The organism is Bradyrhizobium sp. MOS002, assembly GCF_003020115.1.
Lineage (GTDB): Bacteria > Pseudomonadota > Alphaproteobacteria > Rhizobiales > Xanthobacteraceae > Bradyrhizobium.
This window is the reverse complement of the sequence record NZ_PYFX01000009.1, coordinates 55,164-111,140: the sequence shown is the minus strand read 5'-3', so window position 1 is coordinate 111,140 and position 55,977 is coordinate 55,164. Positions and strand designations below refer to the sequence as shown.

Below are 55,977 nucleotides of genomic sequence, written 5' to 3'. Positions count from 1 at the left end.
GGTATCGGCAACACCATCGTCGGGCTCTTCGTGCTCGGTGTTCTCAACAATGGCCTCGACCACGTCAACATCGACAGCTTCCTGAAGATCCTGATCCGCGGCCTGATCCTGCTGGCTGCGCTGGTCATCAACGTCTATGCACAGCGGCTGAGGGAAAAGGCGGTGGAGTAGCCGCCCCTCAAAACAAAAAGCGCGAAAACAACCCCATGCACAGTAGACACTGTGAGGGAATTCAACGACTTACAAAATCCGAAATTGAGCGAGCGCGACCGCAGCGACGTTTGACTCGTCGGGCAAAACAGGAGCAGGATGTCATCATGGCGGTGTGCGTGGATCGGCTCCGGACAGCGCCCCAACCTCCGTCATTGCGAGCGCAGCGAAGCAATCCAGACTGCCGCCGCGGAAAGATTCTGGATTGCTTCGCTGCGCTCGCAATGACGAGGTGACAGCAGGGGCAATCCAGCCTCACCCTCAATCGCAGAGCATGAGAGGACGGCCTAGCTCTCCGCCTTTGCATCCGGCGCAAGCCGCGAGAACCGGAAATTGCAGTGGCTCGCACCGCCCGCTAACGTCTGCGTCCTCTCCAGGCGGATGCCTCGCGCTGCGTAGGCGACGAAATCGAGCCCGCAGATGTTCGGCAGAATGTCCTTGTCGCCGTGGCGCGCCGCGAGCTTGCAGAAGCCGCAGGCCTTGTAGTTGATCCCGAACTCGAACTTGTCGTCCGTATCAGGCTCGACGAAATCGTAGGCGAAATCCTCCGGAAACTGCTTCTGATGGCTGTCACTCATGCTCTTGGCCGCTTGCTCTCGCAGCAAAGCCTGGTTCTCCGGCGACATGAATTGACGCCCCGAGGCGAGACGCTCCGCTTCCGATATTGTGAGCAATTGCGCCTTGTAGGTTTCCTGCTCGATCTCGCCGATCACGGGAAGCGGCACGCCGTGGCGTCGCAGCACGCGGCTGATGGCCGTGAAGCCCATCAGACGCATGAAGAAATCGCTCATGCGGCTCGCCGCGCCGCCAACATAGGGCATCTGGGTGAGCACGATTTCGAATTCGTCCATCACTTCCTGCCTGATCCCGTCGATCCCGGAAAGCTGCGCGCGCTCGCGCAACATCGCTTCGGCCAGGTCGAGCCGCTCGTGCATGGCGGCTTCCATTGCACCGCGATGCGCTTCGTAAAACGGGTGGATGATTTCAGCCATGGGACACCTGATATGATTGGTTCATTGCAATGTCGGCTGGTTTCATTCGGCGGCGATCGCCTCGATCTCCAGCAGCCATTTGCTGTCGACGGTCTCGACGATCACGACCGTCAGCGCGGGCTGGTGTTCGCCCAGCATCGCGCGACGAATAGAGCGGTTGGTCACGAGTTGATTGCGGTCGGTCAGGAACGTGGTGACCTTGACCAGATGCGCGACGCCAAGGCCGGCGGCGGCGAGCACCTCGATCACATTGCGCCAGGCCTGCGCGCACTGCGCCTCAAAACCGTCAGGGACGGCGCCGTCGGTCGTCTCAGGCACCTGGCCGCTGATGAACAACAGGCGGCGATGCCGCGTCAGTTCAAGCCCCATGCTGTAGCCGCCAGCGGGCGCGTGGACCGTTGCGGGATTGTGGCTGACGATGTGAGCTGGGGGCATAGGGCTTCTCCGGATTGCGGATTCGACCGTAGCCGGCGCCACCACCGCTTCGCAAAGCATCATTGCTGCGGCTCAGCGCAAGAAAATCTATTGCAAGGCCACAGCCCATCAGTGTCAAAATGGACCCCGATGACCTACGCCCTTCCCCCACTCAACGCGCTCCGCGCCTTCGAGGCCGCCGCCCGGCATCTCAGTTTCAAGCTGGCCGCACACGAGCTGCACGTGACCCCCGCCGCCGTGGGGCAGCAGGTGAAGGCGCTGGAGGCGCGCCTCGGCGTGCAGCTGTTCGATCGGCTGCATAAGCAGCTCATTCTCACCGTCGCCGGTCAGGCCTATCTGCCCGGGGTCTCCGAAGGCTTTCGGCACATTGCGGAGGCGACCTCGCAATTGAGACCGGCAGGTGTGGTGCTGCTGCAATTGGGAGTCCATTGCAGCTTCGACCTCCGCCGCCTCGATCTGGCGGCGTTTCGCAGCACGCATGCGGAGATCGGCTTGCGGGTGCTGCATCCGGCCGGCCTGCACGAATTGGTCGAGGGCAAGGTCGACCTGCTGATCGCCCGCGGCCTCGGCCACCATCCGGGCTATCGCTGCGACCGGCTCGATGAGGGATCGGGTTTGGGTGATTGGCTGGTTGCGCCTGAAGGCACCGCGGATTGTCCGGAGGTCGCCGGCTTTCGCGACTGGCTGCGTGCGCTGCCGGCCGAGAAGGCGCTCGCAAATCGTCGCCCTCGTCTGGTCGGGGTCAGCGGAAGTTGACGCGAGATCGAAGCGGCCAGGTTTGACTTGCCGGATAAAACAGGGGCAGAATTTCACAGAGACCGATGGCGCATCCGGTGAGCGTTTTGCTCACGCTGAGCGCAAGACTTCTCATATCGGAGACATTCGCATGACCGCAATTGATCGGCGGGCCCTGCTTATGGGTGGAGGGGCGCTTCTCATGAGCGCAGGTCCGCTTGTCTCGGCTCCGTTCGACTGGCAATCGATGACGCCATCCGAGGCAGGCTTTGTGCCGGATCTTGATGCGCGGCTCGACAAACTGATTGCCGATAATCGTGCATGGGGTCTGCATGGTGTCTTCGTCACGCGGACAGGTAAGATCGTGCTCGAACGCTATTTCGCCGGTGAGGACGAAGCCTGGGGCGCTCCTCTCGGCCGCGTCGCCTTCGGTCCTGACACCCTGCACGACCTGCGCTCTGTCACGAAGAGCGTTCTAGGGCTGCTTTACGGAATCGCGCTCGATCTCGGAAAGGTGCCTGCGCCGGATCAACCGCTGATCGCGCAATTTCCCGACTATGCCGATGTCGCAACCGATGACCGCCTCAAGCGTCTGACCGTCGCGCACGCGCTCACCATGACCCTGGGGTTCGACTGGAACGAGGACATTCCATACCAGGACTCCAATAACAGCGAAATCCAGATGGAGCGCGCGCCCGATCGTTTGCGCTACATCTTCAGCCGACCGTTCATTTCCGATCCCGGAGCACGCTGGATCTATGGCGCGGCTGGAACCGAGCTTATCGGCAATTTGCTGGTAAAAGGCGTCGGCCAGTCGCTACCCGACTTTGCGCGCACACGACTGTTCGATCCCATCGGGGTTGGTCCGACCGAATGGTCCAAAGGATTCAACGGCCAACCCGCGCCCGCATCCGGCCTGCGCATGACGCCGCGCGACCTCGCGCGCGTTGGGCAATTGGTCCTCAACCGTGGCCAGTGGGATGGACGCCAGATCGTTTCGTCGGAATGGCTCGCGAAATCGTTCCAGCCCTACGTCCCGTGCGACGAGCAGCGTCAATACGGCTACTTTTGGTACAGCGGCAACTTCCAGTACGGCCATCCGCCGAACCGGCCCATCACGCATTGGATCGGCGGCTTCGGTTACGGTGGTCAGCGGTTGTTCGCGATGCCCGACCTCGATATCGTGGTGGCCATCACCTGCGGAAATTACGCCGATGAGAGGCAATGGATGCCGCCCATCCGGGTGGTCCGTGACGTCGTGTTGGCTGGACTGAAGTGAACCTCGCCTTCCACCCTAAAGCGGCTGGCCCTCAGGCAAGGCCAACGCCGCCTGCCCCGCAATCTCCTCGCTTCGCCAACACCTCACCGAATGCCCGTCCACCCGCGCCTCCAGCGCCGGCCCCGGCTCGCTCCGACACACCGCCTCCGCATACCGACACCGCGGACTGAAGGCGCATCCGTTCGGCGGATTGAGCGGGTTGGGAAGATCGCCGCCTGTCGTTGCCAGCGGTGCATGGCGCAGGGGATCGGGGATGGCGGCGATCAGGGCTTGCGTGTACGGGTGTGCCGGCCGTTCGAAGATCTCGCGCCAGTGGCCGTTCTCGACGATGCGGCCGAGATACATCACGGCGACCTTGTCGCTCATGTGCTCGACGACGCCGAGATCGTGGCTGATCATGATGTAGGAGAGACCGAGGGTTTCCTTCAATTCCAGCAGCAGATTGATGATCTGGGCGCGGATCGAGACATCGAGCGCCGAGACCGGCTCGTCGCAGATGACGATCCTGGGATTGAGGATCAGCGCGCGCGCGATACCGATGCGCTGGCGCTGGCCGCCGGAGAATTCATGCGGGTAGCGGTCGGCTTGCTCCGGCCGCAGGCCCACATGCCGCAGCATCGCCGCGACGCGGTCCTCGATCTCGCTCTTGGCCGTGACGCCATGCACACGCAGGGGATCTTCCAGCGTGCGGCGAACGGTCTGGCGTGGATTGAGCGAGGCGTAGGGATCCTGAAACACGATCTGCACGATGCGGGCCAGCGCCTTGCGATCGCCGGATGGCCTGTTCGTCACGACCTGTCCGTCCAGCACGATGCGGCCGCGCGTCGGCGTCAAGAGACCCAGGATCGACAATGCGACGGTGGACTTGCCGGATCCGGACTCGCCGACGAGGCCGAGGCATTCGCCGCGCTTCAGGGTGAGATCGACCCCATCGACGGCACGGAGCAGCCGACGGCCGCGCCCCAGCAGGCCGCCGCCGAGCGGAAAATGGACCGCGAGATCCCTCACGCTGAGAATGACATCGTCGTCCGGTCGCGTCTCAACCAACCTCTCTTGCGGCTCATGCATGGTGGTGACACCTGACCAGACCGCCGGCCTCCAGCAAATCCGCTCCCGGCGCGACTGTCCGGCAAATATCGGTCGCCTGGCCGCAACGCGGATTGAACCGGCAGCCGCCGGGGAAATTCGTGATGGCCGGGACGACACCCGCGATCTCCGTCAGCCGGGTGCGGCCAAGCGCAGCGCGACTACCGAGCCGCGGCAGCGAGGCGACCAGGCCTCGCGTATAGGGATGCGAGGGCGCCCGAAAAATATCGGCCGAGCCACGCTCCTCGACGATGCGGCCGGCATACATCACGGCCACGCGGCGACAGACATTGGCGACCAGCCCGAGATCGTGGCTGATCATCAGGATCGCGGTTCCCCGCTCGGCGCACAAATTCCGCATCAGCTCGATGATTTCGGCTTGCACGGTGACGTCGAGTGCCGTGGTCGGCTCGTCGGCGATCAGGAGATCCGGACCGCAGGCGAGCGCGATGGCGATCATCACGCGCTGGCGCATGCCACCGGACAGCTGGTGCGGGTAATCCTTCACGCGTCGTTCCGGCGCGGGCACGCGGACGCTCGCCAGCGCCTCGACCGCGAGCTTGTCGGCCTCTCGCCAGCTCTTGCCCTTGTGCAGCACGAACATCTCGGCGATCTGCCGGCCCACCGGCGAAACCGGGTTCAGCGCCGTCATCGGCTCCTGGAAGATCATGGCGATGCGATTGCCGCGCAGCTGGCGCTGCTTGGCCGCGGAAAGGTGCTGGATCTCCCGCCCCTCAAACCGGATGGTGCCGCCGCCGATCGACAACGGCTGCCGCAACAGGCCGATCAAGGCGAGCGCGGTGATGCTCTTGCCACAGCCGGATTCGCCGACCAGACCGAACGTCTCGCCGCGATCGATGCGGAATGAAATGCCCTCGGCCGCCGCAACGCGCCGCGACCCATCGTCGAGATCGATACGCAGATCCTCGACTTCGATCAGCGGCGCGCCGGTCATGTCCGCCGGCTCCGCGATTGCGGATCGAGGATGTCGCGCAGGCCGTCGCCGAGCAGATTGAGGCCGAGCACCGTCAGGAAGATCGCAAGGCCGGGAAACACCGAGAGCCACGGCGCCGTCGTGATCTGGTCGCGGGCATCCGACAGCATGCTGCCCCAGCTCGGAAACGGCGGGCGGACGCCGAGGCCGAGGAACGACAATGCGGCTTCCGACAGCACCGCGCTGCCCATGCCGAGCGTGCCGATGACGACGATCGGCCCCAGCATGTTCGGCAGCAACTGCGTGATCATGATCCGTAGATCGCCGTAACCGAGCACGGTCGCGGCCTGCACATAGCCCTGGCTCCTCAGCGACAGCGCCGAGGCCCGGGCGATCCGGCACGTGAAGGACCAGTTGGTCAAGCCGAGTGCGATCAGCAGGCTGGTCAGGCCGGGTCCCAGCACCGCCATGATGGCCAGCGCGAAGATCAGCGATGGGATCGCGAGCATGAGATTGGTCAGGCCGTTGACGACATCGTCCCACCAGCCGCCCCAATAGCCGGCGCTCAGGCCCAGCGCCACGCCGATGACGCTGTTGATGAGCTGCGAGACGATGCCGACCGTCAGCGAAACGCGCGCGCCATAGACGACGCGGGAATAGATGTCGCGGCCCTGGTCGTCGGTGCCGAACCACCAGGTCCAGCTCGGAGGCTCTTCCGCGTTGAGCAGATTGGCGTCCAGGACGGGATCGGTATGCGCCAGCCAGGGCGCGAGCAGGCCGACCAGGATCGCAAGCGCGAACAGCGCGCCACCGATGATGAGATTGGCGCGGAGCTTCATGCGTATCTGATCCTGGGATCGATCACGCCGTAGAGCACGTCGATCAGCAGATTGATGGCGAGAAAGGACAGCACCACGACGAGAATGGAGCCCTGGACGGCCGGAATGTCGCGCTGCAGAACGCTGTCGACCAGCAGCGAGCCGATGCCAGGCCAGGAATACAGCTTCTCGACCACGACCGCCTGCCCCATCAGCGCGCCGAACTGCAGGCCGACGGTGGTGAGAATGATGACGAGCGCGTTGCGCATCACATGCCACTTCACGACTCGGGTCTCGCTCATGCCCTTGGAGCGGGCAGTGCGGACGAAATCCGCGGTCATGATCTCGAGGACGGCAGCGCGTGTCGTCCGGGCGAACAACGCCATCGGCGAGACGCCGAGCGTCACGGCCGGAAGGATCAAATATTTCAGTCCGCCGTCGCCATAGCCGAAACTCGGCAGCCAGCCGAGCTTCAACGCAAACAAGTACATCAGCACCAGTCCGAGCCAGAATTTGGCGATCGAAAGTCCTGATACCGCCACGACCATGGCCAGCGTGTCGACGATGCCCCCCGGCTTCAGCGCGGCGATGAAACCAAGGGGAACACCGATCACGACAGAAAACGCCATGGCGGTGAAGATGAGCTGGAGCGTCGGCCAGATCCGCTTGGCGATCATGAATGTCACAGGTTCGCGCGTCCGGAACGACGTGCCGAAATCACCGGTCGCAAGCTTGGCGATGTAGGTGCCGAAGCGGACATAGACGGGATCGTCGAGCCCGAGCTGCTTCTTCATGCGCAGCTCGACCTGCGGATCGGCATCGTCGCTCATGGACGAAACGATGCTGCCGGGAACGACGCTGAACAGCACGAACACCAGAGCCACCACGGCGAGCACGGTCGGAATGGTCTGCAGGAGGCGGCGGAACAGGAAGGAGAGCATCGGCACTTTTCCTCTCTCCCTCCGTCGTTCATGGCGACGGAGGGAGCGCGAGAGCGCGTATCACTTCGCGGGCGAGGTCTCGTCGACCCAGAGGTCTTCGACGTTCTGATGGGTCAGCTCGGTCGCGTTCAGCTGAACCCCCTTGAGCCACGGTTGCACCGCCATCACCGCCTTGTTGTAGTTGAAGAACCAGACCGGCGCCTCTTCGTAGAGAACAGCATTGGCCTTTTGCAGCAGCTGGGTACGCTTTGCAGCGTCATCGGACTGCCCGGCCTCGTCGATCAGCTTGTCGAACTCGGGATTCTTGAAGTTCATGTAGTTGCAGGCGGATTGCGGCGTCGCCGAGTGGAAGCATTTGAGGGCGGCCTGGGGATCGGGTCCGGTCGCCTGCGAGTAGATGAAGGCCTGGTAGTCGCCGCTGCGAACCACCTCCGCCAGCACCGCGGTCTCGACCTGCTTGACCTTGGCCTTGATGCCCACCCTGTCCAGCATCGGGATCACGGCCGAGACGATCGGCAGGCCCCAGCTTTCGTTCTGGCTGGTGGTCCATTCGAATTCGAAGCCCGAAGGATAGCCGGCGTCGGCGAGCAGCTGCTTGGCCTTGGCGGGATCGAAGGCGTAGGGCTTCATGGTCTTGTCGTAGAGAGGAGAGGTCAGCGGCAGCCAGCTGGTGGCCCGGTAGGCCTTGCCCTTCACCAGCTTGTTGATGATCAGGTCGGTGTCGATCGCGTGGTTGATCGCCTGCCGGACGCGCTTGTCGCCGAACGGCTTGAACGCGGGATTCATCCCCATGTAGCGGGTGAAGACCTCGGCGACTTCGACGACGGTGCCCTTGAGGTCGGCGTCGTTCTGATAGGCGACATATTGCGCCGGTCCCAGCACCGAGGTGTCGATCTCCTTGTTGCGGAAGGCGACGTCGCGTGCGGCGGCCTCGCCCATGACCGACACGATGATCTTGTCGGCGTAGGGCTTGCCGGGCTTGTAGAACCGGTCCCAGCGCTCCAGCACGATGCGCGATCCCGGCACATGCTCGACGAATTTGAAGGGGCCAAGCCCGATCGGCTTTTGGAGAAAGCCCTCCTTGGCGCCCTCGTCGGCGGGATAGATCGACGTGATCGCGTTCCAGAAGTAGAAGCCCGGATCGACTTTCTCGGTCAGCTTCATCTCGATCGTGAAGTCGTCGATTTTCTTCAGGCCGGAGATCTCCTTCGCCTGGCCCTTCTCGACCGCCGCCGCACCCTCGATCACGCGGACATAGCGCGCGCCGGGATAAGCCTTGGTGCCGTCCATGATCCGGTTGTAGGTCCAGATGACGTCGTCGGCCGTCATCTTGCGGCCGTTGTGGAAATAGGCGTCGTCGCGCAGCTTGAAGGTGTGAACGAGACCTCCGCCGGAGACGACGTCCTCCCTGGCAAGCTCCAGCACCGGCTTGCCTTCCGCGGAATTCCAGATGTAGAGCGACCGGTGCAGAGCCTTGGCGTAGATCTCGTCCTGGGCGCGCTGCGTGGTGTGAATGTCCAGGCTTGTGAAGCTCGACCCATAAGGCGCGGTCATGCGGACGGTTCCGCCCTTGCGCGGCGTCTCGGCCTGCGCCGTGGCGACGAGCGCCAGTCCCAAACCGGCGACGATCGCCACTCTTCTCAACATCATAGGCCCTCCGGCAACGCGTATTCCGATCAGGGAGTTGACCATTCACGGCACGCCGAACGCAAGCTTCTCTTTTGACTTGGTCGAGACCAAACCTTGCGCAGTCGCGGCACGCGCGCCGTCCTGAACTCCTGAAGCCGGAGTTCGGGAGACAAATAGCAGTTGTCAGGGACGAGGCCGGGTTCCGGACCACGGCCTGGCCGAACGTGAACTCAGAAACGGGAGACGAAACAACGAGCTACGCGTAGTGAACGTCTTGCGCGATCGGTGCGACCAAGCTCAGGACTGGGGTCTTTGGCCCGGGATCTCGCCAAGATGGGAATCCAAAAAATGAAAAGCCGAACGTCAGGTGTTTTGCTTGCCGGCAGTCTGATCGTCGCTGCGGCCGTGCTGGCAAGCCCGGTCGCGGCAAGCCTCGGCCGGGAGAGCCCGACAGACACCATCCAGTTCGGCTGGAATCGCACCTCCGGCCCGAACGACTATGTTGACCAAACGTGGTGGGCGGTCCGGAGCCACTGCGCGCCCGATAGTTTCGCCGAGCGACTGCTCTGCATCCCCGTCGCGTTCATGGCACGGAGCGCAGGTGCGGGCTTCGAGGCCAAGCTTTCCGAGGACACCGGCCTGCCGTTGCCCGAGGGCTGGGCCCTCGCGACGGCGAAGAATTCGCCGCAGATCAATTCGGTCCACGCCGAGACGCCGCGCGATCTTGCCGCTGTGCTCGGCTTCTATCGGGCTGAGTTCGGCAAGCGCGGCTGGACGGAGAATGAAGGCGCGGCGGTCACGCCTGACAGGGCCGCGATCATTTTCACGACGACCTGGGGACCGGCGCTGCTCCGGCTGTCCCGTCAGGACGACAGGACCATCGCCGACCTTTCGCGGCGCAAGCCCGCTTTCGCTAAGGCCGGCATCGTGCCGAAGCCAGGACAAGTGAGGCTGATGATCGGCAACAAGATCGACGAAGATGCGATCGTCACCATCAACGCGCAAACCATCAATCTGCCGGCTGGCGCTGGCAAGGAATTGGTCAACTCCGAAGACGCCGCAGACAAACTGCCGGACAGCCAGAAGATCGACCTGCAACCGGGCAAGTACAAGATCACCCTCAAGGTATCGAGCGGTGCGGCCCAGAGCCGGGAGTTCGAGGTCGCGGCCAACGAGACCTGGGGCCTGCTGGTCGGCCCGGACGGCGCCCCACTGCCGATGCGGCTTTATTGACGAGCGGGCAATCCCTCACCTGGTCATTGCGAGGAGCCCTTGCGACGAAGCAATCCAGAATCCCTCCGCGGAAAGACTCTGGATTGCTTCGCTGCGCTCGCAATGACGGAGCGCGAAGGCGCGCTCCTCGCCATGGTTTTGTCAGCCGGATAGCTCCGGCATCCAATCGCGCAATTTTCGTGCGGCGCCGGTAACGTCAGCGATCGTGCGAAACGCCGCCGCAGCCTCCACCATCAATCCCCGCGCAAGCCGCACGGCGCGGGCTTCGCTGAAGGCTCGCTTCTTCGGATCCTCGATCAGCTCGAAATCGATGTTGTGGGCGAGACCGAAGATGCGGCGGATGGTTTTTGCCGCGGCAAAACCGACCGTGTCCGTGAACAGCCGTCGCATGTAGGCTTGCCGCTCGGCCTCCAGCCGCGCGGCGCCCTTCTCGCCGGCAAAGAGCGAGATGGGATAGGCGTCGCCGGCGGCTTCGTCGCGCCAGAGCTCGAGGAATTTTCGCGCGAACTCGTTCCAAACCTGCTCGACCGTCCCGAGCACCCAGTCCTCGAAGACCTGCCGCTCGCCCGGCGAGCGTTCATGGCCGGCGGAGGCAAAATAGGCCATCAGGAGGTTGGCCAGCACGGCGCCGACATCGAAACCCATCGGGCCGTAGAATGCGAATTCGGGGTCGATCACCCGCGTCTGGCCGTCCGTGACCATGATCGAGCCGGTGTGAAGGTCGCCGTGGAGCAGCGCCTCGGGGCTTGCCATGAACTTCAGCTTCAGCCGGGAGACCGCGACGTGCAATTCCATATCTTCGCGCAGCTCTGCGGCGAGCGCATCGAGATACGGCGAGGTCCAGCGGTTCTGCTCGGCGATGCGGTAGGGATCGGTGAAGATCAGGTCCTCGGTGATCTTGCACAGCGCATGATTGCCGGCGAAGGCTGCGATGCCCTGCTTCTTTTCGGCCGCCGACAGCGCGAGGTCGGAGGTGAAGAACAAGGTCCGCGCCATGAAGCTGGTGATGTCGTCGACAAAGCGCGGATATTGCGTCCCCGCGACCATCCCCTTGCGCATGATGATGTGGGGCTCGAGCAGCTCCATCACGGTCAGGGCCAAGGCCTCGTTGTGATGCAGCAGCGCCGGCACGAGGCCGGGCGCGAGCTGGGCTTGTTTCGACAGGGACAGATATTCGTAGTGGGCCCGCGACAGCGGCAGCGGCCAGCTCTCGCCGACGAGGCGGACATAGGGCAGCGCCTGCTTCACGGCGACGCCACCGCGGTCACCTTTCACGATGAAGACCAGATTGAGATTGCCGTCGCCGACCTCGGTGATCGACCAGGACACCGGCTCGGCGCCGAGGAGCGTCACGAGATCCGGCTGCTCCGCGAGATAGTCCCGCAAGGCCGCCTCATGCAGAATCCGGTAGTCCCCCTGCCCCTGCCCCATGACGATCCGATCCCATATATGGGCCGGATCGTTACTCCCGTTCCAGGAAGCTCGAGCCGATCTCGGCCTTTCTTTTGATCGGATCGTAATCACAATAGACGCTGTCCGCCACCAGCGTGTAGCTGGCGCTGACGGTGTATTTGTCCGTTTTGACCGAGTTCAGGCCGATCACCGCGGTGCTCTTGCCGCCGTTCCATTTGAACGGCGTAGAGCTCTTGGCCTGCTCGCAGGCGATCACGGCCTCGTTGAAGACGTAGCCCTCGACGAACGCCTTCAGGGTGCGCACCTGCACGGCCATCTTCCATTCGAAATATCCGATGGCACCGAGGCCGGCGACGATCAGCACCAGAAGCGCGACGACGATCCTCTGAAAAGTCATTCTTCCCCCAACAAAGCCAACCAGGACATCTTTAAAACGGCATGCCCATCAATTTCGACAGGCGCTCGATCGAGAGATAGCCGGCGTGATAGGCGACCATGGCGATCCCGTAGATGATCGCCGAGATAATGGTGGTCCAGATCAGCTTGCTCCGCATCCGCGTCAGGATCGGCGCGCCGGGGTCGCTGCCCGGCACTCCGACACCGTCCTCGTGCTGGCTGCGCACGCCGAACGGCAGCGTCAGGAACAGCGCGATCCACCAGATGACGAAGTAGATCGCGATTGCGGTTGAGATCTGGATGGCCATGTCTTCGGCCTATGCCTGCTCGATTTCGACCAGCGCGCCGGAAAAGTCCTTCGGGTGCAGGAACAGCACCGGCTTGCCGTGGGCGCCGATCTTCGGCACGCCGTCGCCGAGCACCCTTGCGCCCTCCTTCACCAGCGTGTCGCGCGAGGCGATGATGTCGACCACCTCGTAGCAGACATGGTGGATGCCGCCGTCGGCGTTGCGGTCGAGGAACTTTGCGATCGGCGAGGCCTCGCCGAGCGGCTCGATGAACTCGATCTTGGTGTTGGGCAACGTCGCGAAAACGGTGGTGACGCCATGCTCGGGCAGCGCGACGGCCTCCGAAATCTGGGCTCCGAATGCGGCGCCATAGATCCTGGCGGCCTTGACGGCGTCCTTGGTCGCGATCGCGACATGGTTGAGCCGGCCCAGCATGTTTCTCTCCCTCAGAGCATGATCCGGAAAAGTGTGAAGCGGTTTTCCGACGAGATCATGCTCAAACTTTATACTGTCAGGACGTGTACCAGACAGGGGGGCTTTTTGCCCCAATGTTCGTTGATGACAGACCGGACAGCGCGTCGCACCGATTCTGCCAGTGCATCCGGGTCGCGACGGCGCGTCTTCGGCAGGCCTTCGACGGTGGAAACCACGGCGTCGAAGACGATGTCGTCGAAAGGCTCGCCCGCTTTGTTCTTCTCGGGAATACCGACCAGTTCGACCGCGGGATCGTCGGCAAGCTCGCCCTGCTCCGTCATGGCGATGGCGACGAAGGCGCAGCCGGAGAAGGCCATGCGGCGCCGCTCGACCACCGCGCGGGACTTGGAGTCCTCGAGAATCGTGCCGTCCTTGTAGAGACGGCCCGCAGGCACTTGCCCAATGATGCCGGGATCGCCGGGACCGAGCTTGACGAGATCGCCGTTGCGGCAGACCAGCACGCGCGGCACGCCGGCGGCACGCGCCAGCTTGGCGTGCTCGTTCAGGTGCAGGGCCTCGCCATGGACCGGGATCAGGAGCTGCGGCCTGGTCCAGGCGATCATGTCGCGCAATTCGTCGCGGCGGGGATGACCGGAGACATGGACCAGCTGGTCGCGGTCGGTGATGACCTCCACACCCTGCAGAACCAGGCCATTGATGATGGCGCCGACCGCCTTCTCGTTGCCGGGAATGGTGCGCGAGGAGAAGATCACGCTGTCGCCGCGGTTGAGCGTGATCTCGGGATGGTCGTCATTGGCGATGCGCGCCAGCGCGGCACGCGGCTCGCCCTGGCTGCCGGTGCAGAGCGCCAGCACCTTGTCCTGCGGCAGGTGACCGTAGACCTCGGCGGAACGGAAGCTCTGCACGCCGTCGAGATAGCCGGTCTCCCGCGCGACCTGCACCACGCGCTCCATGGCGCGGCCGACCACGACGACCTCTCGGTCGGCGGCCTTCGCGGCGATGGCGACGGCCTTGAGGCGCGCGACGTTTGAGGCAAAGGTCGTGACCGCGACGCGGCCCTTGGCGGCCTTGACCAGCTCGGTGATGGACCTGGCAACCTCGGCTTCCGAGGGCGAGCGGCCGTCGCGCACGGCGTTGGTGGAATCGCCGATCAAGGCGAGCAGGCCCGCATCGCCGAGCTCCCGCAGCCGCTTTTCGTCGGTCGGGCGGCCGATGATCGGGGTCGGATCGATCTTCCAGTCGCCGGTGTGCAGCACCGTGCCGACGTCGGTGTGAATCGCCAACGCATGCGACTCCGGGATCGAATGCGCGACCGGGATGAACTCGACGTTGAACGGGCCGATATCGACGCGCCCGCCCGACGGCACCACCGTCACCGGGATCTTCGGCGCATTGCGCTCGGCGGCGCATTTGGCCTCGAACAGCGCGGCGCTGAACTGCGTCGCGTAGATCGGACATTTCAGCTTCGGCCACAGGTCGATGATGGCGCCGAAATGGTCCTCATGGGCGTGGGTCAGCACCAGCCCCATCAGGTTCTTGCGTTCCTTCTCCAGGAAGCTGACGTCGGGCATGATCAGGTCGATGCCCGGCAGGTGCTCCTCGTCGCCGAAGGAGACGCCGAGATCGATCGCCAGCCAGGCACGCTGCTGGCGGTTGCCGAGACCGTAGATCGACAGGTTCATGCCGATCTCGCCGACGCCGCCGAGCGGTGCAAATACCAGTTCTTCAGGCTTCGCCATCACGCAGCTCCCACGGAGGCGGCCGAGCCAAAGAACACCTCGCCCGCGGCCACCGGCACACGCCGGCCCTCCGCGGTGCGGACGATCAGGCAGCCGGTGTCGTCGATCGTGTCAAAAATGCCTTCCAGCGTCTTCACTCCCGTGTGGATCGCGACCCGCTCGCCGAGGCCGGCGGCGCGCTCCAGCCACAGCTTACGGATAGCGGCAAAGCCGCGGCCATTGTCCCAGATACCGCGGAATTCCACCCAGGCATCGGAGAGCGCCGAGAACAGCTCCTCCGCGCTGATCTGGACGCCGAGCGCAGCCAGCGACACCGCCGGCGTGGGTGTGCCCTCGGGCGCCGCAACGACGTTGGTGCCGATGCCGACGACGATGGCAAGGCGCTCGCCGATGGCTTCGGCCTCCAGGCCGATGCCGACCAGCTTCTTGCCGCCGGCCAACACGTCGTTCGGCCATTTCAGGGCGTAGCGGGGACGACCCTCGCCGAGGCGCAGCGCAGCCTCCACGCTGACCTTCTCCAGGGCGGCCTCCTCGGCCAGCCCGGCCGCAAAGCCGATCGTCGCGGCGACGGAAGGGGCGACGTGCAGCACTTCGAGGACGCTGGCGGCAAGGTTGCCCTTGGGCGCGATCCAGGCGCGCTGGCGGCGGCCACGGCCGGCGGTCTGCTCCGACGTCACGAACCACATCGGGCCGCGTTCGCCGCGCCTCGCGTGCTCGATCGCCTCGGTGTTGGTCGAGCCGGTCCGTTCGAAAGCTGCGAGCTTGTAGCCCGCCGACGCCGCACGAGGACCGAGCGCGAATGCCATCCTAGAACAGCGACTTGGCGGCGGCGGAGGCGACGCTCACCACCGGGCCTGCGAACAGCGCGAACAGGATGTTGAACAGGCCCGCGACCGCCAGCACCGTCTTGACTTCGACGCGCACCGTATCGACTTGCCCGGCCGGCTCGTCGAAATACATCGTCTTGACGATGGTGAGATAGTAGTAGGCGCCGACCACGCTGGAGAGCACGCCGACCACGGCGAGCGTGAACAGGTTCGCCTTGATGGCGGCGACGAAGACGTACCATTTGGCAAAGAAGCCGGCGAGCGGCGGGATGCCGGCGAGCGAGAACAGCAGCATCGCGAACATGAAGGCGAGCAGCGGATTGGTCCGCGAGAGACCCGCGAAATCGCTGATCTGCTCGACCGGCTGGCCGTTGCGCTTCATCGCCAGGATGACCGCGAACGAGCCCAGCGTCATCGCGACATAGATCACGATGTACATCAGCACGCCCTGCGCGCCCTCGACCGTACCCGCCGCGAGCCCGACCAGGGCAAAGCCCATATGGCCGATCGAGGAATAGGCCATCAGGCGCTTGATGTTGCTCTGGCCGATCGCGGCGAACGAACCCAGCGCCATCGAGGCAATCGACACGAACACCAGGATCTGCTGCCACTGCGAGACGATGCCCGGGAATGCCGTGAGCGTGACGCGGGTGAAGACCGCGAGCGCGGCCACCTTCGGCGCCGAGGCGAAGAAGGCCGTCACGGGCGTCGGTGCGCCTTCGTAGACGTCCGGCGTCCACATGTGGAACGGCACGGCCGAGACCTTGAAGCAGAGGCCGGCGAGCAGGAAGACCAGGCCGAACACCAGGCCGACATTCGAGATCGTCGCGGCCGCCGCGATGCCGGTGAAGGCGACCGTGCCGGTGAAGCCGTAGATCAGCGAGGAGCCGTAGAGCAGCATGCCCGAGGACAGCGCGCCGAGCACGAAGTACTTCAGGCCGGCTTCGGTCGACTTGGCGTTGTCGCGGTTGGAAGCCGCCACGACGTAGAGCGCCAGCGACATCAATTCGAGGCCAAGATAGAGCGAGATCAGGTCGCCGGCCGAGATCAGCACCATCATGCCGAGCGTCGAGAGCAGCACCAGGATCGCGTATTCGAAGATGCGGCGCGACGGATCCGACAGGAACTCGGTCGACAGCACCAGCGTCACCGCCGAGCCGATCAGGGCAAGGATCTTCATGAAGCGGGCAAAATCATCGACGATGAAGCTGCCGCCGAAGGTCACGTGCTTGCCAGCGGGCAGCATGTATTCGAGCATACCGACCACGATCAGGAGCAGCACCGCAAGCGTCGTGACCGTCTTGGTGGTCTCCTGCCCGCGATAGGCGCCGAGCATCAGGAGTGCCATGGCCCCGACCGCGAGCACGAGCTCGGGCAGCACCGGCGCCAGTTGATAACCTGCAGTCTCAAAGCTCATGGCGATATCCTGACCTGCCCGCTCACTGGAGCAGTGCGGCGGCCTTCACGGCCGTCACAGCGGTGTTGTAATTGTTGACGAGTTGCTGGACCGAGGCCGCCGACATGTCGAGCACCGGCTTCGGATAGATGCCGAACAGGATCGTCAGCGCGATCAGCGGGAACAGCGTCAGGCCCTCCCGGAAGGTGAGATCCTTCATGCTCATCAGCGACGGCTTGACCAGCGCCCCGAACACGACCTTGCGGTAGAGCCACAGCGCATAGCAGGCCGACAGAATCACGCCGAAGGTGGCGAAGAACGCGGTCGGGATCGAGACCTTGAATGTACCGAGCAGCGTCATGAACTCGCCGACGAAGCCGGAGGTGCCGGGCAGACCGACATTGGCCATAGTGAAGACCATGAAGGTCAGCGCGTAGAGCGGCATCCGGTTGACGAGGCCGCCATAGGCCGCGATGTCGCGGGTGTGCATGCGGTCGTAAACGATGCCGACGCAGAGGAACAGTGCGCCGGACACGATGCCGTGCGAGATCATCTGGAACACGCCGCCGGCAACGCCCTGCATGGTGCCGGCAAAGATGCCCATGGTGACGAAGCCCATATGCGCCACCGAGGAGTACGCAATCAGCTTCTTCATGTCCTCCTGCATCAGCGCCACCAGCGAGGTGTAGATGATGGCGATGGCCGAGAGCGTGAACATCAATGGCGCGAAGTCATGCGAGGCCAGCGGGAACATCGGCAGCGAGAAACGCAGGAAGCCGTAGCCGCCCATCTTCAGCATGATCGCAGCCAGGACCACCGAGCCGGCGGTCGGCGCCTCGACGTGGGCGTCGGGGAGCCAGGTGTGCACCGGCCACATCGGCATCTTCACCGCGAACGAGGCGAAGAAGGCAAGCCACGCCCAGGTCTGCAGCGAGCGCGGCACGGCGGTGTGCATCAGGGTCGGGATGTCGGTGGTGCCGCCGTTCCAGTACAGCGCCATGATGGCGAGCAGCATCAGGACCGAGCCGAGCAGCGTGTAGAGGAAGAACTTGAAGGACGCGTAGACCCGGCGCGGACCGCCCCAGACGCCGATGATCAGGAACATCGGGATCAGGCCGCCCTCGAAGAACAGATAGAACAGCACGAGATCGAGCGCCGAGAAGGTGCCGATCATCAGCGTTTCCAGGATCAGGAACGCCATCATGTATTCGCGGACGCGGTTGGTGATCGCCTTCCAGCTCGCGATGATGCAGAACGGCATGATGGCGGTGGTCAGGATCACGAGCGGCAGTGAAATGCCGTCCACGCCCATGTGGTAGGTGATGCCGGTGGCGAGCCAGTTCGCCTTCTCGACGAACTGGAAGTCGGCGCTCGATGCATCAAACCGCATGACCAGGATCACCGACACCGCGAAGGTGATCAGCGTGGTCCACAGCGCGATCCAGCGCGAGTTGCGCCGGGCCGCCTCGTCATCGCCGCGGCTGAGATAGACGATCAGCGCGCCGACCAGCGGCAGGAACGTCGTGACGGATAGAATTGGCCAGGTCGTCATTTACTGGCCTCCAAAGCCGAACATGAACCAGGTGATCAGGCCGGCGGCACCGATCAGCATGGCGAACGCGTAGTGATAGAGATAGCCGGTCTGGATCTTCACGACGTTGCGGGTGACGTCCAGCACTCGGGCCGAGACGCCGTCGGGGCCGAGGCCGTCGATGATGAAGCCGTCGCCCTTCTTCCAGAGCTGGTAGCCGATCCACTTCGCCGGACGGACGAAGATGATGTCGTAGAGCTCGTCGAAGTACCATTTGTTGAGCAGGAACTTGTACAGCATCGGCTGCGTGTTCGCGAGCTCGACCGGCAGATAGGGTCGGCGGATGTAGAACAGGTATGACACCAGGAAGCCCAGAACCATCATCACTGTCGGCAGGAAGGCGATGGTCTCGGGGATGTGGTGCATCTCCTCGATGATGTGCGGGTTCATCTTCACGGATTCGCGGAAGAACTCCTCGATGCCGTGACCGGCGAACAGCTCCTTGAACGGGAAGCCGGCCAGGATGGAGCCGACCGCGAGCACACCGATCGGGATCAGCATCCAGATCGGCGCTTCATGCGCAGCCTCGTAGTGATGCTCGTCATGCGGCTCGCCGTGGAAGGTCTTGAAGATCAGGCGCCACGAGTAGAACGAGGTCAGGCCGGCCGCGACCACCGTCATCAGGAAGCCGTACATCGCGAACGGATTGTGCGAGGCGTAAGCGGACTCGATGATCGCGTCCTTGGAGAAATAGCCGGCGGTCAGCGGGAAGCCGGTGAGCGCGAGCGTGCCGACCACCATCACTGCGTAGGTGTAGGGGATCTTGCGCCATAGGCCGCCCATATTGCGGATGTCCTGCTCGTGATGCATCGCGTAGATCACCGAGCCGGAGCCCAGGAACAACAGCGCCTTGAAGAAGGCGTGCGTGAACAGGTGGAACATGCCGACCGAATAGGCCCCCGCCCCCATCGCCACGAACATGTAGCCGAGCTGCGAACAGGTCGAGTAGGCGACGATGCGCTTGATGTCGTTCTGGACCAGGCCGATGGTCGCCGCGAAGAACGCCGTGGTGGCGCCGAAGAACATCACGACGGCTTGCGCGTTCGGCGCGAGCTCGAACAGCGGCGACAGGCGCGCCACCATGAAGACGCCGGCGGTGACCATGGTCGCGGCGTGGATCAGCGCCGACACCGGGGTCGGACCTTCCATCGCGTCCGGCAACCAGGTGTGCAGCAGGAACTGCGCCGACTTGCCCATGGCGCCCATGAACAGCAACAGGCAGGTCAAGGTCAGCGCGTCGGCGTGCCAGCCGAGGAAGTCGATGGTCTTGCCGGTGAGACCCGGCGCAGCGTGGAAGATGGTCTCGAAATCGGTCGAGCCGGCCAGCAGGAAGATCGCGAAGATGCCGAGCGCAAAGCCGAAATCGCCGACGCGATTGACTACGAAAGCCTTGATGGCGGCGGCGTTCGCCGAGGGCTTCTGGTACCAGAAGCCGATCAGGAGATAGCTCGCCAGACCCACGCCTTCCCAGCCGAAGAACAGCTGCACCAGGTTGTCCGCGGTCACCAGCATCAGCATGGCGAAGGTGAACAGGGAGAGATAGCCGAAGAAGCGCGGCCGGTTCGGGTCCTCGTCCATGTAGCCGATGGAATAGAGGTGCACGAGCGAGGACACGGTGGTCACCACCACCAGCATCACGGCGGTGAGCGTGTCGACCCGCAGCGTCCAGTAGACCTGGAGATCGCCGGAGAGGATCCACGGCAGCAGCGGAATGCGGATGTCGTGGTGCATGAAGCCGACATCGACCAGCGTCATCCAGGACAGCGCCGCCGACACGAACAGCAACGCCGTGGTGATCAGCTCGGCGCCGCGCGAGCCCGCCGCCGCCGGCTCGGAGACGTGGTGGTCGTCGTGGCCGTCGCCGGGCTCGTGATGGGTCTCATGGATGACCGACGCATCCTCGTTGATGGTGTCGGACGCATGGGCGTGCGCGCCATGACCGTGATCATCGTGATGCTCGACCGTGTCGCCCGAGGGGTTACGGGCATGCGCACCGAACAGCGCGATCAGGCCGGCCAGAATGGCGCCCAGCAGAGGCAGAAAGACGATTGCCTGGACCATGATTTACTCTTCCCGCATGATCTGGTCGGAAAACCGGTATCCACTTTTCCGGATCATGCGATCAGCCCTTCATCAGATTGACGTCCTCAACCGCGATCGAGCCGCGGTTGCGGAAATAGACCACCAGGATGGCGAGACCGATCGCGGCTTCAGCGGCCGCGACGGTGAGCACCAGGAGCGCGAAGACCTGCCCGACGATGTCGCCGAGGAAGGTCGAGAACGCCACCAGGTTGACGTTGACGGCGAGCAGGATCAGCTCGATCGACATCAGGATGACGATGATGTTCTTGCGGTTCAGGAAGATGCCGAGGATCCCGAGCGTGAACAGGATCGCGCCGACCGCAAGATAGTGTCCGAGCCCGATCGTCATTTCACCCACTCCGCCGCGTCAGAGTCCTGGAGCCCCTGCCCCGGCGCCACCTTGCGTATCGCCATCGCTATTTCGGGCGTGCGCGCGTTCTGAACGTTGATGTCCTGCCGCTTGACGCTCGCCTTGTGCCGCAGCGTCAGCACGATGGCGCCGATCATCGCGACCAGCAGCACCATGCCCGAGAGCTGGAAGTAGTGGATGTACTTCGTATAGAGCACGATACCGAGCGCCTCGGTGTTCGAGACGTTGGTCGGGATTGCCGCCGTGATCGTCTTGGCGACGCCGGGGTTGATGACCCAGAAGCCGACCGTGAGCAACAGCTCGAACAGGAAGATGCCGCCGATCACGAGGCCGACCGGCAGGTACTCGATGAAGCCCTCGCGCAGCTCGAGGAAGTCGACGTCGAGCATCATGATCACGAACAGGAACAGCACCGCGACGGCGCCGACATAGACGACGATCAGGATCATCGCCAGGAACTCGGCGCCCATCAGCACGAACAGGCCGGAGGCGTTTACGAAGGCCAGGATCAGGTACAGCACGGAGTGCACGGGATTGCGCGAGACAATCACCATCACCGCCGAGGCGACACAGACGCCGGCGAACAGATAGAAGAACAGCGCGGGAAGGATCATGCTCTCATCTCACCGGTACGGCGCGTCGAGCTCGATCGCTTTCGCGATCTCGCGTTCCCAGCGGTCGCCGTTGGCGAGCAGCTTGGCCTTGTCATAGAACAGTTCCTCGCGAGTCTCGGTCGCGAACTCGAAGTTCGGACCTTCGACGATGGCATCGACCGGACAGGCTTCCTGGCAGAGGCCGCAATAGATGCACTTCACCATGTCGATGTCGTAGCGCACGGTACGGCGGGTGCCGTCGTTGCGGCGCGGGCCGGCCTCGATGGTGATGGCCTGCGCCGGGCAGATCGCTTCGCACAGCTTGCAGGCGATGCAGCGTTCCTCGCCGTTCGGATAGCGGCGCAGCGCATGCTCGCCGCGGAAGCGCGGCGAGATCGGGCCCTTCTCGAAGGGATAGTTCAGCGTCGGCTTCGGCTGGAAGAAATAGCGCATGGCGAGGAAGAACGCCGAGACGAATTCCGACAGCAGAAGCGAGCGTGCGGTGGCGTTGATGTTGATACCCATGACGGCCCTCACTTCGGCGCGATGTCGGCAAAGTGCAGCACACCGGCCACCACGATCACCATCGCCAGCGACAACGGCAGGAACACTTTCCAGCCGAGGCGCATCAGTTGATCGTAGCGGTAGCGCGGCACGATCGCCTTGGCCATCGCGAACAGGAAGAACATGAAGAACAGTTTCAGCGAGAACCAGATGATCCCCGGCACCCAGTTGAACGGCGGCAGGTCCACCGGCGGCAGCCAGCCTCCGAGGAAGAGGATCGTCGCCATCGCGCACATCGTGGCAATCGCGACATACTCGCCGAGCATGAACAGAAGATACGGCGTCGAGCCGTACTCGACCATGAAGCCGGCGACGAGCTCGGATTCCGCTTCGACCAGGTCGAACGGCGGACGGTTGGTTTCCGCCAGCGCCGAGACGTAGAAGATCACGAACATCGGGAACAGCGGCCAGACGTACCAGTTCAGGATGGTGAGCTGCGGCAACCCGATAAGGCTGGCCAGGCCGCGGACATGCTGCGCCTCGACCACGGCCGAGAGGTTCAGCGTCCCGGCGCAGAGCAGCACCGTGATGATGACGAAGCCGATCGAGACCTCGTAGGACACCATCTGCGCCGCCGAGCGCAGCGCCGCCAGGAACGGATATTTCGAGTTCGACGACCAGCCGGCCATGATGATGCCGTAGATCGACAGCGACGAAATCGCGAAGATGAAGAGAACGCCGACATTGATGTCGGAGATCACCCAGCCGAGATTGGTCGGGATCACCGCCCAGGCGGCGAGCGCGAGCACGCATGAGACCAAGGGAGCAAGGAGAAACACGCCCTTGTTGGCGCCGGACGGGATGATCGGCTCCTTCAGCACGAACTTCAGCAAGTCCGCAAAGGATTGCAGCAGGCCCCAGGGACCCACCACGTTCGGGCCGCGGCGGATCTGCACCGCCGCCCAGATCTTGCGGTCGGCGAGCAGGATGTAGGCGATCGCCACGAGCAGGACGACCAGCACCAGGACGCTCTCCGCGATCATGATGATCAGCGGCCAGAGGAACCCGGTCCAGAATGCGCTTTCGAAGAATTCCATCGGCTCACTCCGCTGCGGTCAGCATCTGCCCGGAGGCAAGCCGCGAACACTCCGCCATCACGGCGGACGCACGCGCGATTGGGTTGGTCAAATAGAAGTCCTCGACGAGCGGCTTGAACGGGGCCTTCTCCGTCGTGCCGCCCTTCCCCGCCAGTTTCTTGATCTGATCGGCCGAGCCGGCCTCGATCTGGTCGAGACGGATCAAATGCGGCACGGCCTTGAAGATCGCCTGGCGCAAGGCCGAAAGCGAGTCATAGCCGAGCTTCTTGCCGAGCGCCTCCGACAGCGCGCGGACGATCGCCCAGTCCTCGCGGGCCTCGCCCGGCGGGAATGCGGCCCGTCCGGTCATCTGCACGCGGCCTTCGGTGTTGACGTAGATCGCCGACTTCTCGGTATAGGCGGCTGCCGGCAGGATCACGTCGGCGCGATGGGCGCCGCGGTCGCCGTGGGTGCCGATATAGACGACGAAGGTGCCGTCGGACGGCTTGATCTCGTCGGCGCCGAGCAGGAACAGCAGATCGAGCGTCCCGAAGGTCGTCATCTGCGCCGCGTTCAGCCCGCCCTGACCGGCGGCAAAGCCGATATCGAGCGCACCGACGCGCGAGGCGCTCTCATGCAGCACGCCAAAGCCGTTCCAGCCGTCCTTGAGCGCGCCGACATCGAGCGCGAGCTTGGCGGCGGCGGCGAGAATGGCAGCGCCGTCGTGACGAGAGGCCGCGCCCGCACCGACCAGGATGATCGGGTTCTTGGCGTTCTTCAGCACGTCCATGAAGGAGTGCTTGCCGGCCGCGAGCTCACCGAGCGTGTCGGTGCCCGCGCCGAGATGGTCATAGTCGTAGGTGAGGTCGGGCTTGGCGCCGATCACGCCGACCTTGAAGCCGCCGGCGCGCCAGCGCTTGCGGATGCGGGCGTTGAACACGGCCGCCTCTTTCCGCGGATTGGCACCGATGATGAGCAGCGCATCGGCCTGCTCGACGCCCGCGAGCGTCGGATTGAAGATGTAGGAGCCGCGGCCGAACGCGGGATCGAAGGCGTCGCCGCCCTGCACTGCCAGATTGGCCGAGCCGTATTTGGCCAGCAGATCCTTCAGCGCGAACATCTCTTCGACGCCGGCGAGGTCGCCCGCGATCGCACCGATGCGCTTGCCGTCGGTGCGGGCCGCTTTAGCGGCGATCGCGGCAAAGGCCTCGGGCCAGCTCGCCGCGCGCAGCTTGCCGGCTTCGCGGATATAGGGCCGGTCGAGGCGCTGGGTACGCAGGCCGTCGACGACGTGGCGGGTCTTGTCGGAGATCCACTCCTCGTTCACGGCCTCGTTGATGCGCGGCAGGATACGCATCACTTCGCGGCCGCGGGTGTCGACGCGGATCGCAGAGCCCAATCCGTCCATCACGTCGATCGACTGGGTCTTGCCGAGCTCCCATGGGCGCGCGGCGAAGGCATAAGGCTTCGAGGTCAGCGCGCCGACCGGGCAGATGTCAACGAGATTGCCCTGCAATTCCGAGGTCAGCGCGTGCTCGAGATAGGTCGTGATCTCCATGTCCTCGCCGCGGCCGGTCGCGCCCATTTCGGGGGCGCCGGCCACTTCCGCCGAGAAGCGGACGCAGCGGGTGCACTGGATGCAGCGGTTCATCGAGGTCTTGACCAGCGCGCCGAGATATTTGTCCTCGACCGCGCGCTTGTTCTCGGCGAAGCGGCTGGTGTCGACACCATAGCCCATCGCCTGGTCCTGGAGGTCGCACTCGCCGCCCTGATCGCAGATCGGGCAATCCAGCGGATGGTTGATGAGAAGGAACTCCATCACGCCTTCGCGTGCCTTCTTCACCATCGGCGAACGGGTGGAGATTTCCGGCGGCTCGCCCTTGGGACCCGGACGGCAATCGCGTACGCCCCAGGCGCAGCTCGCGACCGGCTTAGGGCCGCCCTTCACCTCGACGAGGCACATCCGGCAATTGCCGGCGATCGACAGCCGCTCGTGATAGCAGAAGCGCGGAATCTCGGCGCCGGCCGCCTCGCACGCCTGAAGCAGCGTGTATTCGGCGGGGACATCGATCTCTTTGCCGTCGATGATGAGCTTGGTCATTGTCTCTACTCCGCCGCGACCATGTTCACGGGATCGCGGACGCCGATATCGTCGATGTCGGACTTGTGCGAATATTCGTCGATGCGCGCTTCGATCTCATGACGGAAGTGCGCGATCAGGCCCTGGATCGGCCACGCCGCCGCGTCACCGAGCGCGCAGATGGTGTGGCCTTCGACCTGCTTGGTGACTTCCAGCAGCATGTCGATTTCGCGCTTGTGGGCGCGACCGTCGGCCATGCGGGTCAAGACGCGCCACATCCAGCCGGTGCCCTCGCGGCACGGCGTGCACTGGCCGCAGCTCTCATGCTTGTAGAAATAGGAGATGCGGGCGATGGCGCGGATCAAATCGGTCGACTTGTCCATCACGATCACGGCCGCGGTGCCGAGGCCCGAGCGCAGCTTGCTCAAGCTGTCGAAATCCATCGGCGTGTCGATGATCTGCTCGGCCGGCACCATGCGCACCGAGGAGCCACCGGGGATCACGGCCTTGAGATTGTCCCAGCCGCCGCGGACGCCGCCACAATGCTTCTCGATCAGCTCACGGAACGAAATGCCCATGGCCTCTTCGACGTTGCAGGGCCGCTCGACATGGCCGGAGATGCAGAACAACTTGGTGCCGACATTGTTCGGACGGCCGATGCCGGCGAACCATGCCGCGCCGCGGCGCAGAATGTCCGGCGCCACCGCGATCGACTCGACATTGTTGACGGTGGTCGGGCAGCCATACAGGCCGACATTCGCTGGGAACGGCGGCTTCAGACGCGGCTGGCCCTTCTTGCCTTCGAGGCTCTCGAGCAGCGCGGTTTCCTCGCCGCAGATATAGGCGCCGGCGCCGTGGGCGACGTAGATGTCGAACGGCCAGCCGTTGACGTTGTCCTTGCCGACCAGCTTGGCCTCATAGGCCTGGTCGATCGCCGCCTGGAGATGCTCGCGCTCGCGAATGAACTCGCCGCGGACATAGATGTAGCAGGCATGCGCGTTCATCGCGCAGCTCGCGATCAGGCAGCCCTCGATCAGGAGATGGGGATCGTGCCGCATGATCTCGCGATCCTTGCAGGTCCCGGGCTCGGATTCGTCGGCGTTGACGACGAGATAGCTCGGCCGGCCGTCGGTCGATTCCTTCGGCATGAACGACCATTTGAGACCGGTCGGGAAGCCGGCGCCACCGCGGCCGCGCAGCCCCGACGCCTTCATCTCGTTGATGATCCAGTCACGGCCCTTGTCGATGATGTTCTTCGTACCATCCCAGGCGCCGCGGCGCCGCGCGCCCTCGAGCCCCCAATCGTGGAGGCCGTAGAGGTTCTTGAAGATGCGGTCCTTGTCCTCGAGCATGTCAGTGCTTTCCGATCAACGGTTGGCTTGCTTGTAGGCAAGCCCGGCGGCGCAGACGGCGAAGGTCAGCGCCCAGAGCAGACTGGATTCCAGCGACGCGTTCAGGGCGAAGCGCTGAAGCAGGAAAATGAATGTGGCCGCTACGGCGGAATGCATTGCGACGAAGCCCCACTTCTTCACAACACTGCTCCCTTCAACTGGCGGCGACGAAAGATCACGCATCAGGTGATCTCCTTCAGCGTGGTCGGCCCACCGGTCGGCGCCGAGAACTGGCGGCCGTTCTGCGGACCGGGCTTGGGCGGATTGCCCGAAGCAAAGCCATCGAGCACCTTGCCGAAGCTTTCCTTGGTCAGATCCTCATAGGTGTCCTTGCCGATCAGCACCATCGGCGCGTTCACGCAGGCACCGAGGCACTCCACCTCTTCCCAGCTGAAATTGCCGTCCTTGGAGAGATGGAAGGGCTCGTGATGGATACGGTGCTCGCAGACGTGGATCAGATCCTCGGCGCCGCGCAGGCGGCACGGCGTGGTGCCGCAGACCTGGACGTGAGCCTTCTTGCCGACCGGGGCCAGCTGGAACATCGTGTAGAAGGTCGCGACCTCGAGCACGCGGATATAGGGCATGTCGAGCATGTCGGCGACAGCGCGGATCGCGGCCTCCGAGACCCAGCCGTCGTGCTGTTCCTGAACGCGCCAAAGAATGGCGATGACGGCCGAAGCCTGGCGCCCGGCCGGATATTTCGCGATCTGCTGCTTGGCAAACGCGAGGTTCTCCTCCGTGAACGCAAAGCTCGCGGGCTGGACTTCCTTCGGTGCTAATCGGCGAACGGACATCTCTTCAATCTCTCACTGCATGCGGCGCGCGGTTTTCGCATTCAGGGCATTGATCCTGTCCTGCCAGAATGCGCTTGCGGTGCCGAAAACATTGTAGCCAACGTGGGTCGAGACCTTGATGCGGTCGAGGATCGACAGCTCGGTCACCGTCTCCATACGCCTTGTGCTGGGATCGTAGACGATCAGCTTCAGCGGGGTGTGTTCGAGGATGTAGCGCGAGACCGCATGCGAGCGGTCGCTGCCGTGCTCCTCGCACATGATGACGCTGTCGGCCTGGAGCAGCCGGGCGCCGCCCTTGATCGCCTCGATCTCGACGCCCTCGACGTCGAGCTTGATCAGGTACTTGCCGCTCGCGGCGATCTTGCCGTCGTCGATGAGATTATCGAGCGCGATGACCGGCACGTCCTCGCCGCCCATCGACGCATCGCCGGCGATGCTGAAGGCCTCGTGCTTGGTGCCTGATAGACGCGCGGTGCCACGGGCCGCGCCGATCGCGCATTTCATGGTCTCGAAGCGGCTGCCGTTGATGCGGGCGTTGTTGGCGAGCTTCGGATGGTTCTGCCCCGACGGCTCGATCGCGATCGCCTTGTGCGAGCCGAACGGCTTGCTCGACACCAGCACCGACCAATAGCCGTAATTCGCGCCGCAATCGAGCAGCGTGTAGTCGACGTCGATGGAGTCGGCGAACAACAGCTCCAGCTCGTCCTCGTAATTGTAGGACCGGTTGAGCAGCTTGCTCCAATAGCCGTCGCCATACGGGAATTCGAATACGGCGTCGGGGTTGAGCTTGATCGCGATGTTGCGCTCGGGCAGCGTCTTGCGCAGCAGATTGGCGCAGGCGATGTAGCCCATATGGGAGAAGTGCGAGGAGATCTTCGATCCCGTCACCAGCGCCAAGGCAGCCGTCCGCTCCCACAGGTTGGCCCCTTCAAGGGCCCCCGAGGCACGGTCAAACTGGATCGGCGCCTGCGCCATCACCGATCGACCTCTCCGAACACGATGTCGAGCGAGCCGAGGATCGCCGAGACGTCGGCGAGCAGATGGCCGCGGCAGATGTGGTCCATGGCCTGGAGATGCGCAAAGCCGGGCGCGCGGATCTTGCACTTGTAGGGCTTGTTGGTGCCGTCCGAGATGAGAAAGACGCCGAACTCGCCCTTCGGCGCCTCGACCGCGGCATAGACCTCGCCGGCCGGCACGTGGACGCCTTCGGTGTAGAGCTTGAAGTGATGGATCAGCGCTTCCATCGAGCGCTTCATCTCGCCACGGCGCGGCGGCGCGACCTTGTTGTCTTCGACGACGACGGGGCCCTTCCCGTCGGCTGCGTTCAACTTCTGGATGCACTGCTTCATGATGCGCACGGACTGGCGCATCTCTTCCATGCGGATCAGATAGCGGTCGTAGCAATCGCCGTTCTTGCCGATCGGGATGTCGAAATCCATCTCGGCGTAGCATTCATAGGGCTGCGACTTGCGCAGATCCCAGGCCGCGCCCGAACCGCGCACCATCACGCCGGAGAAGCCCCACTCCCAGGCTTCCTTCAGCGACACCACGCCGATGTCGACGTTGCGCTGCTTGAAGATGCGGTTGGCGGTGAGCAGCCGGTCGAGATCTTCGACCACTTTCAGGAACGGATCGCACCAGGCATCGATATCGTCGACCAGCTTCTGCGGCAGGTCCTGATGCACGCCGCCGACGCGGAAGTACGCTGCGTGCATGCGGCTGCCGGAAGCGCGCTCGTAGAACACCATCAGCTTTTCGCGCTCTTCAAAACCCCACAGCGGCGGGGTCAGCGCGCCGACGTCCATCGCCTGCGTGGTGACGTTGAGCAAATGCGACAGGATGCGGCCGATCTCGCAATAGAGCACGCGGATCAGCTGCGCGCGGCGCGGCACCTCGATCCCGAGCAGCTTTTCTGCAGCCATGCAGAAGGCATGCTCCTGGTTCATCGGCGCGACGTAGTCGAGGCGGTCGAAATACGGGATCGCCTGCAGATAGGTCTTCTGCTCGATCAGCTTTTCGGTGCCGCGGTGAAGCAGGCCGATATGCGGATCGACGCGGGCGACGACTTCGCCGTCAAGCTCCAGCACCAGGCGCAGCACACCGTGCGCGGCCGGATGCTGCGGACCGAAGTTGATCGTAAAGTTGCGAAGCTGTTCGGGTTGCTCGTTCATGATCAGACCTTCGGCCCTGCTTTTTCATCGCCCGGAAGGACCGGATAGTCGGCGCCCTCCCACGGGGACAAAAAGTCGAACTTGCGGAATTCCTGGTTGAGCCTGACCGGCTCGTACACCACCCGCTTCTCCTGGTCGTCGTAGCGGACCTCGAGGAAGCCGGTGGTCGGGAAATCCTTGCGCAGCGGATGACCCTCGAAGCCGTAATCGGTCAGGAGGCGGCGCATGTCGGGATGGCCGACGAAGATCACGCCATAGAGGTCGTAGGCCTCGCGCTCGAACCAGTCGGCGCCGGGGAACACCTCGATCAGCGACGGCACCTGCGTGGTCTCGTCGGCCTGGGCCTTGAGCCGGATCCGGGCGTTCAGGGTCGGTGACAGGAAGTGATAGATCACGTCGAAGCGCTTCTCGCGCGAGGGATAGTCCGCCGCCGTGATGTCGGTGAAATTGATGAAACGGCAGTTCGGGTCGTCGCGGAGGTACTTGACCACCTCGACGATTTTGCCGACCTCGACATCGACCGTGAGCTGGTTGAAGGCCACCGAATGACCGATGGCGGCGCCCGGAAGCGCGCTAACGATCGTCTGCCCCAGGGCGTCGAGCTTGGCGTCGTCCATGACGTAAAACCTTAGCGTTCGATGGTGCCGGTGCGGCGGATCTTCTTCTGCAGCAGCAGCACGCCGTAGAGCAGCGCTTCCGCCGTGGGCGGGCAGCCCGGCACGTAGATGTCGATCGGCACGATACGATCGCAACCGCGCACGACCGAGTAGGAATAGTGATAATAGCCGCCGCCGTTGGCGCAGGAGCCCATCGAGATGACGTAACGCGGCTCGGGCATCTGGTCGTAGACCTTGCGCAGCGCAGGCGCCATCTTGTTGGTCAGGGTCCCCGCGACGATCATCACGTCCGACTGACGCGGCGAGGCGCGCGGCGCGAAGCCGAAGCGCTCGACGTCGTAACGCGGCATCGACACCTGCATCATCTCGACCGCGCAGCAGGCGAGACCGAAGGTCATCCACATCAGCGAACCGGTACGCGCCCAGGTGATGAGGTCGTCGGTCGCGGCGACGAAGAAGCCCTTGTCGGACAGTTCCGAATTGACCTCGAGGAAGAACGGATCATTGGCCCCGACCGGCTTGCCGGTCGACGGGTCCAGGATGCCCTTGGGGGCCGGCGCGAGAACCGGACCGGCGGACGACGTAGGGTTCAATCCCATTCCAGTGCGCCTTTCTTCCATTCATAGGCGAACCCGACCGTCAGCACGCCAAGGAACACCACCATGGACCAGAAGCCGGTCGCGCCAAGCTTGCCGAACGCCACCGCCCAGGGAAACAGGAACGCCACCTCGAGGTCGAAGATGATGAAGAGGATGGCGACCAGATAGAAGCGGACGTCGAACTTCATGCGGGCGTCGTCGAAGGCGTTGAAACCGCACTCATACGCCGACAGCTTTTCCGGGTCCGGCTGCTGGAACGCCACGATGAACGGCGCGATCAGCAGCACCAGGCCAATGAGGCCCGCGACCCCTATGAAGACGACGAGTGGAAGGTAGTTCTGCAGAATGCCGCTCATTGACGAGCCCTTTTTCCCGCAGCCTCGGGACAGCCACGGATTCGTCCAGTTTGGAATTGTTCTGAGCCTTAGCGCAGTGCACCAATGGGCGCAAGACACGCTCTTTTTAGGCCCTTTGTCGCCCTCAGAACGGTGGAAATCCCGGAATCACCCCGCGGCTGGTATGGAGCAGATCGACAGCGCCAGCAAGGGCGCCTCGATCAGTCCACACCCGCTGGGCCGTGACGTCCGTTGTTGGGAAGGCTCACATTATCTAGGCCGCGACGCAGCAAAGTCCAGATGACAACGAGGACCAGGCGCGCCCACGATCGGGCGGGCCATCCCGGAGCCATGCATCACGATCGGACCCGGGCCCGTCTGGCGAATGCGTCGGGCGGGCGGCGCCCGCCTCCGCTGCCGCGGAAATCGGTGGCGAGCGCGGCGGCGACGTGGCTTGGTCGTCACGCGCCGCGCTCGCATGAGCTTCGGGCCGGGGGGCATGGCCCGCAAGCTCATCGATCTCGTGGTGGAAGCCGGTGACGAGCCGGTCAGGCTCTCACGATGGCCTTCCCTCGCCTGTTCTCGTCATTTGCCTCACCATTTGTAGGAGACGCTGGCGGTGACGCGCCGGCGGTCGCCGTAGAAGCAGGATGACGCCGCCGCGCAGCTCGCGACGTAGATCTTGTCGGTCAAATTGACCACGTTCAGCGCGGTGCGCCAGTTCTGCCACTCGTAATGGAGCGCGAGATCGCCGAGCACGACCGCGGGAACCTCGAGGGTATTGGCGGTATCCGCCCACGATGAACCGATATAGCGGACACCGCCGCCGAAGCCGAACCCCGCGAGCGGCCCGTCCTTGAAGGTGTAGTCGGCCCAGCCGGACACCAGAAGCTCAGGCGTGTTGGTCGGGGTCTTGCCGACCAGCGACGGGTCCAGATCCCTGCTGTTGAACAAATGGTAGGCCGTGAACGAGCCGATCAGCTTCAGCTCGCGTGTAGCGTTCGCCACCGCTTCGAGCTCGATGCCGCGCGAGGTCACCTCGCCGGTCTGGTTCTGCAAGGTCGTGACGACAGGATCAGTGGTTGCCACGTTCTGGCGTTTCAGGTCGAACACCGAGGCGGTGAAGTAGCCGTCAAATCCCCGCGGCGCGACCTTCACGCCGATTTCCGCCTGCTGGCCGGTCTCTGGCAGGAACAGCTGGTTTTGCGCGTTGAGGCCGATGATCGGGTTGTAACTCGTGGCGTACGACACATAGGGCGCGATGCCGTTGTCGAAATTGTAGATCAGCCCGGCGCGCCCGCTGAACCTGCTGTCGTCGCGGCTGGCAAGCGTGGCGCCGCTATCGCGGGCAGCCTGCGTCGTCTCGACCCAATCGTTGCGGCCGCTCAGCACCAGCGTGAAGTTGCCGAGCTTCATCTGGTCCTGAAGATAGGTGCCGGCCTGCTTCTGCGTGATCTGGAAGTTGCGGAACGGTGCGCCCGTCAACGGAATGTCAAATCCATAGGCGGGATTGAAGACGTTGATCGAAGGCACGGTGCCGAAGTTGAAAGCCTGATAGTCGTCGATCTGGTAGCCCTTCAAATCGACCCCGAACAGCATCGTATGCCGCACCGCGCCGGTGTTGAAGCGGTACTCCAGCTGATTGTCGAGATTGGCCTGGTTTGCGGTGTTCTTCGCATACCAATTATAGCGACCGAGACTGGCCGTGTTGATGTCGGCCCAGTTGTTGCCGACGTAGCCGCGATAGGTCACATCGACATGCGCAAAGCGCGCATTCTGCCGGAACGTCAGGTCGTCTGTGAGATTGCGCTCGAACTGATAGCCCAGCATCTCCTGCTCGCGCGTGAACTTGTCGACGCTGGGATCGCCGGCGAAAAAGCTGGTCGGGATCCTGCCGAACCGAGCGTTGGTCACCGTGCCCTCATAGGGCAGGAAGTTGATGCCGCGGGTTTCCTGCCGGGAAGCTGAAGCCAGCACCGTGAACGTCGTATCGGCGTCCGGTTTCCAGGTCACCGACGGCGCGATGAAGTAGTTGTTGTCCGGCGTGAAATTGACCTGCGTGGGGCCGTTCTGGACCTGGCCGACGACGCGGTAGAACAGCTTGCCGTTCTCAGGGCTGGTCACGACCGGGCCGCCGACATCGAAGCCGACATACGCGTTGCCGAAATTGTTGACGCCGGTCTCGATGAAACGGACGGGCTCCGCGGGCGGCATCTTGCTGATGACGTTGACGATGCCGCTCGGGCTCGATCCGCCATAGAGCACGGCCGACGGACCGCGCAGCACCTCGACGCGCTCCATGTTGGGCGTCTGAAGCTTCCAGCTCGCATAGGACGTGTAGAACAGCTGCATGCCGTCGAGAAACAGTCCGATGTCGTCGGACTTGAAGCCGCGGATCAGCCACCAGTCGTTGCGCGTGTCCGCGCCGAAGGTCCCGGCGCGGACACCGGCAGTATAGCGCAGGACCTCGTCGAGCTTGTTCGGCTTCTGGTCGCGGATCTGCTCCGCGCCAATCACCGACACCGCCTGCGGCGTCTCCATGATCGGCGTGTTGGTCTTGGTGCCGGACGAACTGCGGCCGGCGACGTAGCCGTGCACCGGGCCGAGCGGGGTCTCGACGAAACCGACATTGCGCGGCGGCTGCGGTCTGCTTCGGTTGGCTGTCTGCTCGGATGATCGCGGCGCGCGGCGCTGGGCGGAGGTGGCGCGGCGGCGCGCTTCCGGCGCGGTGACGGTCACCGACGGAATGTTCTGCGCGCCACTCTGCGCAGGAGATTGTGCAAGCGATGCCTGCGGCAGCAAAACCAAAGCGGATGCGGTCGCCAATACGGCCGACCGCAGCATTCCAAGACTGTTCAACGCGCAACCCCAAAACTGCGTGTCCGATTGCGCATGCCGTCAGTCCCGTGACGGCATGCGCTTGCGGTGACGCTTAGGGGAGCGCGCGCGAATTCCCTAATTGAAAGCCTCTTAGAGAGAGTCTTAGAAAGAGTCTTGGAAGAGTTTTTGGAAGGGTTCTCGGAAAGGTTCTTGGAAGCGATCCAACATGTCCCGGGATTGCCGACACGTCAGCGCGAAGTCTTCTCGCTCTCGAGCAGCTCGGCGGCGATCTCCGTCAATTGATCGACCTGCTGCAGCAGCGCCTCGAACTCGGCTTCGCTCAGATGTTCGCGCAAACGCCGATTACGCTCCTGCGCACCGGCGACGATTGCATCATGCGCCGCAAGACCGGTTGCGGTCAGCGAGACCAGCACCTCGCGGCTGTCCTTCGGGTTCGCTGATTTCGCGATCAGCTTGCGCGACACGAGTTCCGCAAGCGCGCGGCTGATCTGGCCCTTGTCCTGGCCGACGGCTTCCGCAAGCCGCGCCACGCTCATCGGCGGCCGCCTGCCGAGCGAGGCGACCAGGCCAAACTCGACCGAGGACAATCCGGCGAGACGCTTGTAGCGCAGGATGGCGCCGCGCTTGAGCAAATTGGCCAGCACCATCAGCCGCGACGACAGCATCACGGTGATCGGCGCCGGCGGATCGCTCTCGTCCGTCTCGGGCGACGACCCGCCCCTGCTCTCGATCTGGCTCATGATCCACCTCTGCCAAGAAAGGCGAAGCCTGCCAAGCCCAGGCGGGACCGGTCAAACCGGAGGGCGGCCTCCGTCGCCGGCCTCGTCGAATGCGACTAAGAGGCACTTTGAGTATCGTTGACATTGTCATCGATCTACCTTTCACTGTGCACAAGACATCAAAAAAGGCCCGGCCGGCACGGCCGCAGCGGGAGGACCGGTATGAGCATCACCCAGCGGGATCGCGATCTCGGAACGGCCTATGCGATGAAGCCGGCGCACACGCGCACCGAGCTCACCTCGGTCGTGCGCGGCACGCCGATGGGTGAACTGCTCCGCCGCTACTGGCATCCGGTCGGGCTCATCAGCGACGCCACCGACACCCCGAAGAAGGTTCGCGCGCTCGGCGAGGATCTGGTGCTGTTCCGCGACAAGCACGGGCGCGCCGGCCTGCTGCACGCCCGCTGCTGCCACCGCGGCACGACGCTCTATTACGGCAAGGTCGAGGAGGACGGCATCCGCTGCTGCTATCACGGCTGGAAGTTCGACACCGAGGGTCATTGCCTGGAGCAGCCCTGCGAGCCCGACGGCGGCCAGTTCAAGGACAAGGTGCGCCAGCCCTGGTATCCGGTCGAGGAACGCTATGGGCTGATCTTCGCCTATATGGGCCCGGCCGAGAAACGCCCGGTGCTGCCGGCCTATCAATGCCTGGAGACCATGGACGACGGCGAGTTCGTCGAGGCGGACGATTCCTCGATCGGCGGCGGCGGTCCGGCGATCATCCCCTGCAACTGGCTCCAGCATTTCGAGAACGTGGTCGATCCCTACCACGTGCCGGTGCTGCACGGCTCGTTCTCCGGTCCGCAATTCACCAACATGATGGCTTCGATACCGGAGGTGACGTTCGACAAGACGCCGCGCGGCATCGCGGTGCGCTCGATCCGCAAGCAGGATGACGGCCGCGTGTTTTACCGCGTCACCGAGGCGGCGCTCCCCACCTTGCGCGTCGTTCCAAACCCGCGCGTGGCGCAATTCGCCCGCGTCGAGTCGATCGGCTGGACGCTGCCGATCGACGACACCTCGTTCCGCATCTACGTCGCAGGCCGCGTCAAGAACGCCGGCGACATCGGCCGCATGCGCTCGAAATTCAACGGCAAGTTCTGGTGGGACATGACCGAGGAAGAGCATCAGCAATTTCCGGGCGACTACGAAGCCCAGGTCGGCCAGGGGCCGCAGACCGTCCATTCCGAGGAACATTTCGGCCAGAGCGACCGCGGCATCCTCATGATCCGGCGCATGCTGAGCGATCAGCTCGAGACAATGGAAGCAGGCCGCGAACCGATCGGCATCTCGTTCGACGCAAGCGCACCGCCAGTCGAATTCGAAGCGGGGAACTACATCCGCGACGCGTGAAGCAGCCAGCTCCAATCAAAGCTGGACCGACAACGATAACAAAGACTAATTGGGGGGAAGCGATGGTCGATGTGACGTCACAGATGTCGGTGCAAACGGCCGCCGCGGCAAAGCCCTCGGCGCGGCGCTATTACGTGCTGGGCCTGCTCACGATCATCTACGCGCTGAACTTCCTCGACCGCACGATCTTCAACGTGCTGATCGAGCCGATCAAGAAGGAGTTCCAGCTCAGCGACACCATGATGGGCCTGCTCGCGGGCTTCGGCTTCGCCCTGTTCTATTCCCTGCTCGGCATTCCCATCGCGCGCGTCGCCGACCGGCTCAACCGGCGCAACATCGTCGCTGTCGCCTTTGCGTTCTGGAGCGCGATGACGGCGTTGTGCGGCGCCGCTTCGAGCGTCACCTCGCTGGCGCTGGCGAGGATCGGCGTCGGCATCGGCGAATCCGCGGGCTCTCCCGCCTCGCAATCGATCGTCGCCGACCTCTTCGCCAAGAACGAGCGTCCGCGCGCGCTCGGCATCTACGCAGTCGGTACCTATCTCGGCGTCTTCCTCGGCTATTTCGTCGGCGGCTACGTCAACCAGCACTATGGCTGGCGGATGGCGTTCTACGTCGCGGGCCTGCCCGGCATCCTGCTCGCTATTGTCCTGTGGCTGACGATCTCCGAGCCGAAGCGCGGCGCCATGCAGGAGAATTTCGTGCCTGAGCCGCTCGGGCCGACCCTGCGCTTCCTGGCTTCGCAGCAGAGCTTCGTCATCGTGCTGATCGGCTTCTGCCTCACCACCTACACGAACTACGCGACCGCGGCCTGGATCCCGCCGTTCCTGGCGCGCGTGCACCATCTGTCGAGTGCCGAGATCGGCACCTATGCCGGCACCTTCAAGGGGCTCGCCGGCATGGCCGGCACCCTGCTCGGCGGCTTCGTGGTGGCGCAGATCAGCCGCCGCGACGATCGCTGGAAGCTGTGGGCGCCTGCGATCACCTCAGGGCTCGCCGGGCCGGTGTTCGCGCTGTGCATGCTGACGCAGGACTTCAAGATGATGGTGGCCATGCTGGCGCTGACCTCGTTCCTGGTCGGCTTCCATCTCGGACCGATCTTCGCGATCGCGCAGACCGTGGCCAAGCCGAGCATGCGGGCGCTGGCCTCCGCCCTGATCGCGCTCACCGCCACCTGCTTCGGCCAGGGCATCGGCCCGCTCGCCGTGGGCGTGGTCAACGATGCCCTGAAGGGCGCTTACGGCGCCGACGCCGTGCGCTATTCCCTGCTCTCGGCGGCGGTCACGACCACGCTGGGGGCGCTCCTGTTCGTCTGGGCGGCGCGCACCATCCGCACGGACATCAAGCGAGCGAGCTAGGCGCCCATGAACGCCAGCATGTCCGCGATCAGGCGCTCGCTGTGCGTCAGCGGCAGCGGATGCGGGCCGCCTTGGTAGACGGTCAGCTTGCTGCCCTTGATTAGCTTTGCGGTCTTTGCACCGGTCAATGGCAGCGGCGCGCTGGCATCCTTGTCGCCATGAACGATCAGCGTCGGGCGATCGATCTTGGCGGCTGCCGCGCGGAGATCGGCGAAGGCGATGGCCTTGCGGCAGGCCAGCGCCACCGGCAACGGCACGCTCAGCATCATCTCGCGGATCCAGGCCCGCGTGATCTCGGGTGTCTCGGCGGTGAAGAACGGCGTTTCGTTCGCCGCAATCCATTTGGGGAAGTCGCGCGCGATGGCCGCGTTGTCGGCCTCGATCATCGCCTTCGGCACCGCATCCGGATTGTCTTCGGTCTTGATCAGGAATGGCGTCGTCGGCGCAACCAGCACCACCCTTGCGATCCGGTCCGATCCGTATCGTCCGAGATAGTTCACTGCCTCGGCCGTCCCCATCGAGAAACCGACCAGCGTCACGTCGCGCAGGTCACGCGCCTCGATCAAAGCGGCGACGTCGTCGGTCAGCGTGTCCAGGTCATACCCGGCGGACGGCATCTCGGACCGGCCATGCCCACGCCTGTCGGGCGCAACACAGCGGAAGCCATTCGCGTTGAGGGCGGCAATCTGGCTGCCCCACGTGGTAGCGTCGAACGTCCAGGCCGAAAGCAGCAGCACCGGTCGGCCGCTGCCCCAATCCTGCAGGAACAGTTTTGTGCCATCCCTGGCAGTCACAAAAGACGGCCGCTCATTCTGCTGGGCCGCTGCCACTGGCGTGCTCGCACCAGAAGCTGCCGCGAAGGCGGTCCCAAACAACGTGGCTTCTAGGACGGTTCGACGGTTCATTGTGCTTCTCCCTTGCCGATCAGTCGGCCCATCGGTCTCGGCCGATGAAAACGATCGTGACCGGGCGGGATCACCTCCGCGATTACGCGCCAGGTAAGATCGCTTAGAGTCCTCCCGCCGCCCCCAGGCGAAACCAGCCAAACGGCCGAATGAAACCATTTTGCGGAACCCGCGAAACCATCCGGAAACAGACGGTCCTTACAAGAAGAGCCATAGACGGCGGCAAAGCCCGTCGGGAGGCTCAGATGAACCACTCCATTCACTCCGCTGATCGTGCGACCCACCTGAAGATCGTGGTGGTGGCGCTTGTGGCCGGCATCACGGTGGCCGGCTTCGGGATCGCAGCCCGCACCAATGCCGATTACAGCCAGACCGCCCAGTCCGCCCACGTGATCAAGGCCGGCAAGCCGGTCGTGGTGACCAGCGCCGGGACGTCGGAGATCCGCTGAGGACGAAAAAGGTCCGGTTTGATACCAAACGGCCGCCTTCGGGCGGCCTTTTTGATTCAGGCGATCGGTAAGGACGCCCTATCGACCTGAGGGCACACCGAGCGCGCCAACTTGAATCGGGTCAATAGCTGCCGCAGCAGTGCTTGAATTTCTCGCCTGAACCGCAGGGACAGGGATCATTGCGGCCGACACCGCTCTTCCCATAACGCAGCCGGTTGAGGGCTTTCCTGTTCTGCTCCAGGATCATCTTGCGGCGCGTCTCCTGCACGCCGATCACGGCAGCATTGTCCCCAGCGTCCCAGAAGGCCTGCGGCTTCAAATGGGCGAGCTTGCCGCTGACATAGACCGGGTAGAACCAGCCGAGCGTTCCGTCGCGCAGGCGCTGCAGCGTCGTCAGGTCGTAGAGAAAGAAACCTGCGTCCAGCAGCATCGCATTGATGTCCTGGAAGTCGTCAACGTCGGTCTCGCAGACGACAACACTGCAATTCTCGAGCACGTCGCGCGCGCCCTTCAGCGCGGCCTGTTCCGCGCCCTGCACATCGAGCTTGAGCAGGAACGGCGGCTTGAGCGAGAGCTCCTCGACGAGCGCATCAAGCGTCGTCGCCGGCACTTTCACCTTGCTGGTAACCAGGTCGTTGACCCGCGACCAGTAGACGTCGCCCGCGGGACGCAGCGATGACCAGTAGGGATGCACGGACTCGGTGATCTCGATCTCGCCCTCGTGGTCGGTGATGGCGCAAATGCGATAATGCCCGCCAAGCACCTCCTTGATGGCCTTGAGGGAGTCCTCATAGATCCGATTGGCGTCGACGTTCAGTGGCACCGCACCGCCGAGGCACGACTGATGGTTGAGCACGAAGTGCCCGTCGGCGCAGCCCAGATCGATGACGGTCCCGTAGCGCACGCCCTTCGCGAACAGGTTTTGCAACGTCGCGCTGAAATCGGCTGCCTGCATCAAATCGATCCGAACAATCCCGGATTGAGCGGTACCATGTGATCAACGGCGCGATCAACTCGAGCGCCTGGCGGCCGTCGCGCGGCGACGGAATTTCGCAGGGGTCGAAGACCAAAAAGCATGCGGGAATCGGGTCGCGCGGGACCCGAGATCGAAGCGGGATCAGGATTTGAAGGTAAGGGTATGAAAGGATTGCCAAAAATGGCGCGAGAGACGGGGCTCGAACCCGCGACCTCCGGCGTGACAGGCCGGCGCTCTAACCAACTGAGCTACTCCCGCGTGACACGCAAATGTCTGCGGAACGAGGGGGGACTTAAAGGCCGGACCTAGTGAAGTCAAGGATGTTGCAGCCACAGCCTGAACGAGGCGGATTTCCGTCGAGGGCGCGCAAGAACGTGGCCCCGGCTGCGACGGCTGACGTATTCAGTCCAGTCCCGAATCGTCTACGCCTCCGGGAACTTGCGGGGTTCAGGGGCCGTCCCCCCGACCAGCGGCAAGAATCGAGGAGCCTCACACATGGCTAAGAAGGATCCGGCGAAAAAGGCAGCCGCTCCCGCCACCATCACGCTCAAGCACCTCGCCGCCGACATTGCGGAGAGCCAGGACCTGTCGAAGAAGCGCGCCGAAGCCGTTCTGACCGATATGGTCGACCTGATCACCAAGCACCTGAAGAGGGGCGACCGTGTTCGGATCGTCGGGCTTGGTATTCTCCAGGTCCGCAAGCGCGCCGCCCGCACCGGCCGTAATCCCGCCACCGGCGAGCCCATCCACATCAAGGCCAGCAAGAAGGTCGCCTTCCGCCCGGTCAAGGAACTGAAAGAGGCGATCTGACCACTCACGTTTCGTTAAGCCTGATCAGCGTTCCTCCGGCCTCACCGCGCCCTGCTTTTCTGGTATACCGCCCCTCTCCCCTGACCCGGCGGTTTGACCAGAAATGTCCTCCCTCACCTTTTCGCATACCGTGACCGAGCGCTTCCTGCGCTACGTCACCATCGACACCCAGTCCGATCCGGAATCCCCGAGCTCGCCCTCGACAGAGAAACAGAAGGACCTCGGCCGCGTGCTCGCCGCCGAACTGAAGGCCATGGGCGTCGAGGACGCGCATCTCGATGACTTCGGCTACGTCTACGGAACGATCCCGGGCAACACGACCAAGAAGGTGCCGGTGATCTGCTTCTGCTCGCACATGGACACCTCGCCCGACGTCACCGGCAAAGACGTCAAGCCGCAGATGGTGAAGAACTATCGCGGCGGCGACATCACGCTGCCGGGCGACACCAGCCAGGTGATCCGCTTCGCCGAGCATCCGGCGCTGAAGAACCAGATCGGCAACGACATCATCACCACCGATGGCACCACGCTGCTCGGGGCCGACAACAAGGCCGGCGTGGCCGAGATCATGGATGCCGCGCATTTCTTCATCAACAACCCCGACGTGAAGCACGGCACCATGAAGATCCTGTTCACGCCGGACGAGGAGATCGGCCGCGGCGTCGACAATGTCGACATCAAGAAGCTGGGCGCCGAGTTCGCATACACCATGGACGGCGAGAGCGCGGGCTGCGTCGAGGACGAGACCTTTTCGGCGGACGGCGCCACCATCACCATCAACGGCGTCAGCGCCCATCCCGGCTATGCCAAGGGCAAGATGGAGCATGCGATCAAGATCGCCGCCGCCATCATCGAGCGGCTGCCCCGGGAAGGCTGCTCGCCCGAGACGACATCAGGCAAGCAGGGCTTTCTGCATCCGATCGGCATCGAGGGTGCGCTGGAGCAGGCGACGCTCTCCTTCATCGTGCGCGACTTCACTGAGGAAGGATTGAAGGAGAAGGAGATCCTGCTCGAGAACATCGTCAAGGACGTGATGAAGGATTTCCCGCGCTCGACCTACACATTCGAGGTGCGGGAGCAGTACCGCAACATGAAGCAGGTGATCGATCGTCACCCGCACATTCTCGAATACGCCATCGAAGCGATCCGCCGCGCCGGCCTGCGCCCGATGCGCACCGCGATCCGCGGCGGCACCGACGGCTCCCGCCTGTCCTTCATGGGCCTGCCCTGCCCCAACATCTTCGCCGGCGAGCACGCATTTCACTCCCGGCTCGAATGGGTCAGCCGGCAGGACATGGAGAAGGCGGTCCAGACGATCGTCCACCTCGCCATGATCTGGGAGGAGAAGGCGTAAGCGCCGACGCGATGCCGTCATCGCAGGCGGTACACAATCGAAAAGCGCGTTCGCCAGATAGTTAGCACGGGCCCCAGTCACTCAGACCGGGCGCTGGGCGCATGTGCTTAAGGTTGCCGCTAGTGCTCCATTGCGTGGTCCGCCCGAAACCGCCTTGGCGTCGATCCGGTCCACCGGGCAAAGGCGTTGGTAAAGGAACTGGCCTCGCGGTAACCGAGCAGCCACGCTATCTGGGAGATCGGCAGTTCCCGCTCCCGCAGGTATCGCTTGGCCAAAGCTGTTCGCAGCCGGTCGAGAAGCTCGGAGAATGTTTCTTCTTCCGCCGCCAGCCCCCGCGCCAGCGTGCGGCGGCTCATGCCGAGGCGACCGGCAACTTCCCCTACGTTCGCCGTGCCGTGGGGCAGCAGTTGGACGATCAATTGCTCCACGCGGAATCGAAGGCTTGATCGGGACAGCTTTCCCTTGCCAAGCGCCTCATTCGCGTAGTTGAGCAGCAGCCGGTTGAGATAAGCGTCAGCACCGACGGAGGGCAAGCACGCGTCCGAGGGGGCAAACACGATCTCATCGGCGTCGGCATCGAAGTCGATGGCACAGCCCAGAAAAGCACGAACGTCGAGAGGCACCGTCGTGCGATGGTGCCTCGTTCTGATTTGGCGCGGCGTCAATTGGCGACTGGTCAAGTGCCGACAGACGCGGATCAAGGCTGCGAACCAGAACTCGATCTGATGGCGGTCCGAGCCACGCTCCACGTTGACGTATTCGAGCGTGACAACGGCGGCACGGCCGAAACCGACCCGGATGCGAACGCCCTCATTATTGAGCGAGCTGTAACGCTCGGCGTGCCGAAGCGCTTCGGCAAGACTCTCCGATGACGTCATGACGTAGTACAGCAGCCCGATCTGGCGGAGATCGAAATCGCGCGCCAAATGAAACCCCAGATGATCGTCCCGCAACTCCCGTGCGGCGGCTTCGAGCAACTTGATCTGGGTCTCCACCCCGAGACGATGACTTGGATCGTCGATCGCCTCGAGCGTCAATCCGGCCCTCGACACGAATCGCGCCAAGTCCTTTCCGGCTTTGCGAATCCGCTCGCACGCAAGCCGCGCAATCCCGCCTGTCGCGTTGGGTACAGCACTGAGCCGATCGGATTGGACGTAGCGCATGGCAGGGCGTGCCTCGTCACGTTGGCTCAAAAAGCCAATTTCTCGGCACTTGATCGCAAGACCAACCTCCCATCCTCCCGTACGAGAGGTCCATCGCCCCGCGCGCTGTTTCCACAGGAGTCGCGACGACGACAACCTTCGTTGATTTGGATCAATGGAACTGACCCACGGGCGAGAACGCAGTGCAAAGACCACTTCGACATCCAGAAGAACCGAAGCTCCGGGCCAGATAGACTATGGCGCTGGAGCGGGAAACGGTTGAGCTGCTGGTTCAAGCGGTGAAAATCTGCCATTTCGGAAACGATCGACTGGGCTTGCACAATCGGGAATGGATGGTGCTGCGTTTTCTGTCGCGCGCCAACAGATTTTCACGAACCCCCTCGGCGGTTGCCGCCCTCACTGGCACGACCAGGGCAACCGCTTCGCAGATCGTGAAGATCCTTGAGGCAAAGTCTTACCTGGCGCGAAGACCTTCAAAACGAGACGGGCGCTCGACGACACTTGTCGTGACCTCTCAGGGTGAGAAGCTTCTGGCGCTGCACGATCCGCTCAACGGTCTGTTGGACGCAATCACTTCGCTGATTCCCGAGGAATGTCTCAGGCTAAGGGACTCGCTTGGCAAAATCCTCAATCGCATCGATACGGCGGATCGTCAGCCGGCTGTGGGCGCCTGCCGCGACTGCATGTTTCTCGCCGAAACCGGCATAAAGCGGCCGTCCCACGGCCGAGCGCGGACAAACATGGAGCTTCGGTGCCGCCTTCACCGCGCGCTGATCCCTGCCGGCGAGGTCGACCTTCTCTGCACGACTTTCGTGCGCGCTACCGCAACTGGCCGAGAGCCCGCGTGACCTCGTGATCCGAAGTCCCACCTGAGTGATCTGGCAGGAGAAGTATTAGCGCTCTCGTCAAAGAGCAATATGGCCGGGATCGCTCCCGGCCATCGCCTGCATGTTACGGCACCGGCATCGCTCGCGGAGAGCGATGGAAGCGGTTCGAGCTTGCCATCCAGTTCGGCAACGGCTCGCCGTCGCGATGGCGGCCGCCGGCAACCGCCGCAGCCCAGGCCACCGCAGCGCCGATCAGGGCTGCTGCCGCAACGGAAAAGGCGACGATGATGGAGTTGCGCCGCGCCCGATTGATGGCCGTCTTTGCATCTGCGATCAGCGCGTCGACCCGTCGTTCCGAGTCGGGGGCAGCGAGTCCTGTCAGCGCGGCCACCTGCTGCACGAGGTAGGCCCGGTCATCGCTGCTGACGCCACTGTGGCTCGACGACGTCATCAGGATCCGTCCCGCTTCGGCACGGGCTTCCCTGAGGTCCATGTTGGGGGCCCGCCGCGCGACGCGAAACAGCTTGTCCAGCTCATAACTCAGCAGAGGCTCGGCGGCGGATGTATTGCTGGCCGAGCTGCGCATCGGCGAACGGTCAATCGCAGCTGCGCCGAGCATCGCGAGCAGAGCTGCACCAAGCAGCACGGCAAGCGCCCAGGACATCAGCCCATGCACTCCATCCCGTCGTTCGCCATCGTCTTCGCTCGCCGCCATCGCCGGCGCCGGTCGCGCAGTACGACCGGCGATATAGCCGCCAAAGCCGAAGCTGATAATGGCCTGGATGATCAGATAGAGGCCGGACAGCAGCGCAAGCGCTACCGACGCATCGCGCCATGTCGGCGAGGCTGAACTGACGCCCAGCCCGACCGCGACGCCAAAGCCGACCAGGATGAACGACATTGCGCCGGCGGCGAGGGCTCCTGCGAACACAGAACTCCACTGGATGGTTCTGCCCTCGCCACCCTCAAAACCGCCCTCGATGATTTCTTCCCGCATCAGAGTTTCAACCGTCATGACGGCCCTCTCAGCGCAGGCCGAAGAACGACAGAATCGCCATGATCACGACGATCAAGCCGATGAGATAAATCAATCCGTCCATGGTCCGTCCTCCTCAATTTCTCCTCGTCCCCAATCGCAACGAACAAGGAACGTTCCAAAATGGACGGAGCCTTGGGAACGAACCGGCGCGATGCGGATTGTTGGTCCAAGTCCCAAGGATGAAGTTTGTGAGCATGAAAGCCCCAGCCGGTCGGTCCCGGAGCTGGGGCTTTCTTTTTGGGCGGCGGTTCCTGTCCTATGTTAACGACGCCGGCTCTCCGATCATCAAGGATGCGATCGGAGCGAACCTCCGGATCGGGAGAGTCGTGTGGATCGCAGAACTGCGTGCCTTCATCAGGCAGATGCATTCCGAGAAAAGGCGATCGCCGATCCCGAGCACCACGACCAGTGGATCGATGAAGCCATCAAATGGCTGGAACGGGCCATGGAAGCCGGCTGTCGCGCCGTCGTCACGGTCGAAGCCGGCGACACCGGCGATATGCAGGAGGTGGCACGCGGAGCGGCAGCCGAGGCTCAGCTGAGCTTGATCACACGCCAATGAGAAGAGCTGGCGTCGCCGCTACCGCTGCGGCAATTGTTCCAGGGACGTAACAATGTTGCGGGTCGACACCGTTCTCGCCCCCATGCTAGGCCGGACGCAGACCGCAACCGGAGTGACGTCGTGCTCGCGAACCGCCAGCCCTCAGGATCATGCCGGCCGCGCAACTGGCGCGGGCTGTTATCTGTGCTGATCGCGATTGTCTACCTGTTCGCGGGAGCGCTGCATGGCCTGCACGACATCGACGTGACCACGCCCGGTGGTGGCTCGGAGATCAGCGCGGTCCTTGACGGCTCGGGAGATCACAACGACCACAAAGCCATCGGCGGACATCATTGCCATGGCTGCTTCTCGGTGACGGTGGCGCAGCCGGCGCCACCGGCCGCATCGATCGGGCTCGTGTCCGCATCGCGCCCGCAACGCGCACTCCGGCTCGCCGGCATTGTCCCCGATACCGACTCCCCGCCTCCCAAACAGATGGCCTGAACGGATTGGTCGGGCGCGCGCCCCGCGCCCATGAGGTTCATCCTTCACAGGTCGGTTTCATGTTTTGCAAGGGAATGGCCGCGCGCGTGGCGTGCGCGGCAGCGTGTCTGATTGCCGGATTGGCGCTTGCGCCGTCTCACGCCCAGACTCTGACGATGCGGAGCGCGCTTGCGCGCGCGCTGGCCACGAGCCCGCGGCTCACCGCGGCGGAGCGCGATGTCGGCATCGCCACGGGCCAGCGCATCCAGGCGGGCGCGCTTCTCAATCCGGAACTGACCTACGAACAGGACAATTCGTTCGGGTCGGGCATCTATCGCGGCACGCGATCGGCCGAGACCACGCTCCAGATCAGCCAGGCCTTCGAGTTGTTCGGCAAGCGCGACGCGCGGATTGCCGCGGGTGTCGCCGGCATCGAGGTCGCCGCGATCCAGCGCAAGGCCGTCAGGCTGGAGGTGCTGTCGGAGACCGCGATCGCCTTCCTCAGCGTGCTCGGCGCACAGCGGCGCATCCAGATCCTCGACGAGCAGATCACCGCTATCGACCGGCTGACGCCGCTTCTTCGCCGTCGCGTCGAGGCCGGCGCCTCCTCGCCGGCCGAAACCGGCCGTGCGGAAGTGGCATCCGCGCTCGTGAAGGCCGACCGCGAGCGTTTCAAGGCGACGCTGGCCAGCGCCCGGCGCGAGCTTGCGGTCTTGATGGGCGACGCGGCACCGAAATTCGGCGAGGTCTCCGGACGGCTCGACACCATGGGACGGCCGCCGACATTCCAGTCCGTCGTCGCCGCGATCGATGCCAATCCGCAGCTGGTGCGCTGGACCGCGATCTATGCCCAGCGCAATGCCGAGCTGTTGCTGGCGCGGCTCAGGCCATATCCCGATGTGCGGATCGCGGCCGGCTGGCGTCATTTCAACGAGACCAATGACGACGCGGCGCGCCTCACCGTCTCGGTGCCGATTCCCGTGTTCGACCAGAACCAGGGCAATATCCTCTCGGCGCAGGAAAGCCTCGCCAAGACCAAGGCCGAACGCGAGGCCAACCGCAACACGCTGATCGTGGTCGCCGGCCGCGCCTACGACTCGCTCCAGGGCTCGCTGCGCGAGCTCGCGGTGCTACGCGAGAGCGCCATTCCCAAGGCCACCGAAGCCTCGGACGCCATCGCTCAGGGCTACGGCCAGGGCCGCTTCAGCCTGCTCGAAGTGCTCGACGCCCAGGCGAGCGTTACCCAGGCGCGGCTGCGCGAGCAGGAGGCGCTGCAGAATTTCCACGCGGGGGTGGCGACAATCGAAGGCCTCGTCGGCAATCCCTTCACGCTGGCGCGGGAGAGCGCACGATGAAGACATCCTCCACCATCCTCGTCGCATTCGTTGCCGCCGTACTCGGCGCTTACGGCTATTCCCTGCTCGGCCCGGCCAAGGTCGAGCATGCCGAACACGCCGCAGAGAAGAAGCCGGAGAAGCCCAATGATCATGTCGAGCAGGACGAGCATGGCGCGGACCGGATCCGCATCTCCGACGTCAAGCTTGCAGCCGCAGGCGTGACGCTGGCGGAAGCCGCGAGCGTCACGCTGACCGACACGCTCGCCTTCAACGGCATCCTGCGCGCCAACCAGGAAGCCGTGGTGCAGGTGACGCCGCGCTTTCCCGGCGTCGCCAAATCGATCCAGAAGCGCATCGGCGACAAGGTCGGCAAGGACGATCTGCTCGCCGCGATCGAGAGCAACCAGAGCCTCACCGTCTACGAGCTCAAGGCGCCGATTGCCGGCACCATCATCGAGCGGCAGATCTCGCTCGGCGAATACGCCTCCGAGCAGAAGCCGGCCTTCGTCGTCGCCGACCTCTCCACCATCTGGGTCGAGCTGTCGATCTATCGGCAGGATCTGCGGCGCGTTCGCCTCAACGACGAGGTGCTGATCGATCCCGACGACGGCCGCGGCGAGATCAAGGGCACCATCTCCTACATGGCCCCGATCGGCAGCAGCGAGACCCAGACCGCGCTGGCGCGCGTGGTGCTGCCAAATCCGGACGGACGCTTGCGTCCCGGCCTGTTCGTCACGGCACGGTTGATCCTCGCCGCACGCAACGTCGCGGTCGCCGTGCGCCGAAGCGCGATCCAGACTCTGGAGAACAGAACCATCGTGTTCGTCCGCGAGGACGGCGACAAGATCGAGGCACGCCCGGTGGAGCTCGGCGACTCCGACCCGCGCCATGTCGAGATCAGGGCCGGTCTATCGGCCGGCGAGCATTACGTCGCGGAAAACAGCTTCGTCGTGAAGGCGGAGATGGGCAAAGGCGAGGCCGAGCATGATTGAGCATCTCATCGCGGTCTCGCTGCAGCAGCGCTGGCTGGTCCTGCTGTTCGCGCTCGCAGCCGGCGGCTTCGGCGCCTGGAACTTCACCCGCCTGCCGATCGACGCCGTCCCTGACGTCACCAACGTCCAGGTCCAGATCAACACCCGCGCGCCGGGCCTGTCGCCGCTCGAATCCGAGCAGCGCATCACCTTCCCGATCGAGACGGCGATGGGCGGTCTTCCGAAGCTCGACTATACCCGCTCGATCTCGCGCTACGGTCTCAGCCAGGTCACCGTCGTGTTCCAGGACGGCACCGACATCTATTTCGCCCGGCAGCTCGTCAACGAGCGCATCCAGCAGGCGAAGGACCAGTTGCCTGTCGGCACCGAGGTCGCGATGGGCCCGATCTCGACCGGGCTCGGCGAGATCTATGTTTATTCCGTCGAGGCCAAGCCCGGCGCGAAATCGCCTGCAGGCACCGAGTTCACACCGACGGAGCTGCGCACCATCCAGGACTGGATCATCAAGCCGCAGCTACGCACCATTCCCGGCGTGGTCGAGGTCAACTCGATCGGCGGCTATGAACGGCAATTCCACGTGCTACCGATCCCCGGCCGGCTGATGGCCTACAAGCTCGGCTTCCGCGACATCATGACGGCGCTGGCCGCCAATAATGCCAATGTCGGCGCCGGCTATATCGAGCGCAACGGTGAGCAATATCTGGTACGCGCGCCCGGCCAGGTCGCCAATATCGGAGAGATCCGCGACGTCGTGATCGGCTCGCGCGGCGGCGTGCCGGTGCGCATCCGCGACGTCGCCGACGTCCAGGAAGGTCAGGACCTGCGCAGCGGCGCAGCCTCGGCCAACGGCACGGAGACGGTGCTCGGCACCGCCATGCTCCTGATCGGCGAGAACAGCCGCAGCGTGGCGCAACGCGTGAAGGCGAAGCTTACGGAGATCGCGAAATCACTGCCCGACGGCGTGATCGCGCGCGCGGTCTACGACCGCACGCATCTGGTGGAAGCGACCATTCAGACCGTCGAGAAGAACCTCATTGAGGGCGCGGCGCTGGTGATCGCGGTGCTGTTCCTGATCCTCGGCAACATCCGCGCCGCGCTGATCACCGCCTGCGTCATCCCGCTGTCGATGCTGTTCACGATCACGGGCATGGTCGAGAGCAAGGTCAGCGCCAATCTGATGAGTCTGGGCGCGATCGACTTCGGCATCATCGTCGACGGCGCCGTCATCATCGTCGAGAACTGCCTGCGGCTGCTGGCCGCCGAGCAGCACCGGCGCGGCCGGCTGCTGACGCTGGAGGAGCGGATGGAGACGATCCGCGCAGGCAGCAGCGAGGTCATCAAGCCGAGCCTGTTCGGCACGCTCATCATCGCCGTGGTCTATTTGCCGGTCCTGACCCTGACGGGGACCGAGGGCAAGATGTTCACACCGATGGCGCTGACCGTGCTGATGGCGCTCGCGGGTGCGGCGCTGTTGTCCGTCACCTTCGTTCCGGCTGCGGTCGCGATCTTTGTCACCGGCAAAGTCTTGGAGAGAGAGAACGTGTTCATGCGGGCGGCCAAGCGGTTCTATGTGCCGCTGCTCGACCGCGCCATCCGCTACCGCGGCAGCGTCGCGTTCGCTGCCATGCTGATCGTCGCCGGTAGCATCTTCGCCGCGACGCGCATGGGCGGCGAGTTCATCCCGAGCCTCGACGAAGGCGACATTACCATCGAAACCATCCGGATTCCCGGTACCAGCCTGACCCAGAGCGTCAGCATGCAGCTCCGGCTGGAAATGGCGATCAAGCAGGTACCGGAGGTCGCGACCATCTTCTCCAAGATCGGTACCGCCGAGATCGCCAACGATCCGATGCCGCCGAATATGACCGACACCTATGTCACGCTCAAGCCACGCGACGAATGGCCTGATCCCGCCAAGCCGAAGAATGAGGTGATCGAGGAGATCGAACGCGCCGCCAACACCCTGCCCGGCACCGCCTATGGCATGACCCAGCCGATTCAGATGCGCTTCAACGAGCTGATCGCCGGCATCCGCACCGACGTCGGCGTGAAAATCTTCGGCGACGATCTCGACGTGCTCGCCGCCATCGCCCAACAGGTCAACGGCGTCGTCCGCGCCATCGAGGGCGCTGCCGACGTCAAGACCGAGCAGGTCGCGGGCCTGCCGATCCTCACCGTCAAGCTCGACCGCCAGGCGCTGTCGCGCTACGGCCTCAGCATCAGCGAGGTCCAGAACCTCGTCGAGATCGCGATCGGCGGCAAGCCGGTGGGCAAGTTGTTCGAGGGCGATCGCCGCTTCGACATTGTGGTGCGGCTGCCGGAAAACCTGCGGGCCAACCCCGACACAATCAAGTCGCTGCCGATCCCGCTGCCGCCGGGTGAGGATGTGGCGGCCGTCACGAAAACCGCCTGGCCGGGCGCAAACGCGCCGTTGCGGTACGTCCCCCTGTCCTCTGTCGCAACGATCGAGATCGCGCCCGGCCCCAACCAGATCAGCCGCGAGAACGGCAAGCGCCGCGTAGTGGTCATGGCCAACGTTCGCGGGCGCGACCTGCGCTCCTTCGTCGCCGAGGCCCAGGAGGCGGTGGCCGAGAAGGTCAAGCTGCCACCGGGCTACTGGATCGGCTGGGGCGGACAGTTCGAGCAATTGGTCTCCGCCACCAAGCGGCTGACGATCGTGGTGCCGGTGGCTCTGCTGCTGGTGTTTTTGCTGCTGTTCATGGGCATGGGATCGGTGGCGGATGCGGCGCTGGTGTTCTCCGGCGTGCCGCTGGCGCTGACCGGCGGCGTCGCGGCGCTGCTGCTGCGCGGCATCCCGCTGTCGATCAGCGCCGGCGTCGGCTTCATCGCGCTGTCGGGCGTGGCCGTGCTCAACGGGCTCGTCATCATCGCCTTCATCGAGCGGCTGCGCAGCGAGGGGCACCCCGTTGCCGACGCGGTGCGCGAAGGCGCACTGACGCGCCTGCGTCCGGTGCTGATGACGGCGTTGGTGGCGTCCCTCGGCTTCGTGCCGATGGCCCTTGCCACCGGCGCCGGTGCCGAGGTGCAGCGGCCGCTTGCGACGGTCGTGATCGGCGGCATCATCTCCTCGACCATCCTGACGCTGCTGGTGCTGCCGGCGCTCTACGTGCTGTTCCGCCGTGACGGGGCTGCCGAAAGCCCTACAATGACGCCTGATTTGGCAGCTTCCGGGGAGCGCTAGAATTGGGCAGCCACGACCATCACGGTCATCATCACCACGATCACAGTCACGATCATGGTCCTGGCCACGCGCATGTCCATGCGCCCGCCAGTTTCGGCAAGGCGTTTGCGATCGGCATTTCGCTCAACACGGCGCTGGTCGTGGCCGAGGCCGTCTACGGCTATATCGGCAACTCCACGGCCCTGCTTGCCGACGCCGGCCATAATCTTTCCGACGTGCTCGGCCTGGTCGTGGCCTGGTGCGCATCGATCGCGGCGCGGCGCGCGCCCAGCGGCCGCTTCACCTATGGCCTGCGCGCCTCCACCATCCTGGCGGCGCTGGCGAACGCGGTGTTCCTGCTGGTCGCGACCGGCGCGATCGGCTGGGAGGCGTTTTTGCGCTTGCGCGAACCGGAGCCCGTCGCCGGCATCACCGTGATGGTCATCGCCGGTATCGGCATCCTCATCAACGGTTTTACGGCCATGCTGTTCGCGCGCGGACGCAAGGACGACATCAACATCGAAGGCGCCTATCTGCACATGGCAGCCGACGCCGCGGTCTCGCTCGGCGTCGTCATCTCGGCGGCGCTGATCATCTGGACCGGCTGGCTCTGGCTCGATCCCGTCACCAGCCTCATCATCTGCGCCACCATCCTCTGGAGCACCACCAGCCTGCTGCGCGGCTCCATCGACATGTCGATGGCGGCAGCGCCCAGGGGCACCGACATTGCCGCGATCAGGGTGTTCCTGCTGGCACGTCCTGGCGTGTCGGCGATCCACGATCTCCACGTCTGGCCGATCTCGACCACCGAGACGGCGCTGACCTGCCACCTCGTCATGCCCACCGGCGCCGGCGATGCCTTCCTGATGGAGACGGCGCAGATGCTGAAGAGCTCCCACCGCATCGGCCACACCACCCTTCAGGTCGAGACGCATCCGGACAATGGCTGCGCGCTGGCGCCGGATGACGTGGTGTGAGCGGTCACGGCTCCCTCCAGGTCGTCATTGCGAGGAGCGAAGCGACGAAGCAATCCAGGCTGTCTCCGCGGCGACAGTCTGGATTGCTTCGCTGCGCTCGCAATGACCTTGGAGAGAGCTCCGCCGACGCCTACACCGCCTTCGCCGTCACGATCCAGATCGCGCCCTGAAGCGCCACGCTCTGCCCCTTCAGAAACGGCGTGAGCATATCGCGGATCGAGGCTTTTGCCGCGGCATACGTCTCCGGCGGATGGCCCTGCAGCGCACGGCTGGCCGGGCCGATCTGGAGCGAGCCCTCGACCGCGGCATCGAGCCCGCCACCGATTGCGACATCCATCGCGAGATTGTGCGGCTCCATCGCGACGTCGACGAAGCCCGCGCCGTTCAGGATGCGCGTCACGCGCTCTTCCGCGGCGAACGCGAACGGGCCCGGCTCTTCCGGCCCGACCGGCGGCATCTTGGGCACATGTTTGTAGACCGCCATCAACGGCGCCATCATCCAGGGATTTTCCTTCGGCTCGCGCCAGCAGGCAAATGCCAGCCGGCCCGTCGGCTTCAGCGCGCGGCGGAGGTTGGTGAAAGACGCAATGGGATCAGCGAAGAACATCACGCCGAACCGCGAGGCCAGCAGGTCAAAACTCGCCGGCTCGAACGGATGCACCGTCGCATCCGCCAGCACGAAATCCAGCGGCAGGCCTTTTGGCGCAAACGCGCGCGCCTGCGACAGCATCGGTTCGGAGACGTCGAGCCCGAGTGCGAAGCCATCAGGCGCGACCGCCTTCGCGAACGCGAACGTCGTCGCACCGGAGCCGCAACCGACGTCGAGGACACGCTCGCCCGGCTTCGGCCTGGCGCGGTCGATCAGCACATCGGCAATGGGTCCGAGCAGGCTCTCCTGCGCCGCATGGCGATCGGCCCAGCGCTGCCCGCTGGGGCCGTTCCAGTAAGCGATCTGGTCGGCGTTGGATTCGTGTCCGCTGGGCTGTTGCATCAGGGCCTCCCGTTCGGCGGCCCGCTTGGGCTGGCCTGCGAAGCCATCGCCCGCGACGCGAACAAGGGCTGGTGGGCGGTCACGGATTCGAACCGCGGACCCTCTCGGTGTAAACGAGATGCTCTAACCAGCTGAGCTAACCGCCCCTCGCCGCTTCTTTATCCCCACCGGCCCCGAACGGGCAAGCGCGGAACTCCACTTCCTGGGCCTCAATCCCCCGGCCTCCCCGGCAGCAATGGCACCGCGTCGATCCATACCGCCGCCGACTGGCACCAGATCTGCCTGACCGGCCGCAATTTGTCGCGCTGGCGGATGCTGCCCCAGCGGATGCCCCAATCGGCGGCCTGGTCGCCCTCGCCGCTCGTGAACAGCGGGGAACCGCAGTCGGCGCAAAAATGTTGGAAGCGCATCCGGCCGTTGTCGCCGCGCTTGCCGTAGATCCTGGGCGTGCCGCCGGTCAGGCGGACATCGGCGCCGGAACAGACGGCCGTCACCCGGAACGGCGAGCCGGTCAGCGTCTGGCAATCGGTGCAGTGGCAGACCGACACCGTCTCCGGGTCGACCTCGGCTTCAAAGGTGATCTGGCCGCAATGGCATTGCCCATCAATGTGCATTGTCGTCATCCGCTGCCCCCAAACAAAAACGGCGCCCGAAGGCGCCGTTTTATCATCTTTTTCGAGCTGCGATCTCAGTGAGCGGTCAGGCCGCCGGCGGCTTCGTCGCCGTCCGGCTTCACCGTCACCTTGGTGTCCTCTTCCCAGACGATCGGCACCGGCTTCTTCACCAAGGCCTTTGCAACGACGTCGTCGAGGCGCGAGACCGGGATGATCTCCATGCCGCCCTTGATCGCATCGGAAATCTCCGTGAGATCCTTGGCGTTGTCTTCCGGGATCAGCACCGTCTTGATGCCGCCGCGGGCAGCAGCCAGCAGCTTCTCCTTCAGGCCGCCGATCGGCAGCACGCGGCCGCGCAGCGTGATCTCGCCGGTCATCGCGACATCGTGGCGGACCGGGATGCCGGTCATGACCGAGATGATCGCGGTGGCCATCGCCACACCCGCCGACGGACCGTCCTTCGGCGTCGCGCCTTCCGGCACGTGCACGTGGATGTCGCGGCGGTCGAACAGCGGCGGCTCGATGCCGTAGACGATCGCGCGCGAGCGGACGTAGGACGCCGCAGCCGAGATCGACTCCTTCATCACGTCACGCAGATTGCCCGTGACCGTCATCTTGCCCTTGCCGGGCATCATGACGCCTTCGATGGTCAGCAGCTCGCCGCCGACATCGGTCCAGGCAAGTCCGGTGACGATGCCGACCTGCGGCTCGCTCTCGATCTCGCCGTAGCGATACTTCGGCACGCCGAGCAGCTCTTCCAGAGTCTTCTCGGTGACCTTGACCGTCTTCTTCTTGGAGATCATCAGCTCCTTCACCGCCTTGCGGGCGAGTGTGGAGAGCTCACGCTCCAGGTTGCGCACGCCCGCTTCGCGGGTGTAGCGGCGGATCAGAAGCAGCAGCGCGTCGTCGTCGATCGAGAACTCCTTGGAGTCCAGGCCGTGCTTGGACACCGCGGTCGGGATCAAGTGCTTGCGCGCGATCTCGACCTTCTCGTTCTCGGTATAGCCCGCGATCCGGATGATCTCCATGCGGTCCATCAGCGGTCCCGGAATATTGAGCGTATTCGCGGTCGTGATGAACATCACGTTGGAGAGATCGTAGTCGACCTCGAGATAGTGGTCGTTGAAGGTCGAGTTCTGCTCGGGGTCGAGGACCTCGAGCAGCGCCGAGGACGGATCGCCGCGGAAATCGGCGCCCATCTTGTCGATCTCGTCCAACAGGAACAGCGGATTTGACGACTTCGCCTTCCGCATCGACTGGATGATCTTGCCGGGCATCGAACCGATATAGGTGCGGCGGTGACCGCGGATCTCGGCCTCGTCACGCACGCCACCGAGCGAGACGCGCACGAACTCGCGCCCCGTCGCCTTCGCGATCGACTTGCCAAGCGACGTCTTGCCGACACCGGGAGGGCCGACGAGACACAGGATCGGGCCGGTCAGCTTGTTGGCGCGCGACTGCACGGCGAGGTACTCGACGATGCGGTCCTTGACCTTCTCCAGCCCGTAGTGATCAGCATCCAGAACCGCCTGCGCGGCTGCCAGATCCTTCTTCACCTTGGACTTCTTGTTCCACGGGATCGACAGCAGCCAATCCAGGTAGTTGCGCACGACGGTCGCTTCCGCGGACATCGGCGACATCTGGCGCAGCTTCTTCAATTCATGCTGCGCCTTCTCGCGCGCTTCCTTGGAGAGCTTGGTCTTGGAGATCTTCTCTTCGAGATCGGCGAGCTCGTCGCGACCATCGTCGTCGCCGAGCTCCTTCTGGATCGCCTTCATCTGCTCGTTGAGATAGTACTCGCGCTGGGTCTTCTCCATCTGACGCTTGACGCGCGAGCGGATGCGCTTCTCGACCTGGAGCACCGAGATCTCGCTCTCCATCAGGCCCAGCACCTTCTCCAGGCGCTGCGTGACCGACAGAGTCTCCAGGATGCCCTGGCGATCGGCGATCTTGACGGCGAGATGCGAGGCGACGGTGTCGGCGAGCTTGGCGAAATCGGTGATCGCCTGCACGACGCCGACG

At 64.2% G+C, this 55,977-nt stretch carries 54 protein-coding genes and 2 tRNA genes (2 of these 56 running past the window's edge); 16 read left to right on the top strand and 40 right to left on the bottom strand.

What is annotated here, in order from left to right:
• Positions 1–171, top strand: the 3' end of a protein-coding gene (locus C7G41_RS24780; RefSeq protein ID WP_106944972.1) for an ABC transporter permease. It extends 858 nt beyond the left edge of the window; the window shows 171 of its 1,029 coding nt (coding positions 859–1,029); the start codon falls outside the window, past its left edge; the stop codon is at positions 169–171.
• 326 nt (positions 172–497) lie between these two features.
• Here C7G41_RS24780 and C7G41_RS24775 read toward each other — a convergent pair whose 3' ends face one another.
• On the bottom strand, positions 498–1,202 hold the full coding sequence (locus C7G41_RS24775) for an L-2-amino-thiazoline-4-carboxylic acid hydrolase (protein ID WP_106944971.1): 705 nt from the start codon (positions 1,200–1,202) through the stop codon (positions 498–500).
• Between the two features lie 42 nt (positions 1,203–1,244).
• The gene (locus tag C7G41_RS24770; RefSeq protein WP_106944970.1) at positions 1,245–1,637 is read right to left on the bottom strand and encodes a RidA family protein; all 393 of its coding nucleotides are present in this window, start codon (positions 1,635–1,637) and stop codon (positions 1,245–1,247) included.
• A 129-nt stretch (positions 1,638–1,766) separates the two neighbouring features.
• On the opposite strand from C7G41_RS24770, the gene C7G41_RS24765 reads away from it, so the two are divergent.
• Both C7G41_RS24765 and C7G41_RS24760 read left to right on the top strand, forming a co-directional pair.
• Positions 1,767–2,393, top strand: coding sequence for a LysR family transcriptional regulator (locus C7G41_RS24765; RefSeq protein WP_106944969.1), 627 nt, complete (start codon positions 1,767–1,769; stop codon positions 2,391–2,393).
• 130 nt (positions 2,394–2,523) lie between these two features.
• Positions 2,524–3,651, top strand: a complete 1,128-nt coding sequence (locus C7G41_RS24760; RefSeq protein ID WP_199198584.1) for a serine hydrolase — start codon at positions 2,524–2,526, stop codon at positions 3,649–3,651.
• A gap of 15 nt (positions 3,652–3,666) precedes the next feature.
• On the opposite strand, the gene C7G41_RS24755 is transcribed toward C7G41_RS24760, so the two are convergent.
• Genes C7G41_RS24755 through C7G41_RS24735 form a run of 5 tightly spaced genes read right to left on the bottom strand, consistent with a single transcriptional unit; the run spans position 3,667 to position 9,080 of the window.
• Positions 3,667–4,719, bottom strand: coding sequence for an ABC transporter ATP-binding protein (locus C7G41_RS24755; protein ID WP_106944968.1), 1,053 nt, complete (start codon positions 4,717–4,719; stop codon positions 3,667–3,669).
• The gene (locus tag C7G41_RS24750) at positions 4,712–5,692 is read right to left on the bottom strand and encodes an ABC transporter ATP-binding protein (protein ID WP_106944967.1); all 981 of its coding nucleotides are present in this window, start codon (positions 5,690–5,692) and stop codon (positions 4,712–4,714) included. Before C7G41_RS24750 ends, C7G41_RS24755 begins: the two co-directional genes overlap by 8 nt.
• A complete protein-coding gene (locus C7G41_RS24745) occupies positions 5,689–6,510 on the bottom strand; it encodes an ABC transporter permease (RefSeq protein ID WP_007603580.1) in 822 nt (273 codons plus the stop codon). The genes C7G41_RS24750 and C7G41_RS24745 overlap by 4 nt, the downstream gene beginning before the upstream one ends.
• Entirely contained in the window at positions 6,507–7,430 is a 924-nt protein-coding gene (locus C7G41_RS24740; protein WP_027518235.1) for an ABC transporter permease, read from the bottom strand. Before C7G41_RS24740 ends, C7G41_RS24745 begins: the two co-directional genes overlap by 4 nt.
• A gap of 60 nt (positions 7,431–7,490) precedes the next feature.
• Positions 7,491–9,080, bottom strand: coding sequence for an ABC transporter substrate-binding protein (locus tag C7G41_RS24735; RefSeq protein WP_106944966.1), 1,590 nt, complete (start codon positions 9,078–9,080; stop codon positions 7,491–7,493).
• Positions 9,081–9,407: 327 nt separating this feature from the next.
• On the opposite strand from C7G41_RS24735, the gene C7G41_RS24730 reads away from it, so the two are divergent.
• Positions 9,408–10,292, top strand: a complete 885-nt coding sequence (locus C7G41_RS24730) for a hypothetical protein (RefSeq protein ID WP_106944965.1) — start codon at positions 9,408–9,410, stop codon at positions 10,290–10,292.
• A gap of 141 nt (positions 10,293–10,433) precedes the next feature.
• Here C7G41_RS24730 and mtnK read toward each other — a convergent pair whose 3' ends face one another.
• The 24 genes from mtnK to C7G41_RS24605 form a co-directional block, all read right to left on the bottom strand.
• Complete coding sequence (gene mtnK / locus C7G41_RS24720) at positions 10,434–11,723, bottom strand: S-methyl-5-thioribose kinase (protein ID WP_106944963.1); 1,290 nt, start codon at positions 11,721–11,723, stop codon at positions 10,434–10,436.
• A gap of 31 nt (positions 11,724–11,754) precedes the next feature.
• Positions 11,755–12,102 carry a hypothetical protein gene (locus C7G41_RS24715; protein ID WP_007603574.1) on the bottom strand — a complete coding sequence of 116 codons (348 nt, stop codon included), beginning with the start codon at positions 12,100–12,102 and terminating at the stop codon, positions 11,755–11,757.
• A 31-nt stretch (positions 12,103–12,133) separates the two neighbouring features.
• Positions 12,134–12,409, bottom strand: a complete 276-nt coding sequence (locus tag C7G41_RS24710; RefSeq protein WP_007603573.1) for a DUF1467 family protein — start codon at positions 12,407–12,409, stop codon at positions 12,134–12,136.
• 9 nt (positions 12,410–12,418) lie between these two features.
• The gene (gene mce, locus C7G41_RS24705; RefSeq protein WP_106944962.1) at positions 12,419–12,823 is read right to left on the bottom strand and encodes a methylmalonyl-CoA epimerase; all 405 of its coding nucleotides are present in this window, start codon (positions 12,821–12,823) and stop codon (positions 12,419–12,421) included.
• Positions 12,824–12,891: 68 nt separating this feature from the next.
• A complete protein-coding gene (locus tag C7G41_RS24700) occupies positions 12,892–14,562 on the bottom strand; it encodes a ribonuclease J (RefSeq protein ID WP_106944961.1) in 1,671 nt (556 codons plus the stop codon).
• Entirely contained in the window at positions 14,562–15,368 is an 807-nt protein-coding gene (locus C7G41_RS24695; protein ID WP_106944960.1) for a biotin--[acetyl-CoA-carboxylase] ligase, read from the bottom strand. The genes C7G41_RS24700 and C7G41_RS24695 overlap by 1 nt, the downstream gene beginning before the upstream one ends.
• Position 15,369: 1 nt before the next feature.
• The gene (gene nuoN / locus C7G41_RS24690) at positions 15,370–16,806 is read right to left on the bottom strand and encodes an NADH-quinone oxidoreductase subunit NuoN (RefSeq protein WP_106944959.1); all 1,437 of its coding nucleotides are present in this window, start codon (positions 16,804–16,806) and stop codon (positions 15,370–15,372) included.
• Positions 16,807–16,828: 22 nt separating this feature from the next.
• Positions 16,829–18,337 (bottom strand): NADH-quinone oxidoreductase subunit M, encoded by a 1,509-nt coding sequence (locus C7G41_RS24685; RefSeq protein WP_106944958.1) that lies wholly within the window; start codon positions 18,335–18,337, stop codon positions 16,829–16,831.
• Complete coding sequence (gene nuoL, locus C7G41_RS24680; protein ID WP_106944957.1) at positions 18,338–20,437, bottom strand: NADH-quinone oxidoreductase subunit L; 2,100 nt, start codon at positions 20,435–20,437, stop codon at positions 18,338–18,340. It lies immediately after the preceding gene.
• A gap of 61 nt (positions 20,438–20,498) precedes the next feature.
• Positions 20,499–20,807, bottom strand: a complete 309-nt coding sequence (nuoK, locus tag C7G41_RS24675; RefSeq protein WP_007603558.1) for an NADH-quinone oxidoreductase subunit NuoK — start codon at positions 20,805–20,807, stop codon at positions 20,499–20,501.
• Complete coding sequence (locus tag C7G41_RS24670) at positions 20,804–21,442, bottom strand: NADH-quinone oxidoreductase subunit J (protein ID WP_106944956.1); 639 nt, start codon at positions 21,440–21,442, stop codon at positions 20,804–20,806. Before C7G41_RS24670 ends, nuoK begins: the two co-directional genes overlap by 4 nt.
• A 9-nt stretch (positions 21,443–21,451) precedes the next feature.
• Positions 21,452–21,940, bottom strand: a complete 489-nt coding sequence (gene nuoI / locus C7G41_RS24665; RefSeq protein WP_027529879.1) for an NADH-quinone oxidoreductase subunit NuoI — start codon at positions 21,938–21,940, stop codon at positions 21,452–21,454.
• A 14-nt stretch (positions 21,941–21,954) separates the two neighbouring features.
• Positions 21,955–23,022, bottom strand: a complete 1,068-nt coding sequence (gene nuoH / locus C7G41_RS24660) for an NADH-quinone oxidoreductase subunit NuoH (RefSeq protein ID WP_106944955.1) — start codon at positions 23,020–23,022, stop codon at positions 21,955–21,957.
• 4 nt (positions 23,023–23,026) lie between these two features.
• Positions 23,027–25,102, bottom strand: coding sequence for an NADH-quinone oxidoreductase subunit NuoG (gene nuoG / locus C7G41_RS24655; RefSeq protein ID WP_106944954.1), 2,076 nt, complete (start codon positions 25,100–25,102; stop codon positions 23,027–23,029).
• A 5-nt stretch (positions 25,103–25,107) separates the two neighbouring features.
• A complete protein-coding gene (gene nuoF / locus C7G41_RS24650) occupies positions 25,108–26,433 on the bottom strand; it encodes an NADH-quinone oxidoreductase subunit NuoF (RefSeq protein WP_106944953.1) in 1,326 nt (441 codons plus the stop codon).
• A 15-nt stretch (positions 26,434–26,448) separates the two neighbouring features.
• Positions 26,449–26,655 (bottom strand): hypothetical protein, encoded by a 207-nt coding sequence (locus C7G41_RS24645; protein WP_106944952.1) that lies wholly within the window; start codon positions 26,653–26,655, stop codon positions 26,449–26,451.
• Complete coding sequence (nuoE, locus tag C7G41_RS24640; RefSeq protein ID WP_007610983.1) at positions 26,655–27,266, bottom strand: NADH-quinone oxidoreductase subunit NuoE; 612 nt, start codon at positions 27,264–27,266, stop codon at positions 26,655–26,657. Before nuoE ends, C7G41_RS24645 begins: the two co-directional genes overlap by 1 nt.
• A 12-nt stretch (positions 27,267–27,278) precedes the next feature.
• Positions 27,279–28,241, bottom strand: a complete 963-nt coding sequence (locus C7G41_RS24635; protein ID WP_199198583.1) for an FkbM family methyltransferase — start codon at positions 28,239–28,241, stop codon at positions 27,279–27,281.
• Positions 28,241–29,437 (bottom strand): NADH-quinone oxidoreductase subunit D, encoded by a 1,197-nt coding sequence (locus C7G41_RS24630; RefSeq protein ID WP_007603549.1) that lies wholly within the window; start codon positions 29,435–29,437, stop codon positions 28,241–28,243. Before C7G41_RS24630 ends, C7G41_RS24635 begins: the two co-directional genes overlap by 1 nt.
• A 2-nt stretch (positions 29,438–29,439) precedes the next feature.
• Positions 29,440–30,054 carry an NADH-quinone oxidoreductase subunit C gene (locus C7G41_RS24625; protein ID WP_106944950.1) on the bottom strand — a complete coding sequence of 205 codons (615 nt, stop codon included), beginning with the start codon at positions 30,052–30,054 and terminating at the stop codon, positions 29,440–29,442.
• 11 nt (positions 30,055–30,065) lie between these two features.
• Entirely contained in the window at positions 30,066–30,653 is a 588-nt protein-coding gene (locus C7G41_RS24620) for an NADH-quinone oxidoreductase subunit B family protein (protein ID WP_199198582.1), read from the bottom strand.
• Entirely contained in the window at positions 30,644–31,009 is a 366-nt protein-coding gene (locus C7G41_RS24615) for an NADH-quinone oxidoreductase subunit A (protein ID WP_007603535.1), read from the bottom strand. Before C7G41_RS24615 ends, C7G41_RS24620 begins: the two co-directional genes overlap by 10 nt.
• Positions 31,010–31,582: 573 nt before the next feature.
• Positions 31,583–33,832: a TonB-dependent siderophore receptor gene (locus tag C7G41_RS24610; RefSeq protein WP_106944948.1), complete on the bottom strand. Its 2,250-nt coding sequence runs from the start codon at positions 33,830–33,832 to the stop codon at positions 31,583–31,585.
• Between the two features lie 224 nt (positions 33,833–34,056).
• The gene (locus tag C7G41_RS24605; protein WP_106944947.1) at positions 34,057–34,569 is read right to left on the bottom strand and encodes a MarR family winged helix-turn-helix transcriptional regulator; all 513 of its coding nucleotides are present in this window, start codon (positions 34,567–34,569) and stop codon (positions 34,057–34,059) included.
• A gap of 201 nt (positions 34,570–34,770) precedes the next feature.
• On the opposite strand from C7G41_RS24605, the gene C7G41_RS24600 reads away from it, so the two are divergent.
• Both C7G41_RS24600 and C7G41_RS24595 read left to right on the top strand, forming a co-directional pair.
• Positions 34,771–35,961, top strand: a complete 1,191-nt coding sequence (locus C7G41_RS24600; RefSeq protein WP_106944946.1) for an aromatic ring-hydroxylating dioxygenase subunit alpha — start codon at positions 34,771–34,773, stop codon at positions 35,959–35,961.
• 62 nt (positions 35,962–36,023) lie between these two features.
• Positions 36,024–37,316 carry an MFS transporter gene (locus C7G41_RS24595; protein WP_106944945.1) on the top strand — a complete coding sequence of 431 codons (1,293 nt, stop codon included), beginning with the start codon at positions 36,024–36,026 and terminating at the stop codon, positions 37,314–37,316.
• Here C7G41_RS24595 and C7G41_RS24590 read toward each other — a convergent pair.
• Positions 37,313–38,221: an alpha/beta fold hydrolase gene (locus C7G41_RS24590; protein WP_245446675.1), complete on the bottom strand. Its 909-nt coding sequence runs from the start codon at positions 38,219–38,221 to the stop codon at positions 37,313–37,315. The two genes, C7G41_RS24595 and C7G41_RS24590, sit on opposite strands and share 4 nt — an antisense overlap.
• A 245-nt stretch (positions 38,222–38,466) precedes the next feature.
• Between C7G41_RS24590 and C7G41_RS24585 the strand changes: the two genes are divergently transcribed.
• Entirely contained in the window at positions 38,467–38,670 is a 204-nt protein-coding gene (locus C7G41_RS24585) for a hypothetical protein (protein WP_026232877.1), read from the top strand.
• A gap of 121 nt (positions 38,671–38,791) precedes the next feature.
• Here the strand turns inward: C7G41_RS24585 and C7G41_RS24580 are convergent, their stop codons facing one another.
• On the bottom strand, positions 38,792–39,625 hold the full coding sequence (locus C7G41_RS24580; RefSeq protein WP_106944943.1) for an FkbM family methyltransferase: 834 nt from the start codon (positions 39,623–39,625) through the stop codon (positions 38,792–38,794).
• Positions 39,626–39,827: 202 nt separating this feature from the next.
• Positions 39,828–39,904 (bottom strand) — tRNA-Asp (locus C7G41_RS24575).
• Positions 39,905–40,141: 237 nt separating this feature from the next.
• Here C7G41_RS24575 and C7G41_RS24570 point away from each other — a divergent pair.
• Together C7G41_RS24570 and pepT are read left to right on the top strand one after the other, a co-directional pair.
• Entirely contained in the window at positions 40,142–40,456 is a 315-nt protein-coding gene (locus tag C7G41_RS24570; RefSeq protein ID WP_106944942.1) for an HU family DNA-binding protein, read from the top strand.
• Between the two features lie 103 nt (positions 40,457–40,559).
• Entirely contained in the window at positions 40,560–41,810 is a 1,251-nt protein-coding gene (gene pepT / locus C7G41_RS24565; protein ID WP_106944941.1) for a peptidase T, read from the top strand.
• A gap of 119 nt (positions 41,811–41,929) precedes the next feature.
• On the opposite strand, the gene C7G41_RS24560 is transcribed toward pepT, so the two are convergent.
• A complete protein-coding gene (locus C7G41_RS24560; protein ID WP_106944940.1) occupies positions 41,930–42,973 on the bottom strand; it encodes an AraC family transcriptional regulator in 1,044 nt (347 codons plus the stop codon).
• 236 nt (positions 42,974–43,209) lie between these two features.
• On the opposite strand from C7G41_RS24560, the gene C7G41_RS24555 reads away from it, so the two are divergent.
• Entirely contained in the window at positions 43,210–43,821 is a 612-nt protein-coding gene (locus C7G41_RS24555) for a MarR family winged helix-turn-helix transcriptional regulator (protein WP_106944939.1), read from the top strand.
• A gap of 103 nt (positions 43,822–43,924) precedes the next feature.
• Here C7G41_RS24555 and C7G41_RS24550 read toward each other — a convergent pair whose 3' ends face one another.
• Positions 43,925–44,815, bottom strand: a complete 891-nt coding sequence (locus tag C7G41_RS24550; RefSeq protein WP_106944938.1) for a hypothetical protein — start codon at positions 44,813–44,815, stop codon at positions 43,925–43,927.
• Positions 44,816–45,167: 352 nt separating this feature from the next.
• Here C7G41_RS24550 and C7G41_RS24545 point away from each other — a divergent pair, with 352 nt between their 5' ends.
• The 6 genes from C7G41_RS24545 (at position 45,168) to C7G41_RS24520 (ending at position 52,350) form a co-directional block, all read left to right on the top strand.
• Positions 45,168–45,401, top strand: coding sequence for a hypothetical protein (locus tag C7G41_RS24545; RefSeq protein ID WP_106944937.1), 234 nt, complete (start codon positions 45,168–45,170; stop codon positions 45,399–45,401).
• Between the two features lie 120 nt (positions 45,402–45,521).
• Complete coding sequence (locus C7G41_RS24540) at positions 45,522–45,884, top strand: hypothetical protein (protein WP_106944936.1); 363 nt, start codon at positions 45,522–45,524, stop codon at positions 45,882–45,884.
• A gap of 59 nt (positions 45,885–45,943) precedes the next feature.
• Entirely contained in the window at positions 45,944–47,218 is a 1,275-nt protein-coding gene (gene ihpA / locus C7G41_RS24535; protein WP_106944935.1) for a divalent metal ion exporter subunit IhpA, read from the top strand.
• On the top strand, positions 47,215–48,192 hold the full coding sequence (gene ihpB / locus C7G41_RS24530) for a divalent metal ion exporter adaptor subunit IhpB (protein WP_106944934.1): 978 nt from the start codon (positions 47,215–47,217) through the stop codon (positions 48,190–48,192). Before ihpA ends, ihpB begins: the two co-directional genes overlap by 4 nt.
• A complete protein-coding gene (locus tag C7G41_RS24525) occupies positions 48,185–51,394 on the top strand; it encodes an efflux RND transporter permease subunit (RefSeq protein ID WP_106944933.1) in 3,210 nt (1,069 codons plus the stop codon). Before ihpB ends, C7G41_RS24525 begins: the two co-directional genes overlap by 8 nt.
• Before the next feature lie 2 nt (positions 51,395–51,396).
• Positions 51,397–52,350 carry a cation diffusion facilitator family transporter gene (locus C7G41_RS24520; RefSeq protein WP_199198581.1) on the top strand — a complete coding sequence of 318 codons (954 nt, stop codon included), beginning with the start codon at positions 51,397–51,399 and terminating at the stop codon, positions 52,348–52,350.
• Positions 52,351–52,480: 130 nt separating this feature from the next.
• On the opposite strand, the gene C7G41_RS24515 is transcribed toward C7G41_RS24520, so the two are convergent.
• The 4 genes from C7G41_RS24515 to lon all read right to left on the bottom strand — a co-directional run.
• Complete coding sequence (locus C7G41_RS24515) at positions 52,481–53,341, bottom strand: class I SAM-dependent methyltransferase (protein WP_106944932.1); 861 nt, start codon at positions 53,339–53,341, stop codon at positions 52,481–52,483.
• Between the two features lie 69 nt (positions 53,342–53,410).
• A tRNA-Val gene (locus C7G41_RS24510) sits at positions 53,411–53,487 on the bottom strand.
• Positions 53,488–53,550: 63 nt separating this feature from the next.
• Positions 53,551–53,955, bottom strand: coding sequence for a GFA family protein (locus tag C7G41_RS24505; RefSeq protein WP_106945048.1), 405 nt, complete (start codon positions 53,953–53,955; stop codon positions 53,551–53,553).
• 74 nt (positions 53,956–54,029) lie between these two features.
• Positions 54,030–55,977, bottom strand: the 3' portion of a protein-coding gene (lon, locus tag C7G41_RS24500) for an endopeptidase La (protein WP_106944931.1). The gene runs 476 nt beyond the window's last position; only the last 1,948 of its 2,424 coding nucleotides appear in the window; its start codon lies off the right edge, out of view; its stop codon occupies positions 54,030–54,032.

What these genes read in the sequence shown, in the direction of transcription:
- C7G41_RS24775 (WP_106944971.1), bottom strand. Translation starts at nt 1,202, where the DNA reads ATGGCTGAAATCATCCACCCGTTTTACGAAGCGCATCGCGGTGCAATG.
- C7G41_RS24770 (WP_106944970.1), bottom strand. Translation starts at nt 1,637, where the DNA reads ATGCCCCCAGCTCACATCGTCAGCCACAATCCCGCAACGGTCCACGCG.
- C7G41_RS24765 (WP_106944969.1), top strand. Translation starts at nt 1,767, where the DNA reads ATGACCTACGCCCTTCCCCCACTCAACGCGCTCCGCGCCTTCGAGGCC.
- C7G41_RS24760 (WP_199198584.1), top strand. Translation starts at nt 2,524, where the DNA reads ATGACCGCAATTGATCGGCGGGCCCTGCTTATGGGTGGAGGGGCGCTT.
- C7G41_RS24755 (WP_106944968.1), bottom strand. Translation starts at nt 4,719, where the DNA reads ATGCATGAGCCGCAAGAGAGGTTGGTTGAGACGCGACCGGACGACGAT.
- C7G41_RS24750 (WP_106944967.1), bottom strand. Translation starts at nt 5,692, where the DNA reads ATGACCGGCGCGCCGCTGATCGAAGTCGAGGATCTGCGTATCGATCTC.
- C7G41_RS24745 (WP_007603580.1), bottom strand. Translation starts at nt 6,510, where the DNA reads ATGAAGCTCCGCGCCAATCTCATCATCGGTGGCGCGCTGTTCGCGCTT.
- C7G41_RS24740 (WP_027518235.1), bottom strand. Translation starts at nt 7,430, where the DNA reads ATGCTCTCCTTCCTGTTCCGCCGCCTCCTGCAGACCATTCCGACCGTG.
- C7G41_RS24735 (WP_106944966.1), bottom strand. Translation starts at nt 9,080, where the DNA reads ATGATGTTGAGAAGAGTGGCGATCGTCGCCGGTTTGGGACTGGCGCTC.
- C7G41_RS24730 (WP_106944965.1), top strand. Translation starts at nt 9,408, where the DNA reads ATGAAAAGCCGAACGTCAGGTGTTTTGCTTGCCGGCAGTCTGATCGTC.
- mtnK (WP_106944963.1), bottom strand. Translation starts at nt 11,723, where the DNA reads ATGGGGCAGGGGCAGGGGGACTACCGGATTCTGCATGAGGCGGCCTTG.
- C7G41_RS24715 (WP_007603574.1), bottom strand. Translation starts at nt 12,102, where the DNA reads ATGACTTTTCAGAGGATCGTCGTCGCGCTTCTGGTGCTGATCGTCGCC.
- C7G41_RS24710 (WP_007603573.1), bottom strand. Translation starts at nt 12,409, where the DNA reads ATGGCCATCCAGATCTCAACCGCAATCGCGATCTACTTCGTCATCTGG.
- mce (WP_106944962.1), bottom strand. Translation starts at nt 12,823, where the DNA reads ATGCTGGGCCGGCTCAACCATGTCGCGATCGCGACCAAGGACGCCGTC.
- C7G41_RS24700 (WP_106944961.1), bottom strand. Translation starts at nt 14,562, where the DNA reads ATGGCGAAGCCTGAAGAACTGGTATTTGCACCGCTCGGCGGCGTCGGC.
- C7G41_RS24695 (WP_106944960.1), bottom strand. Translation starts at nt 15,368, where the DNA reads ATGGCATTCGCGCTCGGTCCTCGTGCGGCGTCGGCGGGCTACAAGCTC.
- nuoN (WP_106944959.1), bottom strand. Translation starts at nt 16,806, where the DNA reads ATGAGCTTTGAGACTGCAGGTTATCAACTGGCGCCGGTGCTGCCCGAG.
- C7G41_RS24685 (WP_106944958.1), bottom strand. Translation starts at nt 18,337, where the DNA reads ATGACGACCTGGCCAATTCTATCCGTCACGACGTTCCTGCCGCTGGTC.
- nuoL (WP_106944957.1), bottom strand. Translation starts at nt 20,437, where the DNA reads ATGGTCCAGGCAATCGTCTTTCTGCCTCTGCTGGGCGCCATTCTGGCC.
- nuoK (WP_007603558.1), bottom strand. Translation starts at nt 20,807, where the DNA reads ATGACGATCGGGCTCGGACACTATCTTGCGGTCGGCGCGATCCTGTTC.
- C7G41_RS24670 (WP_106944956.1), bottom strand. Translation starts at nt 21,442, where the DNA reads ATGATCCTTCCCGCGCTGTTCTTCTATCTGTTCGCCGGCGTCTGTGTC.
- nuoH (WP_106944955.1), bottom strand. Translation starts at nt 23,022, where the DNA reads ATGGAATTCTTCGAAAGCGCATTCTGGACCGGGTTCCTCTGGCCGCTG.
- nuoG (WP_106944954.1), bottom strand. Translation starts at nt 25,102, where the DNA reads ATGACCAAGCTCATCATCGACGGCAAAGAGATCGATGTCCCCGCCGAA.
- nuoF (WP_106944953.1), bottom strand. Translation starts at nt 26,433, where the DNA reads ATGCTCGAGGACAAGGACCGCATCTTCAAGAACCTCTACGGCCTCCAC.
- C7G41_RS24645 (WP_106944952.1), bottom strand. Translation starts at nt 26,655, where the DNA reads ATGCGTGATCTTTCGTCGCCGCCAGTTGAAGGGAGCAGTGTTGTGAAG.
- nuoE (WP_007610983.1), bottom strand. Translation starts at nt 27,266, where the DNA reads ATGTCCGTTCGCCGATTAGCACCGAAGGAAGTCCAGCCCGCGAGCTTT.
- C7G41_RS24635 (WP_199198583.1), bottom strand. Translation starts at nt 28,241, where the DNA reads ATGGCGCAGGCGCCGATCCAGTTTGACCGTGCCTCGGGGGCCCTTGAA.
- C7G41_RS24630 (WP_007603549.1), bottom strand. Translation starts at nt 29,437, where the DNA reads ATGAACGAGCAACCCGAACAGCTTCGCAACTTTACGATCAACTTCGGT.
- C7G41_RS24625 (WP_106944950.1), bottom strand. Translation starts at nt 30,054, where the DNA reads ATGGACGACGCCAAGCTCGACGCCCTGGGGCAGACGATCGTTAGCGCG.
- C7G41_RS24620 (WP_199198582.1), bottom strand. Translation starts at nt 30,653, where the DNA reads ATGGGATTGAACCCTACGTCGTCCGCCGGTCCGGTTCTCGCGCCGGCC.
- C7G41_RS24615 (WP_007603535.1), bottom strand. Translation starts at nt 31,009, where the DNA reads ATGAGCGGCATTCTGCAGAACTACCTTCCACTCGTCGTCTTCATAGGG.
- C7G41_RS24610 (WP_106944948.1), bottom strand. Translation starts at nt 33,832, where the DNA reads ATGCTGCGGTCGGCCGTATTGGCGACCGCATCCGCTTTGGTTTTGCTG.
- C7G41_RS24605 (WP_106944947.1), bottom strand. Translation starts at nt 34,569, where the DNA reads ATGAGCCAGATCGAGAGCAGGGGCGGGTCGTCGCCCGAGACGGACGAG.
- C7G41_RS24600 (WP_106944946.1), top strand. Translation starts at nt 34,771, where the DNA reads ATGAGCATCACCCAGCGGGATCGCGATCTCGGAACGGCCTATGCGATG.
- C7G41_RS24595 (WP_106944945.1), top strand. Translation starts at nt 36,024, where the DNA reads ATGGTCGATGTGACGTCACAGATGTCGGTGCAAACGGCCGCCGCGGCA.
- C7G41_RS24590 (WP_245446675.1), bottom strand. Translation starts at nt 38,221, where the DNA reads ATGAACCGTCGAACCGTCCTAGAAGCCACGTTGTTTGGGACCGCCTTC.
- C7G41_RS24585 (WP_026232877.1), top strand. Translation starts at nt 38,467, where the DNA reads ATGAACCACTCCATTCACTCCGCTGATCGTGCGACCCACCTGAAGATC.
- C7G41_RS24580 (WP_106944943.1), bottom strand. Translation starts at nt 39,625, where the DNA reads ATGCAGGCAGCCGATTTCAGCGCGACGTTGCAAAACCTGTTCGCGAAG.
- C7G41_RS24570 (WP_106944942.1), top strand. Translation starts at nt 40,142, where the DNA reads ATGGCTAAGAAGGATCCGGCGAAAAAGGCAGCCGCTCCCGCCACCATC.
- pepT (WP_106944941.1), top strand. Translation starts at nt 40,560, where the DNA reads ATGTCCTCCCTCACCTTTTCGCATACCGTGACCGAGCGCTTCCTGCGC.
- C7G41_RS24560 (WP_106944940.1), bottom strand. Translation starts at nt 42,973, where the DNA reads ATGCGCTACGTCCAATCCGATCGGCTCAGTGCTGTACCCAACGCGACA.
- C7G41_RS24555 (WP_106944939.1), top strand. Translation starts at nt 43,210, where the DNA reads ATGGCGCTGGAGCGGGAAACGGTTGAGCTGCTGGTTCAAGCGGTGAAA.
- C7G41_RS24550 (WP_106944938.1), bottom strand. Translation starts at nt 44,815, where the DNA reads ATGACGGTTGAAACTCTGATGCGGGAAGAAATCATCGAGGGCGGTTTT.
- ihpA (WP_106944935.1), top strand. Translation starts at nt 45,944, where the DNA reads ATGTTTTGCAAGGGAATGGCCGCGCGCGTGGCGTGCGCGGCAGCGTGT.
- ihpB (WP_106944934.1), top strand. Translation starts at nt 47,215, where the DNA reads ATGAAGACATCCTCCACCATCCTCGTCGCATTCGTTGCCGCCGTACTC.
- C7G41_RS24525 (WP_106944933.1), top strand. Translation starts at nt 48,185, where the DNA reads ATGATTGAGCATCTCATCGCGGTCTCGCTGCAGCAGCGCTGGCTGGTC.
- C7G41_RS24515 (WP_106944932.1), bottom strand. Translation starts at nt 53,341, where the DNA reads ATGCAACAGCCCAGCGGACACGAATCCAACGCCGACCAGATCGCTTAC.
- C7G41_RS24505 (WP_106945048.1), bottom strand. Translation starts at nt 53,955, where the DNA reads ATGCACATTGATGGGCAATGCCATTGCGGCCAGATCACCTTTGAAGCC.